Source organism: Actinokineospora spheciospongiae (assembly GCF_003182415.1).
In the GTDB taxonomy this organism is placed as follows: Bacteria; Actinomycetota; Actinomycetes; order Mycobacteriales; family Pseudonocardiaceae; genus Actinokineospora; species Actinokineospora spheciospongiae.
The window spans coordinates 343,501-401,171 of sequence record NZ_QHCP01000007.1 but is presented as its reverse complement, the minus strand read 5'-3'; the positions used below and the strand labels follow the sequence as shown (position 1 = coordinate 401,171).

At 71.4% G+C, this 57,671-nt stretch carries 36 protein-coding genes and 1 pseudogene (2 of these 37 only partly in view); 22 read left to right on the top strand and 15 right to left on the bottom strand.

The features are described from left to right. The 3 genes and pseudogenes from DFQ13_RS20950 to DFQ13_RS20940 all read left to right on the top strand — a co-directional run. On the top strand, positions 1-105 hold the 3' end of the coding sequence (locus DFQ13_RS20950) for a type I polyketide synthase (RefSeq protein WP_110081017.1). Its footprint begins 14,736 nt before the window's first position; the window shows 105 of its 14,841 coding nt (coding positions 14,737-14,841); its start codon lies off the left edge, out of view; the stop codon is at positions 103-105. Positions 106-142: 37 nt separating this feature from the next. Beyond that, positions 143-10,417 (top strand): type I polyketide synthase, encoded by a 10,275-nt coding sequence (locus DFQ13_RS20945; RefSeq protein WP_110081016.1) that lies wholly within the window; start codon positions 143-145, stop codon positions 10,415-10,417. 74 nt (positions 10,418-10,491) lie between these two features. After that, positions 10,492-16,440: pseudogene (locus DFQ13_RS20940) on the top strand (SDR family NAD(P)-dependent oxidoreductase); the annotation flags it as partial. 88 nt (positions 16,441-16,528) lie between these two features. Here the strand turns inward: DFQ13_RS20940 and DFQ13_RS20935 are convergent. Together DFQ13_RS20935 and DFQ13_RS20930 are read right to left on the bottom strand one after the other, a co-directional pair. Further along, positions 16,529-17,170 (bottom strand): response regulator, encoded by a 642-nt coding sequence (locus DFQ13_RS20935; RefSeq protein ID WP_035282201.1) that lies wholly within the window; start codon positions 17,168-17,170, stop codon positions 16,529-16,531. Further along, positions 17,167-18,342, bottom strand: a complete 1,176-nt coding sequence (locus DFQ13_RS20930; protein ID WP_052021122.1) for a sensor histidine kinase — start codon at positions 18,340-18,342, stop codon at positions 17,167-17,169. The genes DFQ13_RS20935 and DFQ13_RS20930 overlap by 4 nt, the downstream gene beginning before the upstream one ends. Positions 18,343-18,569: 227 nt before the next feature. Here DFQ13_RS20930 and DFQ13_RS20925 point away from each other — a divergent pair, with 227 nt between their 5' ends. Next, on the top strand, positions 18,570-19,112 hold the full coding sequence (locus DFQ13_RS20925) for a hypothetical protein (protein ID WP_052021123.1): 543 nt from the start codon (positions 18,570-18,572) through the stop codon (positions 19,110-19,112). A gap of 105 nt (positions 19,113-19,217) precedes the next feature. Next, positions 19,218-19,604, top strand: a complete 387-nt coding sequence (locus DFQ13_RS20920; protein ID WP_052021124.1) for a hypothetical protein — start codon at positions 19,218-19,220, stop codon at positions 19,602-19,604. 412 nt (positions 19,605-20,016) lie between these two features. Here DFQ13_RS20920 and DFQ13_RS20915 read toward each other — a convergent pair whose 3' ends face one another. From DFQ13_RS20915 to DFQ13_RS20900, 4 genes are all read right to left on the bottom strand, one after another. Beyond that, complete coding sequence (locus DFQ13_RS20915) at positions 20,017-20,700, bottom strand: response regulator (protein ID WP_110081013.1); 684 nt, start codon at positions 20,698-20,700, stop codon at positions 20,017-20,019. Continuing rightward, a complete protein-coding gene (locus DFQ13_RS20910; RefSeq protein WP_052020455.1) occupies positions 20,697-21,884 on the bottom strand; it encodes a sensor histidine kinase in 1,188 nt (395 codons plus the stop codon). The genes DFQ13_RS20915 and DFQ13_RS20910 overlap by 4 nt, the downstream gene beginning before the upstream one ends. Before the next feature lie 115 nt (positions 21,885-21,999). Continuing rightward, on the bottom strand, positions 22,000-22,494 hold the full coding sequence (locus tag DFQ13_RS20905; protein WP_035278062.1) for a hypothetical protein: 495 nt from the start codon (positions 22,492-22,494) through the stop codon (positions 22,000-22,002). Between the two features lie 108 nt (positions 22,495-22,602). Beyond that, positions 22,603-23,181, bottom strand: coding sequence for a thioesterase domain-containing protein (locus tag DFQ13_RS20900; protein ID WP_035278064.1), 579 nt, complete (start codon positions 23,179-23,181; stop codon positions 22,603-22,605). A 467-nt stretch (positions 23,182-23,648) separates the two neighbouring features. On the opposite strand from DFQ13_RS20900, the gene DFQ13_RS20895 reads away from it, so the two are divergent. The 4 genes from DFQ13_RS20895 (at position 23,649) to DFQ13_RS20880 (ending at position 28,316) form a co-directional block, all read left to right on the top strand. After that, entirely contained in the window at positions 23,649-24,989 is a 1,341-nt protein-coding gene (locus tag DFQ13_RS20895; RefSeq protein ID WP_110081041.1) for a UDP-glucose dehydrogenase family protein, read from the top strand. Between the two features lie 20 nt (positions 24,990-25,009). After that, a complete protein-coding gene (locus DFQ13_RS20890) occupies positions 25,010-26,206 on the top strand; it encodes a glycosyltransferase (RefSeq protein ID WP_110081012.1) in 1,197 nt (398 codons plus the stop codon). A gap of 141 nt (positions 26,207-26,347) precedes the next feature. After that, a complete protein-coding gene (locus DFQ13_RS20885) occupies positions 26,348-27,184 on the top strand; it encodes a hypothetical protein (protein ID WP_146241312.1) in 837 nt (278 codons plus the stop codon). A gap of 1 nt (position 27,185) precedes the next feature. Further along, complete coding sequence (locus DFQ13_RS20880) at positions 27,186-28,316, top strand: ligand-binding sensor domain-containing protein (RefSeq protein WP_219994553.1); 1,131 nt, start codon at positions 27,186-27,188, stop codon at positions 28,314-28,316. A 3-nt stretch (positions 28,317-28,319) separates the two neighbouring features. On the opposite strand, the gene DFQ13_RS20875 is transcribed toward DFQ13_RS20880, so the two are convergent. Next, positions 28,320-29,978, bottom strand: coding sequence for a pentapeptide repeat-containing protein (locus DFQ13_RS20875; RefSeq protein WP_181400083.1), 1,659 nt, complete (start codon positions 29,976-29,978; stop codon positions 28,320-28,322). 315 nt (positions 29,979-30,293) lie between these two features. Here DFQ13_RS20875 and DFQ13_RS20870 point away from each other — a divergent pair, with 315 nt between their 5' ends. From DFQ13_RS20870 to DFQ13_RS20860, 3 genes are all read left to right on the top strand, one after another. Further along, positions 30,294-32,585: a hypothetical protein gene (locus DFQ13_RS20870; RefSeq protein ID WP_110081009.1), complete on the top strand. Its 2,292-nt coding sequence runs from the start codon at positions 30,294-30,296 to the stop codon at positions 32,583-32,585. Between the two features lie 192 nt (positions 32,586-32,777). Beyond that, positions 32,778-33,386, top strand: a complete 609-nt coding sequence (locus DFQ13_RS20865; protein ID WP_146241311.1) for a hypothetical protein — start codon at positions 32,778-32,780, stop codon at positions 33,384-33,386. Positions 33,387-33,580: 194 nt separating this feature from the next. Next, complete coding sequence (locus DFQ13_RS20860; protein WP_181400082.1) at positions 33,581-35,587, top strand: tetratricopeptide repeat protein; 2,007 nt, start codon at positions 33,581-33,583, stop codon at positions 35,585-35,587. On the opposite strand, the gene DFQ13_RS20855 is transcribed toward DFQ13_RS20860, so the two are convergent. After that, positions 35,575-37,143 carry a hypothetical protein gene (locus DFQ13_RS20855; RefSeq protein ID WP_110081006.1) on the bottom strand — a complete coding sequence of 523 codons (1,569 nt, stop codon included), beginning with the start codon at positions 37,141-37,143 and terminating at the stop codon, positions 35,575-35,577. The two genes, DFQ13_RS20860 and DFQ13_RS20855, sit on opposite strands and share 13 nt — an antisense overlap. 465 nt (positions 37,144-37,608) lie before the next feature. Here DFQ13_RS20855 and DFQ13_RS20845 point away from each other — a divergent pair, with 465 nt between their 5' ends. Next, entirely contained in the window at positions 37,609-37,902 is a 294-nt protein-coding gene (locus DFQ13_RS20845; RefSeq protein WP_035278080.1) for a YkvA family protein, read from the top strand. A 146-nt stretch (positions 37,903-38,048) separates the two neighbouring features. After that, the gene (locus DFQ13_RS20840; RefSeq protein ID WP_084175224.1) at positions 38,049-38,783 is read left to right on the top strand and encodes a Calx-beta domain-containing protein; all 735 of its coding nucleotides are present in this window, start codon (positions 38,049-38,051) and stop codon (positions 38,781-38,783) included. A gap of 808 nt (positions 38,784-39,591) precedes the next feature. On the opposite strand, the gene DFQ13_RS20835 is transcribed toward DFQ13_RS20840, so the two are convergent. Then, complete coding sequence (locus tag DFQ13_RS20835) at positions 39,592-42,609, bottom strand: AfsR/SARP family transcriptional regulator (RefSeq protein ID WP_233438503.1); 3,018 nt, start codon at positions 42,607-42,609, stop codon at positions 39,592-39,594. A 115-nt stretch (positions 42,610-42,724) separates the two neighbouring features. On the opposite strand from DFQ13_RS20835, the gene DFQ13_RS20830 reads away from it, so the two are divergent. Next, positions 42,725-43,966, top strand: coding sequence for a hypothetical protein (locus tag DFQ13_RS20830; protein WP_146241310.1), 1,242 nt, complete (start codon positions 42,725-42,727; stop codon positions 43,964-43,966). Positions 43,967-44,159: 193 nt separating this feature from the next. Here the strand turns inward: DFQ13_RS20830 and DFQ13_RS33215 are convergent, their stop codons facing one another. Then, positions 44,160-45,092: a hypothetical protein gene (locus DFQ13_RS33215; RefSeq protein ID WP_146241309.1), complete on the bottom strand. Its 933-nt coding sequence runs from the start codon at positions 45,090-45,092 to the stop codon at positions 44,160-44,162. A gap of 54 nt (positions 45,093-45,146) precedes the next feature. Beyond that, positions 45,147-46,124 carry a pentapeptide repeat-containing protein gene (locus tag DFQ13_RS20825; RefSeq protein WP_110081003.1) on the bottom strand — a complete coding sequence of 326 codons (978 nt, stop codon included), beginning with the start codon at positions 46,122-46,124 and terminating at the stop codon, positions 45,147-45,149. 202 nt (positions 46,125-46,326) lie between these two features. On the opposite strand from DFQ13_RS20825, the gene DFQ13_RS20820 reads away from it, so the two are divergent. From DFQ13_RS20820 to DFQ13_RS20810, 3 genes are read left to right on the top strand one after another with little or no spacing between them, the layout of a single operon-like run. Further along, complete coding sequence (locus tag DFQ13_RS20820) at positions 46,327-46,542, top strand: hypothetical protein (protein ID WP_110081038.1); 216 nt, start codon at positions 46,327-46,329, stop codon at positions 46,540-46,542. 15 nt (positions 46,543-46,557) lie between these two features. Next, the gene (locus DFQ13_RS20815; protein WP_325050947.1) at positions 46,558-47,121 is read left to right on the top strand and encodes a DUF6879 family protein; all 564 of its coding nucleotides are present in this window, start codon (positions 46,558-46,560) and stop codon (positions 47,119-47,121) included. A 48-nt stretch (positions 47,122-47,169) separates the two neighbouring features. Next, positions 47,170-49,200 carry an ATP-binding protein gene (locus DFQ13_RS20810; protein ID WP_110081001.1) on the top strand — a complete coding sequence of 677 codons (2,031 nt, stop codon included), beginning with the start codon at positions 47,170-47,172 and terminating at the stop codon, positions 49,198-49,200. A gap of 102 nt (positions 49,201-49,302) precedes the next feature. Here DFQ13_RS20810 and DFQ13_RS20805 read toward each other — a convergent pair whose 3' ends face one another. The 4 genes from DFQ13_RS20805 to DFQ13_RS20790 all read right to left on the bottom strand — a co-directional run bounded on the left by DFQ13_RS20805 (position 49,303) and on the right by DFQ13_RS20790 (position 54,061). Further along, positions 49,303-50,919, bottom strand: a complete 1,617-nt coding sequence (locus tag DFQ13_RS20805; RefSeq protein ID WP_110081000.1) for an aminotransferase class I/II-fold pyridoxal phosphate-dependent enzyme — start codon at positions 50,917-50,919, stop codon at positions 49,303-49,305. After that, positions 50,916-52,244, bottom strand: a complete 1,329-nt coding sequence (locus DFQ13_RS20800) for an NAD(P)/FAD-dependent oxidoreductase (protein WP_110080999.1) — start codon at positions 52,242-52,244, stop codon at positions 50,916-50,918. Before DFQ13_RS20800 ends, DFQ13_RS20805 begins: the two co-directional genes overlap by 4 nt. A 328-nt stretch (positions 52,245-52,572) precedes the next feature. Next, on the bottom strand, positions 52,573-53,052 hold the full coding sequence (locus tag DFQ13_RS20795) for a hypothetical protein (RefSeq protein WP_110080998.1): 480 nt from the start codon (positions 53,050-53,052) through the stop codon (positions 52,573-52,575). Between the two features lie 313 nt (positions 53,053-53,365). After that, on the bottom strand, positions 53,366-54,061 hold the full coding sequence (locus tag DFQ13_RS20790; RefSeq protein ID WP_110080997.1) for an NAD(P)-dependent oxidoreductase: 696 nt from the start codon (positions 54,059-54,061) through the stop codon (positions 53,366-53,368). 727 nt (positions 54,062-54,788) lie between these two features. Here DFQ13_RS20790 and DFQ13_RS20785 point away from each other — a divergent pair. The 4 genes from DFQ13_RS20785 to DFQ13_RS20770 form a co-directional block, all read left to right on the top strand. Continuing rightward, positions 54,789-55,493 carry a response regulator transcription factor gene (locus tag DFQ13_RS20785; protein WP_233427482.1) on the top strand — a complete coding sequence of 235 codons (705 nt, stop codon included), beginning with the start codon at positions 54,789-54,791 and terminating at the stop codon, positions 55,491-55,493. Positions 55,494-55,685: 192 nt separating this feature from the next. Then, a complete protein-coding gene (locus tag DFQ13_RS20780; RefSeq protein WP_035280227.1) occupies positions 55,686-56,015 on the top strand; it encodes a TcmI family type II polyketide cyclase in 330 nt (109 codons plus the stop codon). After that, on the top strand, positions 56,012-57,283 hold the full coding sequence (locus tag DFQ13_RS20775; RefSeq protein ID WP_035280228.1) for a beta-ketoacyl-[acyl-carrier-protein] synthase family protein: 1,272 nt from the start codon (positions 56,012-56,014) through the stop codon (positions 57,281-57,283). Before DFQ13_RS20780 ends, DFQ13_RS20775 begins: the two co-directional genes overlap by 4 nt. Further along, positions 57,280-57,671: the 5' portion of a ketosynthase chain-length factor gene (locus tag DFQ13_RS20770; protein WP_052020894.1), read on the top strand. 847 nt of this gene lie beyond the right edge of the window; 392 of the gene's 1,239 nt are visible here — the first part of the coding sequence; its start codon is at positions 57,280-57,282; its stop codon lies off the right edge, out of view. Before DFQ13_RS20775 ends, DFQ13_RS20770 begins: the two co-directional genes overlap by 4 nt.

Sequence of the window (57,671 nt, the reverse complement as noted above, 5' to 3'; positions counted from 1 at the left end):
CTCGCCACGTGGAACGGCCCCTCGGCCGCCGCCGCGGGCGGGGTGGAGTCCGCCACCGCGGAAGAACTTTTCGACCTGCTCGACACGGAGCTGGAGACCTCATGAGCCCGGCCCGCCCCGTCCCAGAGGGAGCTGACCCCCGGTGGTGAACGAAGAGAAGTACCTCGACTACCTCAAGCGTGCGACGACCGATCTGCGGGAGACCCGGCAGCGGTTGCGCGAGGTCGAGGCCAGGGACCGCGAGCCGATCGCGGTGGTGGGCATGGCCTGCCGCTACCCGGGCGGGGTGCACTCGCCGGAGGACCTGTGGCGCGTGGTCGCCGAGGGCGCCGACGGCATCGGCGGGTTCCCCACCGACCGGGGCTGGGACGTCGAGGGCATCTTCGACCCGCAGCGCCTGCGGCCGGGCACCTCCTACGGGCGCGAGGGTGGCTTCCTCTACGACGTCGCCGACTTCGACCCGGCGTTCTTCGGCATCTCCCCGCGCGAGGCGCTGGCGATGGACCCGCACCAGCGGCTGCTGCTGGAGGTCTCCTGGGAGGCCGTCGAGCGCGCGGGCATCGACCCCGAGTCGTTGCGCGGCAGCCGGACCGGGGTCTTCACCGGCCTGATGAATACCAACGACTACGTGTCCCGGCTGACCTCGGTGCCCGAGGGCGTCGAGGGCTACCTGGGTACGGGCAGTTCCGGCAGCATCGCCTCCGGCCGCGTCGCCTACACCCTCGGGTTGGAGGGTCCGGCGGTCACCGTGGACACCGCGTGCTCGTCGTCGCTGGTGGCCCTGCACCTGGCCGCGCAGGCGCTGCGCCAGGGTGAGTGCGGGCTGGCGCTGGCGGGCGGGGTCACCGTGATGGCCACGGCGGAGACCTTCGTCGAGTTCAGCCGCCAGGGCGGCATGGCACCCGACGGGCGCTGCAAGGCGTTCGCCGACGCCGCCGACGGCACCGGGTTCTCCGAGGGCGCGGGCGTGCTGGTGCTGGAGCGGCTGTCCGACGCCCGCCGCAACGGGCACCGGGTGCTGGCGGTCGTGCGCGGCACGGCGGTCAACCAGGACGGCGCCTCCAGCGGCCTCACCGCCCCGAACGGGCCGTCGCAGCAGCGGGTCATCCGCCAGGCCCTCACCGCCGCCCGGCTCTCGCCGAACCAGGTCGACGCCGTGGAGGCGCACGGCACCGGCACCACCCTGGGCGACCCGATCGAGGCGCAGGCCCTGCTGGCCGTCTACGGCCAGGACCGCCCGGCCGGGCGACCGCTGTGGCTGGGCTCGGTGAAGTCCAACCTCGGCCACACCCAGGCCGCAGCGGGCGCCGCCGCCATGATCAAAATGATCATGGCGATGCGGCACGGGGTGCTGCCCAGGACCCTGCACGTCGACCGGCCCTCCACCAAGGTCGACTGGTCTTCCGGCGGGGTCGCCCTGCTCACCGAGCAGCGGCCGTGGGACACCGACGCCGACCAGCCCCGCCGGGCCGGGGTGTCGTCGTTCGGCCTCAGCGGCACCAACGCGCACGTGGTGCTGGAGCAGGTCCCCGAGTACGAGCCCACCGAGGAAGCCGCTCCCGCCCCCGCCGGGCCGGTTCCGGTGCTGCTGTCCGCCCGCACCGCCGACGCCGTGCGCGCTCAGGCCGCCGCACTGGCCGAGACCCGCGCCGCCACCGCGCCCGACCCGGCGGACGTGGCCTGGACCCTGTCCCGCCGCACCGCCTTCCCCCAGCGCGCCGTCCTGCTCCCCGGCGACGACACCGTGCAGGTCACCACCGCCAAGCCCGGGGACCGGGTGGTCTTCGTGTTCCCCGGTCAGGGGTCGCAGTGGATTGCCATGGGCCGGGAGTTGTTGGATTCCTCGCCGGTGTTCGCCGCTTCGGTGGCGGAGTGCGAGGAAGCTTTTGGGGAGTTCACCGATTGGTCGGTGACGCACGTCCTGCGCACTGGTGAGTCGTTGGAGCGCATTGACGTGGTGCAGCCGGTGCTGTTCACCATGATGGTGTCTCTGGCGAGGGTGTGGCAGTCGTTCGGTGTGAAGCCTGCTGCGGTGGTGGGCCACTCGCAGGGTGAGATCGCTGCCGCGTACATCGCCGGGGGTCTTTCGCTGCGGGATGCGGCGCGTGTGGTGGCTCTGCGGTCGAAGCTGTGGCTGACGTTGTCGGGCAAGGGTGGGATGGCGTCGGTTCTCGCTCCCGCCGATCAGGTGCGCGAGCGGATCGAGAAGTGGTCCGATGTGCTCGCCGTCGCTGCGGTGAACAGCCCGGGTTCCTGTGCTGTCGCGGGCGATCCGGCCACGCTGGATGTGATGGTCGCGGAGTTCGAGGCCGAGGGCATTCGGGCTCGGCGGATTCCCGGCGTCGACACCGCTGGGCACTCGCCGCAGGTGGATCAACTGCGGGAGCAGCTTCTGGCGGACATGGCGCCGGTTCGCCCGGTCACCGCGCAGGTCCCGTTCTTCTCCACGGTGACCGGCGAACTGTTCGACACCGCCGGGATGGATGCCGAGTACTGGTACCGGAACATGCGGGAGCCGGTGGAGTTCGAGGCGGCTCTGCGTGCCGCGCTGCCGGGCACGGCTGTGGTGGTGGAGGTGTCTCCGCACCCCGTGCTGTCCGTGGCGATTTCCGAGGTGATCGAGGACGCCGGCGTTGAAGCTGGTGTTGTTGGCAGCCTGCGCCGCGATGAGGGCGGACTGGATCGGGTTGTCCGCAGTCTGGGGGAGGCGTGGGCCCACGGCGCCCCCGTCGACTGGTCGGCCGTTGTGCCCTCGGGTGCGTTGGTGGACCTGCCCACCTACCCGTTCCAGCGGCAGCGGTACTGGCTCGACGCCCCCGCTGTCATCGGCGACCCGTCCGGCTACGGGCAACTCGGCGCCGACCACCCCCTGCTGGGTGCCGCGATCGCCCTGGCCGACTCAGACGGCCTGCTGCTGACGGGTCGGCTGTCGCTGCGCACGCACCCGTGGCTGGCCGACCACGCCGTCTGGGGCAATGTCCTGCTGCCCGGCACGGCCTTCGTCGAACTGGCCGCGCACGCCGGGGCCAGGGTGGGCTGCGAGGCGATCGAGGACTTGACCCTGGAAGCCCCGCTCCTGCTCGCCGACGACGCCGTGTCCGTGCAGATCACCGTGGGCGCCCCTGACAGCACCGGTGCCCGGTCGGTGGCCATCCACTCCCGCGCCGATGAAGACGGCCCGTGGACCCGGCACGCCACCGGCACGGTCACCGTCACCACCGCCGCACCCGACTTCGACTTCACCACCTGGCCCCCGCCCGGCGCCGAAGAACTGTCCACGAAGGACCTCTACACCGAGCTGTCCGGGATCGGCCTCGGCTACGGCCCGGCGTTCCAGGGTCTGCGGGCCGCGTGGCGCGACGGTGCCGACGTGTGCGCCGAGATCGCCCTGCCCGAGGCGCACCGCGAGGAGGCCACCCGGTTCGGCCTGCACCCGGCGCTGCTCGACGCCGCCCTGCACGGCATGGGCCTCGGCGGGTTCGGCGACCACGAGCCCGGGGTGGTGCGCCTGCCGTTCGCCTGGACCGGGGTGCGGCTGTTCGCCTCCGGTGCCCCCGCGCTGCGCGTGCGGCTGTCCCCGGTCGACGGTGGGATCGCCCTGCGGGTGGCCGACGGCGCCGGTGGTCCCGTCGCCGCCGTGGACTCGCTGGTGCTGCTGCCCGCCTCCGCCGACCAGCTCGCCGCCGGGGCCACCGCCGCCGTGGTCCGCGACTCCCTGTTCCAGGTGGACTGGACCCCGGTGCCGGTGCCCGACACCACCGCAGAGGCCGAGGTGCACGAGGTGCCCACCGGCCTCGACCCGACCGCCCTGACCACCGCCGTGCTGGACAGGCTCCAGTCGTGGCTGGTGGGGGAGCAGCCCCCCGAGCTGCCCCTGGTCCTGCTCACCCGCTCCGCCGACGACCCGGCCCACGCCGCCGCGCACGGCTTGGTGCGCGCTGCCCAGTCCGAGCACCCCGGCCGGTTCGTCCTGCTCGACGTGCGGGGCGCCGCTCCCGCCGCCGGGCTGGTCGCCGCTGCCCTGGCCACCGGGGAACCCGAGCTGCTGCTGCGCGACGGGCAGGTGCTGGCCCGCAGGCTGGCGCGCGCCCGCGTCGCCGACGGCGCCACCTCGCCCGCCCTGGACCCGGACGGCACCGCCCTGGTCACCGGTGGCACCGGCGCGCTCGGTGCGCTGGTGGCCCGCCACCTGGTCACCGTGCACGGCGTCCGCCACCTGCTGCTGACCAGCCGTCGCGGCCCCGACGCCGAGGGTGCCGCCGAACTGGCCGCCGAGCTGCGCGCCCTGGGCGCGGAGGTGACCGTGGCCGCCTGCGACACCGCCGACCGGGCGGCGCTGACCGCGCTGCTGGCCGGGGTGCCCGCCGCGCACCCGCTGACGGTGGTCGTGCACAGCGCGGGCGTGCTCGACGACGGCACCGTGGAATCCCTCGACGCCGAGCGGGTCGCCCGGGTGCTGCGCCCCAAGGTCGACGCGGCCCTGCTGCTCGACGAGCTGACCCGCGACCTCGACCTGGCCGCGTTCGTCCTGTTCTCCTCCGCCGCCGGGGTGTTCGGCAGCGCGGGCCAGGGCAACTACGCCGCCGCCAACGCCTTCCTCGACGACCTGGCCGCCCGCCGCCGCGCCGCCGGGCTGCCCGGGGTGTCCCTGGCCTGGGGCTACTGGGCCCAGCGCAGCGCCATGAGCGGGCACCTCGCCGACGCCGACGTGGCCAGGATGGCCCGCGCCGGGGCGGGCGGGCTGTCCTCCGAGGAGGGCCTGGCCCTGTTCGACGCGGCCCTCGTCGCCGACCGGGCGCTGCTGGTCCCGGTCAAGCTCGACCTGGCCGCCGTGCGCGCCGCCGCCGCCGACGCGGTGCCCGCGCTGCTGCGCGGCCTGGTCCGGCCCACCCGCCGGGCCGCGTCCACCACCGCCGACGGCACCGCCACCCTGGCCCGACTCGCCGGGCTGTCGGCGGCCGAACGGCTCGACGCCCTGCTGGACCTGGTGCGCGAGCACGTCGCCGGGGTGCTCGGCCACGCCTCCGCCGACGCCGTGTCCCCCGAGCTGGCCTTCAAGGACCTCGGCTTCGACTCGCTGACCGCCGTCGAGCTGCGCAACCAGCTCGGCGCGGCCCTGGGCCTGCGCCTGCCCACCACCCTGGTCTTCGACTACCCGTCCCCGGCCGCCCTGGCCGCGCACCTGCGCGACCAGCTCGGCGGCGCCCCGGCCCAGGCCCGCGCGGTGGTGCGCACCGGCCCGGCCGACGAGCCGGTGGCCGTGGTGGCGATGAGCTGCCGCTACCCCGGTGGGATCGCCTCCCCCGAGGACCTGTGGCGGCTGCTGGCCCGGGGCGCGGACGCCCTGGTGCCGTTCCCGACCGACCGGGGCTGGGCCACCGACACCCTGTTCGACGACGACCCCGACCACCTGGGCACCACCTACGCCCGCGAGGGCGGTTTCCTGGCGGGCGCGGCGCTGTTCGACCCGGCGTTCTTCGGCATCTCCCCGCGCGAGGCCCTCGCGATGGACCCGCAGCAGCGCCTGCTGCTGGAGGCGTCCTGGGAGGTCTTCGAGCGGGCGGGCATCGACCCGGCGACCGTGCGCGGCAGCCGGGCCGGGGTGTTCGCGGGCGCCATGAACAGCGGTTACGTCGCCCGCCTGACCGCCGTGCCCGACGACCTGGAGGGCTACCTGAGCACCGGCGCGTCGGCCAGCGTCATCTCCGGCCGGGTCGCCTACGCCCTGGGATTGGAGGGGCCTGCGGTCACCGTGGACACCGCCTGCTCGTCGTCGCTGGTCGCCCTGCACCTGGCCGCCAGGGCGCTGCGCGACGGCGACTGCGACCTGGCGCTGGCGGGCGGGGTGACCGTGATGGCCACCCCGGACACGTTCATCGACTTCAGCCGCCAGCGAGGCTTGGCCCCCGACAGCCGGGTCAAGGCGTTCGCCGAGGCCGCCGACGGCACCGCCATGTCCGAGGGCGTGGGCGTGCTGCTGCTGGAGCGGCTGTCGGACGCGCGCCGCAACGGGCACCGGGTGCTGGCCGTGGTCCGGGGTTCGGCGGTGAACCAGGACGGCGCGTCGAACGGGTTGACCGCGCCGAACGGTCCGTCGCAGCAGCGGGTCATCCAGCACGCGCTCGCCAACGCCGGTCTGTCCACACAGGACGTCGACGTGGTGGAGGCGCATGGCACCGGGACCACGCTGGGCGACCCGATCGAGGCCCAAGCCCTGCTCGCCACCTACGGGCAGGACCGCGAGGAGCCGCTGTACCTGGGGTCGGTGAAGTCCAACATCGGCCACACCCAGGCCGCCGCCGGGGTCGCGGGCGTGATCAAGGTGATCATGGCCATGCGGCACGGCGTGCTCCCCCAGACCCTCGGCGTCGACGCCCCCACCACCCACGTCGACTGGGCCGGGGGCGCGGTGGAGCTGCTGACCGAGGCGCGGCCGTGGCCGGAGACCGGGCGGCCCCGGCGGGCCGGGGTGTCGTCGTTCGGCATCAGCGGCACCAACGCCCACGTCGTCCTGGAGGCCCCGGCCGACGAGCCCGCCCCGGCCGCCGACCCGCTCCCGGTGGTGCCGTGGGTGCTCTCCGCCCGCACCGCCGACGCCCTGGCCGCGCAGGCCGAACGCCTGCGCGCCGCCGTCACCGCCGACCCGGGCCTGGACCCGGTCGAGGTCGGCCGCACCCTGGTCCTGGGCCGGGGCCGCTTCGAGCACCGCGCGGTGGTCGTGGGCGCCACCAGGGACGAACTGCTCGACTCCCTGCGTACCCCGGCGGGCAGTGTCGCGGGCACCGGCCGCACGGCGTTGGTGTTCACCGGTCAGGGTTCGCAGCGTCTGGGCATGGGGCGTGAGCTGTACGAGACGTACCCGGTGTTCGCCCAGGCGTGGGACGAGGTCACCGAGCACTTGTCCATCCCGGACCTTCCCGTTGGGGACACCGGTTTCGCCCAGCCCGCGATCTTCGCGTTCGAGGTCGCCATGGTGCGGCTGCTGGAATCGTGGGGTGTGCGACCGGACGCGCTTGTCGGTCACTCCATCGGCGAGCTGGCTGCCGCGTATGTGGCTGGTGTCTGGTCGCTGGAGGACGCCTGCAAGCTGGTGTCGGCCCGGGCCTCGCTGATGCAGGCCCTGCCGCGTGGTGGTGCCATGGTGGCGATCCCGGTCGGAGAGTCGGAGATCGAGCTGACCGAGGGTGTGTCGATCGCGGCGGTGAACGGCGCGGAGTCGGTGGTCATCTCTGGTGATGAGGACGCCGTGCTCGCGTTGGCGGCGCAGTTCCCCCGGTCGAAGCGGTTGAACACCAGTCACGCGTTCCACTCCGCGCACATGGACCCGATGCTGGCGGCGTTCCGTGAGGTTGCCGAGTCGGTGATCTACCGTGAGCCGAAGGTGCCGGTGGTTGGTGCTGAGGTGACCTCGCCGGAGTATTGGGTTCAGCAGGTGCGTGGGGCTGTGCGGTTCCACGACGCCATCCAGCAGGTCGAAGGCATGGTGCTGGTTGAGGTTGGTCCGGATGCGTCGTTGACCGCCTTGACGGGCGGGGTTGCGTTGCAGCGCAAGGACAGGCCGGAAGCGGTGAACCTGGTCGCCGGGTTGGGCAAGGCCCATGCCCTGGGGACCTCGGTCGACTGGGCCGCGTTCTTCGGTGGTCGCACCGCGCACGTGGACCTGCCCACCTACGCGTTCCAGCACGACCACTTCTGGCTGGAGTCTTACGACGGCGGTGGTGACGCCACCGGGCTCGGTCAGGTCGTCGCCGACCACCCCCTCGTGGGTGCCGTGGTCGAGGTGCCGGACGGCGTTGTCCTCACCGGGCGGCTGTCGCTGCGCACCCACCCGTGGCTGGCCGACCACGCCGTGCTGGGTTCGGTGCTGCTGCCCGGCACCGCGTTCCTCGACCTGGCCCTGCGCGCGGGTGCCGAGGTCGACGCCCCCCGGGTGGCGGAGTTGACCCTGGAGGCCCCGCTCGCCCTGCCCGAGGACGGTGCTGTCGCGCTGCGCGTGGTCGTCGACGCCGAGCGGCGGGTGGAGGTCCACTCCCGGGTCGGGGACGGCCCGTGGGTGCGCAACGCCGTGGGCGCGCTCGCCGCCGCCGAGCCCGCCGGGGCGCCCGCCGCCCCCGAGTGGCCGCCCGCCGACGCCGAAGTCCTCGACGTGGACGGCTTCTACGCCGAGGCGCTGGCCGGTGGTTTCGCCTACGGCCCGGTGTTCCAGGGCCTGCGGCGCGCGTGGCGCAGCGGCGGCGAGGTGCTGGCAGAGGTGGAACTGCCCGAGTCGGCCGACGCCGAGCGCTTCGGCGTGCACCCGGCCCTGCTCGACGCCGCCCTGCACACCCTCGGTTTCGCCGACCTGCCCGCCGCCGGTGACGGCGATGTCCGGCTGCCGTTTAGCTGGCGCGGTGTGGCCGTGCACCGCCCCGGTGCCGCCGTCGCCCGCGCCCGGCTGGTCCCGGTCGGCGACGACGCCGTGGGGCTGCTGCTCACCGACGCGCACGGGCAACCGGTCGCCGAGGTCGAGCGGCTGGTGCTGCGCCCGGTCCCGGTCCGGCAGCTCGCCGCCGCCGGGGGAGCGGGCCCGGACGCGCTGTTCCGGGTCGAGTGGCGGCCGGTGGCGCTCGCCGCCGCCGCGCCTTTCCCCGGCCGGGTCGCGGTCGCCCCCGGCGACGACGACCTGGCCCGCGCGCTCGGCCTCGACCCGGCCGAGACCACCGCCCCGACCGACCTGACCGGCTCACCCGACGTGGTGGTGGTCCCGCTGCCCGCCGGAGCGGGTTCGCCCGCCGCCGCCCGAGCCGCCGCACTGGGCGCGCTCGACCTGCTGCGCACCTGGTTGGCCGACGAACTCTCGGCGGGCACCGCGCTGGTCCTGGTGACCAGGGGCGCCGTCGGCGACGAGGTCACCGACCTGGTCAACGCCCCGGTGTGGGGCCTGGTGCGCTCGGCGCAGGCCGAGCACCCCGGCCGCTTCGCCCTCGTCGACACCGACGGCACCGAGGCGTCCCACCGGGCCCTGCTCGCCGCCTTGGCCACCGGGGAACCGCAGGTGCGGCTGCGCGGCGGTCAGGCGTTCGCACCCCGGCTGGCCCGCACCGGGCCGATCGCCCCGGGTGCCCCCGACCTGTCCGAGGGCGCGGTCCTGGTCACCGGCGGCACCGGTGCCCTCGGGGGCCTGGTGGCCCGTCACCTGGCCACCGCGCACGGGGTGCGGGAGCTGGTGCTGACCAGCCGTCGCGGCCCCGACGCCGAGGGCGCGCGGGAGCTGGTCGAGGAACTGGCCGAGTTGGGCGCCAAGGCCGAGGTCGTCGCCTGCGACGCCGCCGACCGGGCCGCCCTGGCCACCGTGCTGGACACGCGGTCCTGGTCCGGTGTCGTGCACACCGCCGGTGTGGTCGACGACGGCGTGCTGTCCTCGCTCACCCCGGAACGGGTGGAGCGCGTCCTGCGCCCGAAGGTCGACGCCGCGTGGCACCTGCACGAGCTGACCGCAGGCATGGACCTGTCGATGTTCGTGCTGTTCTCCTCCGCCGCAGGCGTCTTCGGCAACGCGGGCCAGGCGAGCTACGCCGCGGGCAACGCCTTCCTCGACGCCCTCGCCGCGCACCGCCGGTCCCAGGGCCTCCCCGGCGTCTCCCTGGCCTGGGGCCTGTGGGAGCAGGCGGGGGGCATGGCGGGCGACCTCGCCGAGGGCGACCGCGAGCGGCTGGCCCGCTCCGGGGTCACCGGCCTGCCCACCGACGAGGCCCTGGCCCTGCTCGACACCGCCCTCGGCGGCGAGGACGCCCTGCTCGTCCCGGTCCGCCTGGACCTGGCCGCGCTGCGCGCGGGCCACGAGATCGGTGTCCTGCCGCAGATCCTGCACGGCCTGGTGCGCGGGCAGGCGGGCCGGACCGCCGAGCGGGTGGGCAACGCCGACGCCCTGCTGCGCGACCTGGCGGGCAAGCCGGAGGACGAGCGCCGCGCCCTGCTCACCGCCCTGGTGCGCGGCCTGGTCGCCGACGTGCTCGGCCACAGCGGCCCCGAGCAGGTCGACCCCGACCGCGCGTTCTCCGACGTCGGCTTCGACTCGCTGACCGCCGTCGAGCTGCGCAACGCCCTCACCGCCGCCACCGGCCTCGACCTGCCCGCCACCCTGGTCTTCGACCACCCCAACCCGGCGGTCCTGGCCGAGCACCTGCTCCAGACCCTGCCCGGCGGCGCCGAGGCGGTCCTGGTGCCGGTGCTCACCGAACTGGACCGGCTGGAGGGCGTGCTCGCCGCCGTCGAGGGCGAGGGGGTCGACCGGTCCCGGGTGGCCGCCCGGCTGCAAGCCCTGCTCGCCAGGTGGGGCGACGACGGCGCCGCCCCGGACGACACCACCGACCTGATCGAGTCGGCCAGCGACGACGAGATCTTCGACTTCATCGGCAAGGAGTTCGGCATCTCCTAGCGAGACCGCCCTGCCCGACCGCCCAGCGCCACCCGAGGGGACCGACCACGATGTCCAACGCGGACAAGCCGAGCACCAACGAGGAGAAGCTCCGCTACTTCCTCAAGCAGGTCACCGCCGACCTGCACCAGACCCGCCAGCGCCTGCGGGAGGAGCAGGAGCGGGCGCACGAGCCGATCGCCGTGGTCGGCATGGCCTGCCGCTACCCCGGCGGGGTGGCCTCGCCGGAGGACCTGTGGCGGATGGTCGCCGAGGGCCGCGACGGCGTCGGCCCGTTCCCCACCGACCGGGGCTGGGACCTGGAACGGCTCTACGACCCGGACCCGGCCACCCCCGGCACCTGCTACGCCCGCGAGGCGGGGTTCCTCGACGACGTCGCCGGGTTCGACCCGCGTTTCTTCGGCATCTCCCCCCGCGAGGCGCTGGCGATGGACCCGCAGCAGCGGCTGCTGCTGGAGGTGTCCTGGGAGGCGTTCGAGCGGGCGGGCATCGACCCGGCGGGGCTGCGCACCAGCCGCATCGGCGTGTTCTCCGGGCTGATGAACAACAACGACTACGTCACCCGGCTCCCGGCGGTCCCCGAGGGCGTCGAGGGGTTCCTGAGCACCGGCGGGTCCGGCAGCGTCGTCTCCGGCCGCGTCGCCTACACCCTGGGCCTGGAGGGACCGGCGGTCACCGTGGACACCGCGTGCTCGTCGTCGCTGGTGGCGCTGCACCTGGCGGTCACCGCCCTGCGCCAGGGCGAGTGCGGGATGGCCCTGGCAGGCGGGGTCACCGTGATGTGCACCCCGGGGTCGTTCATCGAGATCAGCCGCCAGCGCGGGCTCGCCGCCGACGGCCGGTGCAAGGCGTTCGCCGAGGCCGCCGACGGCACCGGGTTCTCCGAGGGCGCCGGAATCGTCCTGTTGGAACGGCTGTCCGACGCCCGCCGCAACGGCCACCGCGTGCTGGCCGTCATCCGGGGCTCGGCGGTCAACCAGGACGGCGCCTCCAACGGGCTCACCGCCCCCAACGGGCCGTCGCAGCAGCGGGTCATCACCCAGGCGCTGGCCAACGCGGGCCTGACCACCGCCGACGTCGACGCCGTCGAGGCGCACGGCACCGGCACCCCGCTCGGCGACCCCATCGAGGCCCAGGCCGTCCTGGCCACCTACGGCCGCGACCGGGCCCCGGAGCGCCCGCTGTGGCTGGGCTCGTTCAAGTCCAACGTCGGGCACACCCAGGCCGCCGCCGGGGTCGGCGGCATCATCAAGGTGGTCATGGCCCTGCGCCACGGGGTGCTGCCCAAGACCCTGCACGTCGACGAGCCGTCCACCCACGTCGACTGGTCTGCGGGGGCGGTGCGGCTGCTCACCGAGGCCCAGCCGTGGCCGGAGGCGGACCGGCCGCGCCGGGCGGCGGTGTCGTCGTTCGGCATTTCCGGCACCAACGCGCACGTCATCGTCGAGCAGGCCCCGGAGTACGCGGAACCGGAGGAGGGGGCGGAGGTCCCCGCCCGGCCGCTGGGCGCGGTGGCGCCGTGGCCGGTCTCCGGCACCACCGAGGCCGCCGCGTACGAGCGGGCCACCGCCCTGCGCGGCACCACCGCCGACCCGGCGGACGTGGCGTGGACGCTGGCCAACCGGTCGGTGTTCCCGTTCCGTTCCGTGGTGTGGCCCGGTGACGACACCGTGCAGGTCACCACCGCCAAGCCGGGGGACCGCGTTGTCTTCGTGTTCCCGGGTCAGGGCTCGCAGTGGATCGCCATGGGCCGGGAACTGCTGGATTCCTCGCCGGTGTTCGCCGCTTCGGTGGCGGAGTGCGAGAAAGCGTTTGCGGAGTTCGTCGACTTCTCGGTGACGCACGTCCTGCGCACTGGGGAATCGTTGGAACGCATTGACGTGGTGCAGCCGGTGCTGTTCACCATGATGGTCTCGCTTGCCCGGGTGTGGCAGTCGTTCGGTGTGAAGCCTGCTGCGGTGGTGGGGCACTCCCAGGGTGAGATCGCGGCGGCCTACATCGCCGGGGGGCTGTCGCTCCAAGATGCGGCGCGGGTCGTGGCTCTGCGGTCGAAGTTGTGGCTGACCCTGTCGGGCAAGGGTGGGATGGCGTCGGTCCTGGCCCCGGCGGACCAGGTGCGTGAGCGGATCGGCAAGTGGTCCGATGTGCTCGCTGTCGCTGCGGTGAACAGCCCCGGCTCCTGCGCTGTCGCGGGTGATCCGGCCACTTTGGACAAGATGGTGGCCGAGTTCGAGGCTGAGGGTATCCGCGCCCGGCGCATCCCCGGTGTGGACACCGCTGGGCACTCCCCGCAGGTGGACGGGTTGCGGGAGCAGCTTCTCGCGGACATGGCGCCGGTTCTGCCGACGAGTTCGCAGGTCCCGTTCTTTTCCACGGTGACCGGCGAGCTGTTCGACACCGCTGGGATGGGTGCTGAGTACTGGTACCGGAACATGCGGGAGCCGGTGGAGTTCGAGGCCGCCCTGCGTGCTGCTCTGCCGGGTACTGCCGTGGTGGTGGAGGTGTCTCCGCACCCGGTGCTGTCCGTGGCGATCTCCGAGGTGATCGAAGACGCCGCCAGCGAGGCCGGTGTGGTCGGCAGCCTGCGCCGCGACGAGGGTGGTCTGGACCGGGTTGTGCGCAGTCTGGGGGAGGCGTGGACCCACGGCGCCCCGGTGGACTGGTCGAGCGTTGTGCCCTCGGGTGCGTTGGTGGACCTGCCCACCTACCCGTTCCAGCGGCAGCGGTACTGGCTCGACGTCCCGGAGGTGGCGGGCGACCCCGCCGGTTACGGCCTCGGCGCCGCCGACCACCCGCTGCTCGGCGCGGTCGTCGCCCTGGCCGACTCCGACGGGCTGCTGCTGACGGGTCGGCTGTCGCTGCGCACGCACGACTGGTTGGCCGACCACGCCGTCTGGGACACGGTGCTGCTGCCCGGCACGGCCTTCGTCGAACTGGCCGCGCACGCCGGGGCCCGGGTGGACTGCGGGGCGGTCGAGGACCTGACCCTGGAAGCCCCGCTGCTGTTCACCGACGACGCCGTGTCCGTGCAGATCACCGTGGGTGCCCCCGACGACACCGGTGCCCGGCCGGTCTCCATCCACTCCCGCGCCGACGACGACGAACCCTGGACCCGGCACGCCACCGGCACCCTCACCGCCGCCACCGCCGCACCCGACTTCGACCTCACCGCCTGGCCCCCACCCGGCGCGGAGCCGGTCGACGTCACCGGCCTCTACCCCGAACTCGCCGCCGCGGGCCTGGCTTACGGGCCGGTCTTCCAGGGCCTGCGCGCGGCCTGGCGCGACGGCACCGACGTGTGCGCCGAGGTCGCCCTGCCCGAGGACACCGCCGCGGCCGGGTTCGGCCTGCACCCGGCCCTGCTCGACGCCGCCCTGCACGCCACCGCCGCCGCGGGCGCCGAGGACAGCGGGCGCATGAGCCTGCCGTTCGCCTGGCGCGGGGTCCGCGTGCACGCGACCGGCGCGGGTGCGCTGCGCGTGCGGCTGTCCCCGGTGGACGGGGGAGTGGCGCTGCGCGTCGCCGACGCCGCGGGCCTGCCCGTGGCCACCATCGAGCAGCTCGCCGTCCGCCCGGTCACCCCCGACCAGCTCGTCCCCGCCGCCTCCCCGCTGCGCGACGCCCTCTTCCAGCTCGACTGGGTGCCGCTGACCGCGGGCGCCGCCGACCCGCGCCCCGTCGACACCCATGTGGTGCCCGCCAGCGCCGAGGGTTCCGCCGCCGAGGCCACGGCCCTGACCGGGCTCGTGCTCTCCCGGCTCCAGGAGTGGCTGGCCGACCCGGCCACCGCCGACCGCCGCCTGGCCGTGGTCACCCGCGGCGCCGTGGCTGTGGCGGGCAGCGACGCCACCGACCTGGCCCACGCCGCGGTGTGGGGCCTGGTGCGCTCGGCGCAGTCCGAGCACCCCGACCGCCTGGTCCTGGTCGACCTCGAAGCCGACACCGGCGTTGAAGCGGTCGTGCCGACCGCCCTGGCCACCGGGGAACCCCAGGTCGCCGTGCGCGGCGGCACGGCGCACGGCCCCCGCCTGGCCCGACCCGCCGCCCCAGAGGAAGGCGCGGGCTGGTCCTTCACCCCCGGCGGCACCGTCCTGGTCACCGGAGCCCTGGGCACCATCGGCGCCCTCGTGGCCCGCCACCTGGTCACCGCGCACGGCGTCCGGCACCTGCTGCTGACCAGCCGCCGGGGCGCGGCGGCCCCCGGCGCGGCCGAACTGGTCGCCGAACTGGCCGACCTCGGCGCCACGGCCACCGTCGCCGCCTGCGACACCGCCGACCGCGAGGCGGTCGACGCCCTGATCGCCTCGGTGCCCGCCGAGCACCCGCTGACCGCGGTCGTGCACAGCGCGGGCGTCCTCGACGACGGGGTCCTCACCGACCTGACCCCGGAGTCGCTGGAGCGGGTCATGCGCCCCAAGGCGCACGCCGCGCTCAACCTGCACGAGTCCACGAAGGACCTGGACCTGACGGCGTTCGTGCTGTTCTCCTCGGCCGCGGGTGTCTTCGGCAACCCCGGCCAGGCCAACTACGCCGCCGCCAACGCCTTCCTGGACGCCTTCGCCGCGCACCGCCGCTCCCTCGGCCTGCCCGCCACGTCGGTGGCCTGGGGCTACTGGGCCGACCGCAGCGGCATGACCGGCGACCTGGTCGACGCCGACCTCGACCGCATCGCCCGCGCGGGCATCGGCGCCATCACCACCGGGGAGGGCCTGTCCCTGTTCGACGCGGTGGGCGCACTCGACTCCTCTGTGCGCGACCGCGCCCTGCTGGCCCCGGTCAAGCTCGACCTGCCCGCGCTGCGCGCCCAGGCCGGTCCGCTCGGGGTGCCGCCGCTGCTCAGCGGCCTGATCCGCGCCCTGCCCCAGCGCGCCACCGCCGCCCCCGCCGGGGCGGACGCGCTGCGCCGCAGGCTCGCGGGCGTCCCCGACGCCGAGCGCGGGCCGGTGGTCCTGGCGTTCGTCCGCGAGCAGGTCGCCGCCGTCCTGGGCATGACCGGCCCCGAGGCCGTCGCCCCCACCGCCGCCTTCCCCGAACTGGGCTTCGACTCGCTGACCGCCGTCGAACTGCGCAACCGCCTCGGCGCCGCCGCGGGCGTCCGCCTGCCCACGACGGTGGTGTTCGAGCACCCGACCCCCGCCGCCCTGGCCGAACACCTGGCCGGGCTCGTCACCGACGCGCCGGGCGCCACCCGGGCCCCGGTCGGCGAGGCGTCCACGTTCGGCCCCATGGCGAAGAAGGCCATCGACGCCAAGCGCCTGCAGGAGTTCGTCGGCCTGCTGGTCATGGCCTCGTCGTTCCGCCCCACCTTCACCGACCCGGCGGAGGTGGGCAGGCCCCAGGCCTTGGTCCCCGTGGCCGCCGGACCGGCGGAGGTGCCCACCCTGGTGTGCGTGCCGTCGGTGCTGGCCATGTCCGGCCCGCACGAGTACGCCCGCTTCGCCGCCGCCCTGCGCGGCACCCGGCCCGTCTCGGCACTGCCCCTGCCGGGTTTCCTCCCCGGCGAGCGGATGCCCGCCACCATCGACGCCCTGATCCGCTCCCTGGCCGACACCCTCCTGCGCGACCTCGGCGGCGCCCCGTTCGCCCTGGCCGCCCACTCCTCCGGCGGCCCCATCGCCCACGCCCTGGCCGGACACCTGGAAACCCTGGGCTCACCCCCGTCGGCCCTCGCCCTGATCGACACCTACCCCCGCAACCAGAAGGTCTTCAACGGCATCCAACCCAAACTCGCCGACGGCATGGCGGGCGAGGACAACGGCGTCGGCGGCGACCTGAGGATGACCGCGATGGGCGGCTACTTCGACATGTTCGGCACCTGGAACGCCAAGCCCATCACCACCCCGACCCTCCTGCTCCGCGCCGCCGACCCCCTCCCCGCCTGGCGCCGCGACTCCGCCTGGCGGGCCACCTGGAAGCTCGACCACACCAGCGAGGAAACCCCCGGCGACCACTTCTCCATGATGGACGAACACGCGGCCACCACCGCCCTGCGCGTCCACGAGTGGGTCACCACCCAGGCCTGACCCCACAACGGAAGTCGGCCCGCGGCGGGAAATCCGCCGCGGGCCGACCTCCGTCGCGGAGGGGACTCGTCCTCGGAGCCGAGCAGCGTCACACCCGCCCGCCGCGCGAGTACCGCGCCGCGTGCTCCCGATCCCGACACCCGGTCTTCGTGTAGATCCGATTGATGTGCGTCTTCACCGTGGCCTCCGCCAGAGCCAACTCCTGGGCGATCTGCCGATTGCTCAGCCCGGCAGCCACCAGGTCCAGCACGTCCAACTCCCGCTCGGTCAACCGGGCCGCCACCCCGGCGTCCGCCCGGGGCGCCCGCGAAGCCGCCTCCAGCAGGGCCCGCTGCACGTCCCCGTCCAGCACCGCCTGCCCAGCCGCCGCCGCGAACACCGCACGGGCGATCTGCTCGCGGCTCGCGGACTTGGTCAGGAACCCCAACGCCCCCGCCCGCAGCGCCCGCAACGCGGACTCGTCGTCGGCGTAGGTCGTCAGGACCACGACCTGGGTGGCGGGGAACTCGGCCCGGATGGCGGCCGTGGCGGTGATGCCGTCCACCCCGGGCATGTTCAGGTCCATCAGCACGACGTCGGGGCCGCACCGGGCCACCTCGCGCACGGCCCCCGCCCCGTCGCCCGCCTCGCCGACGACGGCGATGCCGGGGTGGGCGCCCAGCAGCAGCACCAGGCCCTCGCGGATGACGGCCTGGTCGTCGGCGACCAGGACGGTGACCGGGGTGCTCACGCGGGGATCACCACCGACACGCACCAGTTCCCGCCGACCGGGCCGCTGCTCATCCGCCCGCCCGCCAGCTCGGCGCGCTCGTGCAGGCCGATCAGGCCCAGGCCCGCGCCGGTGCCGGTCAGCGGCCGGTCCGCCCCGCTGCCGGGCAGGGCGGTGGTGATGCTGACCTCGACCTCGGTGTCGCCGTAGCGCACCTCCACCGCCACCTCCGACTCGGGCGCGTGCTTGCGCGCGTTGGTCAGCGCCTCCTGCACCACCCGGTAGGTGGTCAGCCCGGCCTGCGCCGACAGCGGGAAGGGCTCGCCGACGACGCTGATGCGCACCGGTTGTTCGCCCTCGTCCCGGTAGGTCCCGGCCAGGGCCTCCACCAGTTCCGGCAGCGGCACCGCGTCCTCGCGCAGGGCGTGCACGGCCCGCCGGGTCTCCACCAGCCCGTCCCTGGTCAACCGCAGCGACCGGGCCAGCCGCAGGGCGGCGGCGCGCAGCACCGGGTCGGTCTCGGCGTCCGGGTGCGTGGCCAGGGTGGCGTCCACCGCCTCCAGTTGGATGGCCAGGGCGGCCAGCGAGTGCGCCAGGATGTCGTGGATCTCCCTGGCGATGCGCGCCCGCTCGGCCAGCGCCGCCGCGGTCGCCGACGCCTCGGCGGCCCGCTTGCCCTCGGCCAGCAGCCGTTCGGCCTGCTCGGCGCGCACCACGTACTGCTGGTGGCTCAGGCCCGCCCACCACATCAGCGCGAACACCAGCACCAGCAGCAGCCGCCCCGGGCTGCTGTGCAGGAACAGCGCCGCCAGGACCAGGCCGGAGGAACCGGCGGCGACGATGCGCCCCGAGTCGCGGACGTGCAGGTCGAACCCGGCCGAGTAGGCGATGGTGCCGCCCATCACCGAGGCCGCGCTGTCGGGCACCAGGGCGATCATCACCCCAAACGCCACCAGCATCGCCGCCAGCGACCAGCGCACCCCGCGCAGCGGCCCGAAGGTCCAGCACGCGCACGCGACCACGGCGACCACGACGGCCGCCCACAGCACCGCGGTGGTGGTCGCGCTCTGACCGGGGTCCCCGCGCAGCACGGTGACCACGACGACGACCAGTCCCGCGAACCGCAGGAGCAACCACACGCGGGGCGGCCTGCTGGTCAGGGGGGCCGCCCACTTGGGCAGGCTGCTGATCAATCGGGTCTCCTCGTTCCGGCCCCGTCGACGGTAACGACCGGCGCGCGGGCCAAGGTCGGCTCCGGGGTGGAGATCCGGGGTGGAGAACGCCCTCCACCCGCCCCCGCATCTCCACCACCGAGTCCACCGCCGAGGGGAGTGCCCGGACGCCCCCGCTGCCTAGGCTCGATCCCGTATTCAGGGGCACTGTCAGTGACACCCCACGACGAGGAAACTGGAGGTGGCCCGTGAGCGACAGCATGCGCGACGCGCTCATGCTCAGCGGTGTGCTCCTGGCGATCGTGTTGTTCACCCAGGTCGGCAGGCACAAGTTCGGCATCATCAAGATCCTGCTGCCGCTGGCACTCGTGGTGTTCGTCGGCTGGGACGTGCTGCGCGGCATGAGCATCACCACCCCCAACGTGCTCGCCGCCGCCATCGGCACCGCCATCGGGCTCGGCATCGGCTTCGGCCTGCTGGCCACGATGCGGGTCGAGCGCGACCACGCCAAGGGCAAGTCCTACACCCGCGCCGGTCTGCCGTACCTGCTGATCTGGCTCGTGGTCCTGCTCGGCCGTCTGGCGTTCATCTGGGCGCTGGAGAACGTGGACTCCTTCGGCCGCAGCGTGGCGAAGTTCCTGATGGAGAACAGCATCGAGCCCAAGGGCCTGGCCGCGTTCTTCGTCCTGATGGCCATGACGATGGTCCTGGTCCGCACCGTCGGCACCTGGGTCCGCTCGGCCCGCCTCAGCTCCGGCAGCGACCGCCAGGAGGCGACCGCGGCCGCGTAGCCCGGTCCCCGGCCCGCGGCGCCCCCGTGCGCCGCGGGCCAACCGCACCACCAGACGAGGCCCGCCACCGGCGGGGACGTGTCACGGACAAAGGAGTGTGTGCTCATGCGTGCGTTGGTGGTGGCGGCCCTGGCGGCCGCGGCGCTGTTCCTGGTCGGCTGCAAGCCGATCGACTCCTCGGCGGCGGGCGGCGCCACCGCGGGCGCGAACGAGAAGGCCCCGTCGGTCTGCCTGGAGGCCGCGGGCAACATGGACTGGATTCCCAGCATCCGCGACCCCGAGAAGATGCGCAGCGATGCCAGGGAGAAGGCCGAGCGCTTCCGCAGCCTGGCCCAGAGCACCGAGGACAACCGCGCGAAGCGCATCCTGGAGAAGCTCGCGGGCGGCTACGCCGCCATCATGGAGGCCCGCGCCGACAAGGCCAGGGACCTGCTCCAGATCGCCGAACAGGTCAGCTCCAACCTGCGCGAACTCCGCAAGCTCTGCTCATAGCCCCACCCCGGCCTTGGAGGCCGTTGCCCACAACCGAAGGCCGTGCCTTTGGTCAAAAGCCCGGTCGTTTTGGGGGCGTGCCCGGGTGGGTGGATCTGCTTGGGCGGGGCCCCTACAGCGATCATGTGCCTGGTGTGACCGAGTGGGGCGAAAAGAGTGCCCCACTGCCCAGGCAGGCTTGCACATGATCGCTTCCCCCACCCAAGCACATCCACCCACCCGGGCATTCTGGCGCCGGGCCGGCGGTTGGTGGGGTGGTCGGCTTTCGCTGCGCCCGATGGGTTCGGCGTGGCGGGGCGACTGGCCTGCGGTTCGGGGGTGGGCGGCGGCTGCGCCCGGTGGGGTTTCGGGTGGCTGGCCGCCGGGCAGGTGGTTGGCGGTGGGCTTTCGCTTTGCCGCCGCCGCAACCGGATCAGCCGCCGGTGATGCCGTGCTCGTACGCGTACCGCACCGCATCGGCCCGATCCCGGGCCCCGATCTTGGCGAACGCGTTGTTGATGTGCGTCTTCACCGTCGTCTCCGCGATGAACAGCTTCGCGGCGATCTCGGTGTTGTTCAGCCCGGCCCCGATCAACCCCACCACCTGCAACTCCCGCTCGGTCAACCCGTCCGGCTTCGCCCCCCGCGCCCCAGCCTGCTGCGGTGCGGGCCCAGGCCGGCGCAGGGCCGCCATGAGCCGTTGCGACACCGCCGGGTCGAACGTCGACTGCCCGACAGCGGCCGAGCGCAGTGCGGCGGCGATCTCCCGGCGGCCCGCGTCCTTGGTGAGGTAGCCGCGCGCGCCCGCGTCCAGCGCGGAGACGATCGACTCGTCGTCGGCGTAGGTGGTCAGCACGAGCACGGCCACGCCGGGGTGGCGCGCGGTGATCTGCCTGGTGGCCTCCACCCCGTCCACGCCGGGCATCCGCAGGTCCATCAGCACCACGTCGGGGCGGTCGCGGGCCACCGCGGCCAGTGCCGCTGCCCCGTCCTTGGCCGAGCCGACCACCTCGACCCCGTCGACCAGGCCGAGCAGGGCGGTCAGCCCCTCCCGGACCACGTGCTGGTCGTCGACCACGAGCACCCGGATGGCCGCGCCGCCGGTTCCCTCGCTCACGCAGGCACCTCCACCGTCAGGGCCCAGCTCGGCCCGTCGCCGTCCGACTCCGCTCCCGCGCTCAGCGTTCCGCCCACCAGCGCGACCCGCTCGCGCATCCCCTCCAGGCCGTACCCGCCGCCCCGGGTCGCCGCCGGGTCCCCCGGTCGCAGCGGGTTGCGCACGGTCAGCCGGACGTCGCCGACACCATACTTCAGCCGCACCGCCACCGGGGTGCCCCCGGCGTGCTTGGCGGCGTTGGTCAGCGCCTCCCTGGCCACCCGCAGCACCGCCACGGACACCGCGCTCGGCAGCGCCCGCTCGGCCCCCTCGGTGACCAGGTCGACGTGCATCCCGCGGTCCAGCCGGTAGCCCTCGACCAGGGCGGCGATGGCCACGGGCAGGGGTGGGACGTCGGCGCGCAGCGCGGCGACGGCCTCGCGGGCCTCGTCCAGGCCCGCGGCGGCCAGGGCGCGGGACCGGCGCACGTGGGTCAGCCCGTGCTCCAGGTCGCCGCGCTCCTCCAGGTGCGCCTCCGCCAGTTCCAATTGGACGCTCAGCGCGCCGAGGGAGTGGGCCAGCAGGTCGTGCAGCTCGCGGGCCAGCCGGGCGCGCTCGTCGAGGGCGGCGGCGCGGGCCCGCTCGTGCTGGGTGCGCCGCACCTGTTCGACCAGCAGCCGGTTCTGCTCGGCCTGCACCCGGTACTGCCTGCGGTTGAGGCCCATCAGGGTGACCAGCAGCAGCACCGCCGCGGTGGCCGCGGTCGACCCGAGCGGCCTGCCCGCCAGCGCGCAGCTCGTGGCGCTGATCGCCACGTCCAGCCCGCACGCGGCCAGGATGGCGGGCACGGACGGGGTCATGTGCGAGGCGAGCACGAGCAGGGTGATGCCCGCCAGGATCGCCGCGCTGCCGTTGGTCTCCGGCCCGGTCAGCGCCGACGGCAGCGCGGAACTGACCGCCAGCACCACCACCGCCGACCGGGGGTACCTGGTGTCGAGCAGGGCGAAGGCGACCCAGCACAGCGCGCTGGCCGCCACCACCGCCCACTCGGTGCCGTCGAACTCCCCCGGGCGCACCGACACCAGCGTGGCGGCGATGAAAACGCTGCCAAGGACGCGGACCAGCCACCACCCCGGCTCGAACCGCCCCCCGGTGCGCTCGCCGCCCGGCGGCCCGTCCTGCTCGGTCGCGATCCCCTGCGCCACGTTCCCCTGCGCCGCTGTCCCCTGCGCCACTTCCAGCCGCCCCCCACCCGTCCGGTGCCCCGACGCGGACAGCTTCGCACCGGGTCGGGGCGGCGGGGAGGTCGGGCCGGTCGGGTCAGTGGAAGCGGCGCCCCGGAACCGGTTGCTTGGAGGTGCGCAGGGCCACCACACCGGACTGGGCCAGCAGGTTCAGGCCGACGGTGAGCAGGATGGACCCGCCACCCGCGGTGAGGGTGGCACCGGAGAAGTGGCCGATGCCACCGATGACGACCCGGACCACCGCGAAGCCGATCCACAGCGCCATCGCCTTGGCGGCCATCCGCTGGAAGGCCCGGCCGTGCTCCCACTTGATCTGGATGGCCCAGCCGGTCAGCGCGCCGGTGACCAGGGCGAGCACGACACCGGTGACCAGGAAGGTGATGTCCACCCCGGTCACCGGCTGGTCGCCGAGGCGGCGCATCTGCAGCAGGCCGACCGCGGCGATGGTCGCGGGCCCCGCCCACGTCTCCTTGTCGCGGTGGTCGAACTCGCTCCACATGGCACGTTTGACCACGACGTACACGACGACGGCGATGGCGATCAGTGCGTTGACGAGGTTGCTGGCCGTCATGGCTGTCTCCCGGATGTCCTCGGCGCGGGCGTCACAGACAGTAGACAGTGGCGGGGAAGCGGGGTAACGGCCCCGGGGTGGAGACGAGGGTGGAGATCCGGGTGGGCCTCAGCGGCCCTTCGCGCCCGTGCGGCCGTCACCGGCACCCGTGGGCGCGTACAGCCCCTCGGCGATGAGGTCGGCGATTTCCCACTGGTTCCCGGCCAGCGGGCAGTGGTTGCCGGGGAACACCTCGACGCGGAATTCCCCGGTGGTGTTCCGGCGCCACTCGAATGCCTCGGTGGGCCGCACCGGGCCGCTGTCGGAGATGATGGCGGAAATGGGGGCGGCCACCCGCGGGGCCGACCCGGTCCCGGGGGCGGGGGAGCACGCGGCGAAGACCGACAGCGCCGCGGTCCGGTCGGTCCGCTCCAGGCGGGCGGCCACGGCCAGCGCCAGCGGGGCGCCCTCGGCGTGGCCCACCAGGGCCAGCGGTTCGCCGGGCAGGTCGGCGAGCTGCCCGACGAGCCGTTCGACGACGGTTTCCGGCTGCCACGCCCCGGTCAGCAGTTGCAGGACGATGACGTCGGTGCTCGCGGGCGTGGGCACACCCCCTTCGGCGGGGGTGGCGACGAGCCGGTCCCGCGCCACCGCGGCGCAGGCGATGAACGGGGCGCCCGCGTCGTTGAAGAAGGCGTCGAGCATCACAGCGGCCAACCCCTCGTCGTCGTGCGAGCAGCACTCATGTCCCTGTGCATTTCGCAGTTGCTGCACACAGACGCTACTGGTTCGCTGTGCGGCGCGCATCGGCTCGGTGGTTGAGTTGTTCCGCATGCGGGATTAGTCCCGAGTTTACGCCGACCGGGCTACACCGAAGGTGAGTGCCCACGACGGAAAGTGATCAACACAGTTCCCGGCGCTGTCCAGCGGTGCGACCGGTGTCGAAATCGGTGTCCACCCGCGCTACGCCTGTGCTGGTGGAGGCCGCCCCGGGAATTGCTCCCGGAGAACGGCCACAGCGGTTCCGGGGGGTCTGTGAGGGGTTGTGACCGCGTCCGTTAGGGGTTGTCCGCCCTTTTCGCGGCTCGTTAACGTGACCGCGTCTGGAAATGGCGCGGTTGCGGCTTTCTCCGCGTTTGTCCATTTCCTTCCCGCGCAGGCGAAAGGTGCTCACCGTGCACTCCTATCGCGTCGCCGTCATCGGCGCCGGTTACGTCGGTCTGACCACCGCGGCCTGCCTGGCCTCCCTGGGCCACCGGGTCACCTGCGGGGAGGTCGACGCCGCGAAGGTCGAGCGGCTGCGCCGCGCCGACGTGCGCATCCTCGAACCCGGCCTGCCCGAGCTGGTCGCCGAGGGCCTGGCCGCGGGCCGCCTGGACTTCGTCGTCGGCGCCGCGGCCGCCACCGCCGACGCGGAGGTGGTCTTCCTCTGCGTCCCCACCCCCATGGGCGAGGGCGGCACCGCCGACCTGACCGCGGTCGAGGCCGTGCTCACCGAGGTCCGCGACCACCTGCCCGCCGGGTGCGTGCTGGTCAACAAGTCCACCGTCCCCGTCGGCACCGCCGAGCGCACCGCGGCCCTGCTCGGCCGCGACGACGTCGCCGTGGTGTCCAACCCGGAGTTCCTGCGCGAGGGCAGCGGCGTTCGGGACTTCCTCAACCCCGACCGCATCGTGGTGGGCTCGCGCTCGCGCGCCGCCGCCGAGCGGGTGTCGGCCCTGTACGCGGGCCTGGGCGCCCCCACCGTCCTCACCGACGCGGCCAGCGCCGAGATGGTCAAGTACGCGGCGAACTGCTTCCTGGCCATGAAGCTGTCCTACGTCAACTCCCTCGCCGAGCTGTGCGAGCGCCTGGGTGCCGACATCGGTGACGTCACCGAGGGCATGGGCCGCGACAACCGGATCGGCCCGTCGTTCCTCGACCCCGGCCCCGGCTGGGGCGGGTCGTGCCTGCCCAAGGACACCAACGCGCTGATGCGGGTGGCCGAGGCGGCGGGGTTCGACTTCGGCATCCTGCGCTCGGTCATCGCCGCCAACGACCGGCAGGCCGACCGCGTGGCCGACAAGGTCGCCGAGGCGGTCGGCGGTTCGGTGGCCGGGGTGCGCATCGGCCTGCTCGGCCTGACGTTCAAGGCGGGCACCAACGACCTGCGCGACTCGCCCGCCCTGGCGGTGGCCGGGGTGCTGCACGCCCGCGGCGCCGACCTGGTCGGCTACGACCCCGGCCTGCTGGCCCTCGACCAGCCGGAGGCCCACGACCTGCTGGCCGCGGCGGGCATCCTCACCCTGGTCGACGACGTGCTCGACGTGGCCAAGGACGCCGCCGCGCTCGTGGTGCTCACCGAGTGGCCCGAGTTCCGCGGCCTGGACTGGCACCGCGTCGCCGACGCCCTCGCCGGGCGGGTCGTCGTCGACGGGCGCAACCACCTCGACCCCGACGCGCTGGCCAAGGCGGGCATCGCCTGGCGCGGCCTCGGCCACCGCCACGCCCAGCAGTCGCTCACCGCACCCGCGTAACCCCCCAGGAAGGGACGACCATGAAGGTTTTCTCCAGCGTCACCGGTTCCCACGGGCACGCCCGCGCCGTGCTCCCGGTGGTGCGGGCCCTGGCCGACGCCGGGCACGAGGTGCTGGTGGCCACGCCCCGCCACCTCGCCGAGGTGTTCGAGGACGAGCCGCTGCGCGTCGAACCGGTCATGCCCGACATGGCCCAGATCATCCTGCAACTGCGCGCCGCGGGCACCTCCGTGCTCACCGACGAGGGCATCGACCCCCGCCTGGCGCTGATCGCCCTGGCCAGCGGCCCGCACGTCACCGCCACGTTCAACACCACCCACGCCCTGGCCGAGGAGTGGGGCGCGGAACTGGTGGTGCGCGACGGCGCGGAACTCTCAGCCGTCCTGGTCGCCGAGGCCCTGGGCGTCCCGCACGTGTCCGCCCCCTCCGGCGCGGGCAACATCACCGACGCGGCGGGCATCGTCGAAGCCCTCGACGAACGCCGCGACGAGGTCGGCCTGCCCGCCCAGGACGACCCGTTCGCCATCTACCGCCACGGCCGCCTCGACTGCCTGCCCGCCGAGTACTCGTTCGGCGCCTTCCCCATGCCCGAGGCGTTCGCCTACCGCCAGCCCACCGACCTCGACCGGGGCCGCAGCCTCCCCGCCGACCTCGCCGCCATCCCCGGCGACAAGCCCCTGGTGCTGGCCTCGGTCGGCACGGCGCTGCCCGTGGTGCTCAACATGGAGCAGTTCGGCATCGACCTCCCCGAGGACATGCTGTCCCCCGCCGACACCGTCCGCGCCATCGTCCACGGCCTGTCCAAAGTGGACTGCTACGCCGTGGTCGCCTCCGGCGGCTTCCCCCCGGAGGACAGCGACTTCGGCGACCACGTCCTCGTCGTCGACCACATCCCCCAGCCCCTCCTGCTGGAATCCACCGCCGCCTTCCTCACCCACGGCGGCTACAACAGCATCCGCGAGTCCATCCGCGCGGGCGTCCCCATGGCCGTCCTGCCCCAGTTCGGCGACCAGCACCACAACGCCACCCGCGTCCAGGACCTCGGCCTCGGCCACCACATCACCGACGTCACCCCCGACGGGGTCGCCGCCGCCGTCACCCACCTCCTGGAAGACGAGAAGACCCGCGCGACCACCACCACCGCCCAGCGCCGAACCACGGCCCTCCCGGGTGTCGACGCCGTCGTGGCCCACCTGGAGTCGCTGGCCCGCGCCTGACAGGCAGGCGGGAACCCGCCGAAACACACCGCACCAACGGATGGCCGCCACCCGAGCGGTGGGAGGTCCGCGGCGGAGCGGCGCCTGACCTCATCCTGCCAACGCTGGATGTGCGTCCACCGTGCGGCGTATGGTCGGTGGATGAGCCCCGAATCGCGGAGGTCATCCCAGCACGGCGGGTCCGCGACACTGGTCCGCCAGACGAAGGACGTGCAGACCGCGGTCGTGTCCGCGCTCCTGCGCTACATCGAACTGACGGTGAAGATGCGCGAGTTCGAGGACCTCTTCAGCTCGCAGGTCGTGAACACCGCGGCGGAGCTGTTCATGGTCAGGGAACAGCGCAAGCGCCTGGAACGGGAATACCGGCGGATTCAGCAGAAGGTCGCCCAGGGCGATTACGACACCGCCGACGAGATCAAGGCGGAGGTCGACGAGGCGCTGCGGTCGTTCGACGGTGTCGCCGCGCCTGCGGGGTCCGAGGCGGCACCCGAGCCGGGTGGGTACGAGGGCGAGCGGATCGACGCGGCCACGAAGGCGCGCATCGTCCGCGAGTTCAAGCGCACGGTCCTGCCGAACGTGCACTCCGACACCTCGGAGGCGGAGTTCTCGGAGTTCGAAGTCGCCTACTCGGCTTACCGGAGCCGCGACTACACGCTGATGGAGGCGTTGGTCATCCAGTACCGGGGCGAAATCGGTCTTGAGGAGGACGGCCAACCGCTGACCCTGCGGCAGTTGCAGACCCGCCTGGCCGACTACCGGGCCGCGCAGAAGCGGCTCGACGAGCGCCTGCGCTCGCTGGAGCAGGACGTCACCTCGGCTGAGGTCAGTGCGCCCGACCAGGCCAGGAAGCGCATGGAAGAACAGCGGGAGCGGTTCCTCCACGCCATCGCCGAGGAAGCCGACAAGGTCCGCGACCTCCAGGACCTGTTGCGCGACCTCGCCGCCACAGCGCGGAACAGGAGCAGGGGGGAGAGCTGAGTTGGGAGAGCTGATCCGCTGGCCGTGGTCGCGCCCGCCCGCGCGCAACGAGGTCCGCGAGCTGATGCGGCGTTTCCTGGAGGAGAGCGACGACCAGGACGACTTCGAGTGGGACGCGCTGACCACCAGGGACGGCCTGCCGCACAACTGGATCTACGACCTGTTCCACGACTCGACCGGACGGGTGTGGGTCGGCACCTGGGGCGGCGGGCTCGGGGTCTTCGACGGGCGGTGGCGGACCTACCGGCGCCGCGACGGGCTGGCCAGCGACAACGTGACCTGCATCCGCGAAGACCGGCTCGGTCGGGTGTGGGTGGCCACCGACGGCGGCATGAACCGCTTCGACGACGGCCGGTTCGTCGACGCGGGCCTGACCGGCAAGAGCGTCCTGAACATCACCATCGACCGGCACCAGAACCTCTGGGCGGGCTGCTGGCGCGCCGCCCGTTCCGGCGGCGGGCTGTACCGGGCCGACGGTGTCGGTGACCGGGCGGGCATCGGGCGCGCCGGTCCGCGGTGGGTCGGCCTCAGCGGTCCCGGCGGAGCACCCGGGCTGGAGATCCTGAAGGTGTTCGAGGACTCCCGCGGCCGCGTCTGGGTGGGCACCTACGACGGTGGCAGGGGCGCGGGCGTCGGGTGCTGGGACGGTCGGCGCTGGCGGCGGTTCACCGAGGGCGACGGGCTCGTCGGGAATTGCGTCTACTCGATGTTCGAAGACCCGGAGGGGCGGATGTGGTTCGGCACCACCAAGGGTGTCGCCGTGTACGACGGCTCGGTGTGGCGCACGCTGACCAAGAAGGACGGGCTGGTCGACAACCAGGTCTTCGCCATGTTCATCGACACGGACAAGAAGATGTGGTTCGGCACCGCGGGCGGTGTGAGCCGCTACGACGGTGAGAAGTGGCGGTCGTTCACCCGCAAGGACGGCCTCGTGGAGAACCTGGTCCGGGCGATCGGCCAGGGCGGGGACGGCTCCCTGTGGTTCGGGACGTACCCGTACATGCCCCTGCGCGGCGGGATCAGCCGCGCACGGCGACCGGTCGCCCGCGACAGCATCGAGACGCAGGTGAACAAGTACCTGCCCCGCGGGCACCGGGACCGGCTCCTGGGGCGCGGGACCGACGACGACTGAGCGCTACCTCTTGACCCGGTTGCGCACCGAGATCAGCGCCAGTCCGAGGAACAGCGGGCCGCACAGGCGGACCAGGATTCGCACCAGCTCACCCGGCCAGGTGAGCACGACCGTCCCGAACAGCTTGGGTTCGAGGGAGACCGCCGCCCCGGTCGTGTAGACGGCGGACGCGCCGAAGCCCAGGCCCGGGGCGGCGAACCCGAATCTGTGCAGCGCGACCGCGGCCAGCGCCACCGTCACGGCCAGGCTCAAGAGCGCGCGCGTCGCCCTCAATCCGTAGCCGGACACCAGCCAGTACAGCGTCAGGATCACCCGCTCGCCGAACAGCGTCGACGGCGCGTGCCTGCGCATCTCCATCTCGCCGTAGTAGAAGTCAGCCGCGCCCGGCTCGTTCTTGCTGTCCTCCTGGGCTTTCCGCAGCGACCGGTAGAGCGTTGCCAGCGCCTCCGGCGAAGGGGGGCGGAGCTCGTCCCCGATCTCCTCCGCGCGCTTGCGCCAAGCCGCCCCGCGCCGCCGGGTGACCCGCCAGGCGACCTCCTCGGCCAGCAGTTGCCTGCGCGAGCGCAACGACAGCACCCGGTGCCCGGGCGACCGCGCGAACCGGCTGCGTCCCTCGATGCGCAGCTTGTCGATGTTGCTCGCCCCGGCGAACGCCGCCCGGGAGAGGTCGGCGTCGGAGACGGTCAGCTTGGTCAGGTCCACCCCGCGCAGGCTGGTGACCGACGGTGCCCACAGGCGCTCGGGCCGGTCGCTCCGATCGCGCCGGACCAGGTCCGCGAGCGCACCGCTGTCGAAGTCCAACTCCCGCGCCGTGGGCAGCGGGTCGAACGCGGTGTCGGCCCCCGACTCGTCACCGATCACCGAGGACGGCCCGGCGAACGAGGCGCGTTCCAGGTTCGCCCGCGCGTAGCGCAGCCGCAGCGTGACGCCCTGCTCGAAGACGGTGCGGACGCAGGACACCGCGGTCGCCAGCAGCTCGACCGTCACCGCCGCACCGAAGACCACCCGGTCCATGACGACGCGCTCGGCCCCCAGCGGACCGACCTGGTCGGCCGAGGCGAACGAGGCCCCGGTGAAGTCGACGCCGACCCGGTCCGACGCCCAGACCCGGCCGAAGTCCGCCACTGCGGCGAACGCGGCCCCGGTGAACGACACTGTGGTCGGCTGCCCGGGATTCGGCCGGAACCGCGCCCCGGCGAAACGCGCCACCCCCTGGAATTCCGCGTCGGCGAAGACAGTCGCCCCGTGGAACACAGCGTCGGAGAAGTCGACGTCGGCGTCGAACCGCGCCCACCGGAACGCCGCCTGCCGCAGCCGCGCCCCGCGGAAGTCGGTGACATCCCCCTCGAAGACCGCCTCGTCGAAGTGCGCCGTCCGCTCGAACCGCGCGCCGTGGAACCGGGTCGCGCCCTTGAACACGGTCCTGCCGAAGTCCGCGTCGTCGGCGAAGACCGCCTCGGTGAAGTTCGCATCGCCGAGCACCGGAGTCCCCTCCGACCGCACCCCGCCCAAGACGCGGCGCAGCAGGTCCGCGTTCAGCCGGGTGCCCCGCAGGTCGACCTCGCCCCCGGGCCGCAGCCGGGCCAGGATCGCCTCCACCCGCCCGACGTCGGTGTGCGCCAGGCACAGCGGGGCCCCAGCCGCCACCTCGATCGGGCGCACCGCGTACTCCCCGCGAATCCCCCTGCACCGCCGACCATCCGAGTCGACCCGCCCACACCGAGGCCAGTCCTCATTCCCCATGACACCGTGATACCAGCTTGCGCTCGCCCCGTGGGGCTGTCGCTGATGCGGGTACGCGAACCGCTGAGGCGGCCAACGGCGGCTGCGACCCGGCGCCGGGTGCGCGGCCTGGACGGAGCAGGGCTCGACGTTGTTCCCAGGGTGTACCGGAAGGCTTGACGGGCTTGGTTCCACGCGCTTACCCTTGTGTTCGGTACACCATGGGAACAACGGAGGCGACGCATGGGTGCAAACGTGAAGTTCTACACCGCCACCAAAGGGCGAAACCAGGGACGCGAGGCGTGGTCGGTCATCTTCCGGCACCCCGCGCGTCTGGACGTCGGTACCGGCAAGACCGGTCGTCGCGTCCGGCGTGGGCTCAGCACGACCGACGAGCGCGAAGCGGAGCGCTTGGTGGAACAGCTCAACGAGATCCTGCGGACTCCGGCGCTCTGGGAGGCGACTGCTCGCACTTCGCTCGCAGGCCGCTTCGACGCTCGTGTGATCGAGATATTCTACGACGGCCTGGAGGCCGTCCAACTTGACTTCGCCGGTGTGCGCGCGGAGCGGATTCCGTTCCCGACGAGCGCCGACGGCTACCGGACGGTGCTGCTGCTGGGTACGACCGGTGCGGGCAAGACCACGCTCGTGCGGCAGATCCTGGGTACCGATCCGAAGACCGAGCGATTCCCCTCGACGTCGACCGCCAAGACGACGGTGGCTGACACCGAGCTCATCCTGACCGAGGAGCGGGTCTACCGCGCGGTTGTGACCTTCGCGCCCCGCGATGAGGTCATCGACTACCTGGCCGAGAACGTCTCACGTGCGGCGTTGTCCGCGCGCCAGGGCAGCAGCGATGCCAAGATCGCGCTTGACCTGCTCGACCACCAAGACCAGCGCTTTCGCTTCAGCTACGTCCTCGGTCGCGGTGCGGGAGTGGCGACCGTCGTCGACGAGGACGTCGTCGACGACGACCTGCCGGATGACGACATCGATGACGACGACCGGGTCGACGGGGTCGAATTGGACCCCGGGGAGTACGGCCATGTCGACATCGAGGCGACAGAGCGCGTGCTGGCGGAGTGCGTCGCGTCCGTCAAGCAGATGGTGACGCGCTACGTCGACGAGGTCGGAGCAGATGTCGTGGCGGACGAAGACGACGAGCGGGTGCTCGACGAGCTGATCGAGGAAGCCCTCGACACCGACCTGCGGCAGTCGGAGGAGTTCCACCGGGTCGTTGACGCGCTCATCGATGAAATCGAGAAGCGCTTCGCGACCCTGGACGTGGGGGAGTTCCGGCGCAACCGGCAGGGCTGGCCCGTCTCGTGGTCGTGGGAGGCTGACGACCGCGCAGCTTTCATGAGGGTCGTGACCCGGTTCTCCAGCAACTACGCGCCGCTCTTCGGGCGTCTCCTGACCCCGTTGGTCAACGGGCTGCGGGTCAGCGGCCCCTTCCAGCCCAAGTGGTCGGACGCGCCGCTCCGACTCATCCTGGTGGACGGGGAAGGGCTCGGTCACACCGCCAAGTCGGTGAGTTCGCTTTCCACCCACGTCCAAGAGCAGTTGCGGCAGGCCGACGCGGTGCTGCTGGTCGACAACGCGACGCAGCCGATGCAGGCCGCACCGGTGGCCGCCCTCAAGGCGATGGTCGTCTCCGGGACCGCCACCAAACTGCACATCGTGTTCACGCATTTCGACCAGGTGAAGGGCGACAACCTCCCCACCTTCCCGCTTCGGGAGGAACACGTCCTGGGGTCGGTGGACAACGTCCTGAAAGCCATCGGGGAGGAGCTCACGCCGTCGGCCGAGCGAGTACTGCGTCGACGCGTCGAAAAGGCGCGGTTCTTCGTCGGCGGCATTCACGAGAAGCTCGACTCGCAGCGAAAAATCGGGGCGCGCACGATCCGCCAACTCGAGGAATTGCTGGATCTGCTGGCGCGCCCCGAGCGCGCGGCCGACGCAGGCCCCAACCGCCCGGTGTTCGACCGCATGAACCTCTCACTCGCCGTCACCGAGGCGGCCAAGGCGTTCCACCACCGCTGGCTGGGCCTGTTGGGTCTGCGATCCAACCCGGATGCCCCCAAGGAGCACTGGACGCGCGTCAAGGCGATGAGCCGACGACTGGCCGAGGGGTGGCAGAAGGAGGGCTACGACAACCTGATGCCGGTTGCCGACCTCAGCTTCCAACTGCAATTCCAGATCTACCTGATGCTGCAGCGCCCGGTGCGGTGGACCGGCGGTGAGCCGCCGAGCGAGGCCGAGCGCGAGGCGGCCCTCGACACGCTGACCAACGCCGTCGCCCAGAAGCTGATCGAGGTCTCGCGGCGCAGGCTCAAGGACGAGGTGCAACTGGCCTGGCAGCGGGCATACGCGCAGCGTGGCGCCGGTTCGACCTACGACCGGGCGCGCATCATCTCGCACGACGTCTACGACCACGGTGCGCCGATCCCGACGGCCGTGGCCTCCCGGGACCAGAACAGGTTCCTCAAGGCGGTCGCCGAGGCGATCACCGAGGTCGCCGAGGAGTTCGGCGCGGAACTCGAATAGGTCCCTGTCGGTCCGCACAGGAGAGCGAGCCACTGCGACCTGGCTGCGTTGTTCCGCATTCGGCGGAGTCGTTGTTGTCGAGGCTTGATGTGGGGTGGCGGGATGTGTGGATGTCGTCTGCGAACCCAAGGACTGGATGTTCGCCGTGGTAAACAGGAGGTGGTTGACAACCGGTGTGGGGGCGGGATGTTGATGGATGAGGTCAGCGGTGGCCCGGTCTTCCTGCCGCGAAGGCGCGCTGTGGTCCTGGTCGTCCTCGGGGCGTTGTTCCGGGTGGCCACGCGTCGAGTCCAGGCCCGTGGGGGTGCGCCCATACCGCATTCGGCGGGGCCGCAGCGCACGGTGTTCGTGTTCGCGGGGGTGGAGGTCGCCACCGCGCTGCTGGTTGCCCGGGTGATCCCGCCCGCGTGGTCGGTTCCGCACCTGGTCCTGGAGGTCGTCGCCGTGGGGGTGTACGTCGGTCTCGGTTTCGCCTGGCGGACCACTCCGCACGAGTTGCGCGAGGACGTCCTGCTGATCCGCACCGCTGTCCTGGGTGACCTCGCCGTTCCGCTGTCCGCGGTGGCCGCGGTCCGCGTCGAGAACCGGACCAGCCCCGGTTTCGGCACCCGCCACGTCGACGACGGCACCATCGCCTGTTCGGTGACCTCCCACACCAATGTCACCATCACCCTCGACCGCCCCCGCGAATTCACCTTTCGGAAAGGGGAGAAGCGGGAGATCACGCAAATCCGGTTCAACGCCGACGAACCCGCCGACGCCGTCCAGGAGATCTCGAAGGTCCTTGCGCACCCCCGGTGAAGCACCGGGTGCGTGACCTGCCCGCTGAGTTGAGGCAGAAGCTCGATCCCACCCCACCGCCGATCGTCGTGTTCGTGCGCGGCCGTACGCGGTCCGTACTAGGGTTGCAGGCCGCACACCTCGGACTGTGGGGGTCACCAGCGGTGGACAACTCGTCGTCGCGCAATGAGATGTCTGGGTCGGCGCGTGGCGTTGTGCAGGCGACCAACATCGACAACGTGTACCTGGGCGCTCCGGAGGCGGAACCGGCGGTTCCGGCGCAGGCGGGGGCGCCGCCCTCGCCGTTCGTCAACCGGGAGATCCCGTTGGCGGAGCTGAGGTCGCGGGCGGAGGCCGTGGACCGGGTGGGGCCGGGGGTGGCCGCCGTGCGGGGGATGCAGGGGGTGGGGAAGACGGCGCTGCTGCTGCAGTTCGCGGCCACGGCGGCGGACCTGTTCACCGACGGTGTGCTGGCGGTGGGGTTCGGGCCGGGGGCCGGGGCGCCGAGCGAGGCCGCGTGGGGGTTGTTGCAGGGGCTCGGTGTTCCCGAGCAGCGGATACCGGCGAAGTTCGAGCACCGGGTGGCGATGTACCGGTCGATGACCGCCGGGCGGCGGCTGCTGGTGCTGATGGACGACGTGACCGACGCCGGGCAGGTGTCGGCGCTGCTGCCGAACTCGTCGGGGAGCATGGTCGTGGTGGCGGGCAACCGCGCGCTGGAGGACCTGCTCGCGGACGGGGCGCTCGACGTCCCGCTGGAGTCGCTGTCGGTGGACGACGGTGTCGAGTTGCTGCGCAGGCTGTGCGGGGCGCAGCGGGTCGACGCGCAGGTGGAGCAGGCGCGTGAGCTGGTCGCCGCGTACGAGGGGCACCCGTCGGCGATCAAGGCCGCGGCGGGCCGGTTGCGGTTGCGGGCGTCGTGGCCGGTGTCGCGGCTGCTGACCGAGTTGCGCCGGGCCGTGCCCGCCAACGGGTCGGTCGAGGCGAAGGTGCTGGAGTCGTTCGACCAGGTGTACGGCGACCTGCCCGGGCCGGTGCGGGAGCTGTACCGCGTCGTCGGCGTGGTCATCGGGGTCCGGATCGGCGTCGAGGCGCTCGCCGAGGTCACCGGGCGGCCCCGGGACGACGTGGCCGCGGACCTGGACGACCTGTTCGCCGTCGGGCTCGTCACCGAGGACCGGGAGGAGACCTACCGCCTGCACCGGCTGGTGCGCCGCCACGCCCTGCAGCGCACCGCCGAGGAGGACGACGACGGCGTGCGCCGCGACTGGCGCGAGCGGGCGGTGCGGTGGTGGCTGGCCGAGGCGGTGGGTGCCGACCTGGCCGCCGACCCCGGGCGCCTGCGCGTCCCCGACCCCGACTCGGTGCGGGGTGAGCGGCCCGGGGGCGTGTCCGCCGCCGAGGCCCTGACCTGGCTCGACCACGAGCACGCGAACCTCCTCGCGGTCCTGGACGCCGCGGCGGCGGAGGGCTGGAACGCCGAGGTGTGCAGGCTCTTCGAGGCGTTGTTCGCCCTCTACAAGACGCGCAAGCCGCTGTCCTCCTGGGTCCGCGCGGGCCGGGTCGCGGTGGACGCGGCCGTGCTGACGGGCAGCCCGGAGACCGAGGCGCGCTGCCGCTGCCTGCTGGCCAAGGCCTTCCAGGAACTCGAACGCTTCGACGAGGCCCACGCCCAGCTCCGCCGCGCCCAGGAACTGGTGGACGACGTCCCCGAACGGTTCGCCGCCTCGGTGTTCGACTTCACCGGCAACCTGTGCCTGCGGCAGGGCGACCCGGAGACCGCGCTGACCTGGTTCCGGCGGGCGCTGGCGATCAACCGCAGGCTCGGCCTGGTGCGGGGGACCGCGTTGCAGAGCGCGCTGGCGGCGCGCGCGCTCGGCAGGCTGGGCCGGGTCGAGGAAGCGCTGGCGCTGTTCGCCGAGGCGCGCGACCTCGTCACCGGTGGCCCGGCCGCGGTGCTGCTGCCGAAGATCCTGGCGGGCACCGGGGCCGTGCTCGCCGCGGCGGGACGCGTCGACGAGGCCCGGCGGGCGCTCCTGGACGCCGTCGGGCAGGCGGTGGAGGAGGGCAACACCGCGGACGCCACCGACGCCCTGATCAGCCTCGCGGACCTGGGCGGCCCCGACGCGGACGCGCACCGCGGGCAGGCCGTGCGACTGCTGGAGCAGATGGGCAGCCCCCGCGCGGCCCGCCTGATCGCCGGGATCGTTCAGCGGGCGTGAAACCGCACCGTCGTCGAGCCCGATCCGACGACGATGGTGAGGCGGTGCAACCGGTCGAGCGCCACACCGCGCGCCAGGCAGCACTGGACGGCGGAACCCACCAGCGAGGCGTCCGCCGGTCCGGCCGCCACCACCGCCCCGCCACCGCGAACGGCGACGAGCAGCCCGCCGTGCCGGAGCGCGGCCACCGCCACCCGCAGGGCGGGCAGCCCGGCGAACGCCGCCGCGGCCCACTCGCCCGCCCGCGCGGTCGAAGCGTGCCGCGCGGTGCTCCACACGACGGCGGCGCGCTCGGCCCAGCCGGGGTCGACCTCGGTGTCGTCCGCGGCGAGGTGCCGGGCGTGCGGCTGGTCCTCGTCGTAGGTCAGCGCGGGGAACCGGGTCAGCTCCACCGTCGCCCGCCCGTCCTCGACCGGCCCGAGCGAGGACCGCACCGAGTAGGCGGTGGGGGTGGGCACGTCGACCTCCGGCACGGGCGCGGGGCGGACCCGGGCGGGCCCGCGCGGCGGCCGCACCCCCAACTCGCCGTAGACCATGGCGCGCACCCGCTCCATCGACCGCCCCCGGAAGGCGAACAGCGCGTCGGCGATGCCCGCCTCCAACGGCGCGGCGGAGTCCAACTGCCCGGCGACCGGCAGGTCCGGGCGCAGCCTGGCCAGCCGCCCGCGCAGCCGGTCGATCGGCGACCCGGGCACCACCTCCGGTCCCCCGTCCTCCGCCAGCACCACCGCAACCCCCGCCCCGGCCGCGTACGAGGTCAACGACCCGTGGTCGGACACGACGACGTCCGCGGCGACCAGCGCCGCCCGCCACCCCTCCTCCGGGGGCACGACCACGAGCCCGGACTCGATCGCGGGCCGCAGCCAGGCGCGGACCTGCAACGGCCCGTGCTTCGCCCACACGTTGGGGTGCAGCACCAGCGCGACCCGGTTCAGGTCGGCCGCCACGGCGCCGACCACCCGGGCGGGCAGCCCCGGTTGCCTGCCGTACAACGAGTGCGGACCCCAGGTCGAGCACAGCACGACCAGCCGCTTGCCGGTCGCCCCCAGGGCCGCCCGGTAGCGGTCGCGCAACCGCCCGCTCAGCCGAATCCGGTCGAAGCACGGGTCGCCCGCGACCACGGCGCGCGGCAGCAGCAGCGGCTCGACCGCGCGGATCACGTCGAGTTGACCGGGGTGGCCGACCACGATCCTGCGGGGCACCGCCCGCCCGTCCCGCACCAGGGTCGAGCGCCGCAACCCCGACACCGCACCCGCTTCGTGGGCGGCGAACCGCTGGTAGCCCACGCCGTGCGGGAACAGCACCAGCGGGGCGGCCAACCGGTGCAGGTCGCCGTTGTCGCTGGCCGCCAGCGCCAGGTCGAACGGGTGCTCAACCGCCTCACCCCAGGGGAGCAGGACGGCCCCGCGCTCCCGCAGCCGGGACCCGAGCCGGTCGGAGAACCACGACCCACCGTCGACGGTGAAGACCAGTTCGACCCGGGGATCACCCTCGAAGACCGGCAGGACGTCCATCAGCCGGTGCAGGGCGGCGGGGGAGCGCACGACCACGAGCACCGTGCGAATCGCCGTGACCGTGGACCACCGGCTCCCGGCTCCCGGCTCCCGGCTCCCGGCTCCCGGCTCCCGGCTCCCGGCTCCCGGCTCCCGGCTCGACATCGAATTCTACCAGCTCAGAGGTGTCTTGATCTTGGGAATTGGACCCGGGGCGCCGTTCCGGATGGGGGGATCGCCCTGGCACCGCGCCAGTCTACGTGCCGGGCCCGCCCCGCCGGATCGCGGATGAGGGCGCCGACGACCAACCCGATCCCCAGCACCGGCACCACGACGTCGGCGGAGCTCGGACCCGCGTGCACGTGGTGCCCGACCACCCCGCCGAGCACCTCGCACGTCGGCAGTCGCAGCCCCCGCCGCACGGCGGCACCCCGGATGGCCTCCGCGCCTGCGGTCAGCCGAGGGGGCAGGACCAGGACAGCGGGTAGCGTGGGCGGTGCCGTCCCCGCCACCCCTCCGGAGCCCGTGATGAGTGACATCCCCTGGGGCCCTCTCCTGATCACCGTCGCCGTGGTCGGCGGGATCATCGTCCTCGGTCTGCTCTTCGCCCTGTGGCGCAAGTACCGGATGATCCGCAGCGCCGAAACCCCGCTCCCCGCGAAGGTCGCGTTCTGGGGGTCGATCGCCTACACCGTCCTCCCGATCGACCTGCTGCCCGACCCGATCCTCTTCGACGACATCGGCGTGCTCCTCGGCGCCCTCACCTACATCACCACCACCGCCCGCAAGGTCCGGCGCGGGAAGGAGAGCCGACCGGGCTGACCACGTTCGACAACCCCGGCACAGGCGCCGAACGGCAGCCACTCCCCTGACCCCCGCCAGATCCCCGGCCCCTCACAACCGACTCACAACGGGGGCCGACTACCAATGGAGCCGCAGGTCGGAGACACCAGAGGGGACGAGGGACCATGCGGAAGGCGATGCTGGGAGTTGTGGCGGTCATCCTGGGGCTGGGGGCGGCGCCCGGGGTGGCGACGGCGGCGGGCGGGTGCGAGGTGGCGATCCTCGACACCGCCATGTACGAGGGGAGCCTGGGCGGGGCCAAGATGGGCTTCGGCGTGACGGCGACGGCGGGCTGCGCCGGGACGGTCAAGTACCGGACGGTGGTGTCCCCGGCCGGGGAGGGGGTGGCGAACACCCCCGAGGACTACACGGCGGTCAGCGGTGTCCTCGCGGTCAACGGTGGGCCGCTGGCGGTGCACGTGCCGGTGGTGCCGGACCAGAAGGTCGAACCCGACGAGGTGGTGCGGGTGGAGCTGTACGAGGCGAGCGGGGTGGTGATCACCCGGGCGCTGGCGGTGGGGAACATCCTCAACGACGAGGGGGTGGTCCTCGGTGTCGACGCCGGGAAGATCTACTGGGGGCCGGAGCACGTCGACATCCCGGTCGACATCAGCGCCGCTCCGCAGGCACCGGTCACCGTGCACTTCCGGACTCGGAACGGGACCGCGATCGACGGGGTGCACTACAGCTCGGTTCGGGGGGTTCTGACGTTGGAGCCCGGGAACACCTCGGCGGTGATCTCCGTGCCCCTGCTGGCCGGGGCTGACCTGGAGCCTGGTGCTTACTTCTACGTCGAGCTGTTCGATCCTTCGGCTGGGGTTGTGGGTACCGCACGGGTTTCGGTGACTGTTCGGCCGTAGGTGGTGCCCGGTGGCGGTGCCCGGTGGTGCCTGAGTGGGTCCGCTTGGCGTGGTTTCAAAGCCCGGTCGTTTGTTGGGCGTGCCCGGGTGGGTGGATCTGCTTGGGCGGGGCCCCTACAGCGATCATGTGCCTGGTGTGACCGAGTGGGGCGAAAAGAGTGCCCCACTGCCCGGGCAGGCTTGCACATGATCGCTTCCCCCACCCAAGCAGATCCACCCACCCGGGCATTCGGTCGCCGGGCCGGCGGTTTGTTGGGTGGTCGGTGGCTGCGCCGCTGACGGCTCGGGGTGGCTGGCCGCTGGCCGGTGGCTGGTGGGGTGGTCGGTGGCTGCGCCGTTGACGGCTCGGGGTGGCTGGCCGCTGGCCGGTGGCTGGTGGGGTGGTCGGTGGCTGCGCCGTTGACGGCTCGGGGTGGCTGGCCGCTGGCCGGTGGCTGGTGGGGTGGTCGGTGGCTGCGCCGTTGACGGCTCGGGGTGGCTGGCCGCTGGCCGGTGGCTGGTGGGGTGGTCGGTGGCTGCGCCGTTGACGGCTCGGGGTGGCTGGCCGCCGGCTGGCGGCTGGCGGGGTGGTCATCGGCTGCGCCGCTGAGGGTTTGGCGTGGTGGGTTGCCGGGCCGGCGGTTGCGGGGGTGGTCGGCAGTTGCGCCCGGTGGGTTCGGGTGGCTGGTCACCGGACCAGCGTTTGGCTGGGTGGTCGGGCGCTGCGCCCGGGTGGGGTTCGGCGGGGCAGGCGGTGGCCTGGGTGGGTGGTCGGCTCCGGGGCGGGCGGCAGTGGGGATGTGGGCCCGTCCGTGGGGACGGGCCCACGTCAGGGGCCCAGCAGGGACTCGGCCTCCGCGGTGGCGTTCGCCTGGGTGTACAGGCGGGCGGCGGTTTCGCGGTGGTGGCGGGCGGTGGTGGGGTCTTCGCGGCGCTGGGCCACCTCCGCGAGGTCGCGGTGCAGGTGGGCTTCCTCGAAGTGGTCGGGGACGCGTTCGCGGATTGCCTGGGCTGCTTCGAGGTGGGTCTGGGCGGCGGTCAGGTCGCCCGCGAGCAGGTGGGCGCGGCCCAGGTGGCCGAGGGCGCAGGACTCGCCGTGGCGGTCGCCGACCTCGCGGCTGATGGTCAGGGCCTCCTCGAAGTGGTGCCGGGCCTGGTCGTGGTTGTCGAGGTCCAGGTGGGCGATGCCGATGTCGAGGAGGGTTTCCCACTCCAGCCAGCGGTCGCCGATGTCGCGGCAGATGGTCAGGGCTCGGTGGAAGTGTTCCAGGGCCTTTTCCTGTTCGCCGGTTTGCAGGTGGGCCTCGCCCAGGGCGTCGAGGGTGCCCGCTTCCAGCCTGCCGTGGCCCAGTTCGCGGAAGCCCGCCAGGGCCTCGTGCAGTGGGGTGAAGGCCGACTCGGCGCGGCCCATCTGGGTGTAGGTGTGGCCCAGGTTGCGTTGGGACAACGCCTTTCCCAGTGCGTGACCGGCGGTGGCGCAGCGCTCGACGGCCAGCAGGTGGGCGGTGACGGCCTCGTCGAAGCGGCGCAGTTCGGCGTAGGTGTTGCCCATGTTGTTGTGGATGTGGCCCTGGCCCACCACGTCGTCGATGGTGTGGGCGACGCGCAGGGCCTGTTCGCTGGTGGTGAGGGCGTCGTGGAGTCTGCGGGTCATGGAGTGGGCCACGCCCAGGGCGCGCAGCATCTCCGCCTCCGCCGCGGGCTCGCCCAGCTCCGCCGCCGCGGCGGCGCCCTGCTTGCACAGCTCGACGCGCTCGTGCCAGTGGCCGGTGGCGTCGTAGAAGCTGGTGAGCAGGTAGGTCAGTTGCCAGGCCGCGGTCAGGTGGCCGCCCGCCCTGGCCTGCTGCACCACCGGCACCAGGTTGCCCCGCTCAGCCTCCAGGAAGGCAAGGGCGCTGTGCTTGTCGGTGAAGGGCAGCTCGGTCGGGACGTGGCGGACGACCGGGGTCACCTGGTCGCGTTCGGGGTCGACCAGGCGGTTCGCCGCGTCGGCCACCGCCAGGTACCAGTCCACCAGGCGGTCGGTGACGTCGCAGCCGGGTTCGCGGACGTCGATGGACTGGCGGGCGAAGTCGCGGATGAGGTCGTGGAAGCGGAAGCGGCCGGTGCCCGCCCTGGTGACCAGGTGCGACGCGGCCAGCTCCGCCACGGCCCGCCTGCCGTCGGCGGGGCTCAGGCCGCCCAGCGCGGCGCCCAGGTGGGTGCTGAACGTGGGGCCCGGGTGCAGGCCGAGCCTGCCGAACACCCGCGCCGTGCCCGCGGGCAGGGGCTCGTAGGCGCTGGCCAGCACGGTGCGCACGGTGCGGGAGTCCCCGTCGACCACCAGGCCGTCGAGCCGGTGCGGGCCGGTCAGCTCGGCGGCGAACTCGGCGATGGGCCGCGCCGGGTCGCCGAGAAGCCGGGCCGCGGCGATGCGCAGGGCCAGCGGCATGCCGCCGCAGAGGCGGGCCAGCCGGGCCGCTGAGCCGGACTCCCGCTCCACCCGGTGTCCGCCGACCACGTTGCCCAGCAGGGACACCGCCTCGTCGTCGCGCAGGGCGTCGACCACGACGACGCGGGTGGCGTGCCGGGCGGCCAGCGCGGCCATGCCCAGGCGGCTGGTGACCACCAGCAGGTTCCCGTCGCCGCCCGGCACCAGCCGCAGCACGTCCTCGACGCTGCCCGCGTTGTCCAGCACGACCAGGCACCGCCTGCCGTGCAGCAGCGAGCGGTACAGCGCGGCCCGCTCGTCGGGTTCGGCGGGGATGCGGTCGTCGGGCACGTCGAGCACCCGCAGCAGGTGGGCCAGCGCGCCGTGGGCGGGCACGGCCCGCCGCGGGTCCTGGCCGCGCAGGTCCACGAACAACTGCCCGTCGGGGAAGCGGTCGACCACCCGGTGGCCCCACTGCACCGCCAGCGACGTCTTGCCCATGCCCGCCGGACCGGTGATCACCACGATCGGCGGTTCGTCGGCGGTGGCCAGCACCTCGTCCAGGGCGGTCAGTTCCCCGTCCCGGCCGGTGAAGTGCCCGACCCGCGCCGGGAGCTGCCGGGGCGGGACGGGCGCGGCGGCGGCGGCCGGGGGCGGCGGGTCGAGCACGGGCTCGCGCCGCAGGATCGCGGTGTGCAGGGCGGCCACCTCCGGGCCGGGGTCGACCCCGAACTCCTCGGCCAGCGTGTGCCGCAGCCGCCCGTACACCTCGAGCGCGTCGGTGTGGCGGTTGCAGCGGTACAGGGCCAGCATCTGCAAGCCGACCAGGCGCTCGCGGGTGGGGTCCTGGGCCACCAACCGGGGCAGTTCCAGGGCGGCGGCCTCGTGCCCGCCGCAGCGGATCTCCGCCTCCCACAGGTCCTCGACCGCCGAGCGGCGCAGCTCCCGCAGCCGCTCGACCTCGTGCTCACCCCACCCGACCAGGGCCGCGCCCGCGAACGGCTCGCCCCGCCACAGCTCCAGCGTCGCGCGCAGCCCCTGGGCGGCGCGCTCGGGGGCTCCCCCCGCCAGGTCGCGGCGCGCGGTGGCGACCAGCTCGGCGAAGCGGTGGGCGTCGACGCACCCGGCGGGCAGGTCCAGCAGGTAGCCGGACTCGCGGGTGCCGAGCACCGGCGGGACGCCGCAGGCGGCCAGCGCCTGCCTGATCCGCGCGACGTGGCTGTGCAGCGTGCGCAGGGCGGTGCGCGGCGGGTCCTCGCCCCAGAGCACCTCCACCAGGCGGTGGAAGGGCAGCACCTCGCCCGCGTGCAGCGCCAGCACCCCCAGCACGGCCCGCTGGCGGGTGCCCGACAGCTCGGCCTCCCCGTTCGGGCCGTGCGCGGACACCGGCCCCAGCACCCGGACCTCGCACAGCCCGCCCTGCTCGGTGCCGGTCACCGCGTTCCCCGCGAACGGGCCACAACAGCAGCACAACAGGCCGACAACGTCGCCTCCGTAGACCTATGAGTGCACGGCGGGCGGCGCTCGCCGGACGACCAGGAAAGGTTTCCCGATGAAAACACACCTCCGTTCTCGTTCGTACCCCGCGTGGCGCTACGCCCTGCCCGCGGTGGCGGTGGCCGCGGCGATGACCGCGACCCTGGTGTCGCCGGGCGCCGTCCAGGCGGTCGCCGACACGGCCGTGACCTCAGAGGACGCCGACCACCCGACCGCCGAGGGGCCGGGTGACCTGCGGGACCCCCAGGCCCTGGTCATCGCCCAGGAGGCCGACCAGGCGTTCCGCCTGTCGCTGACCACCGCCGCGGCCAACCCGGACCAGGTGTTCCCGGCGGGCTCGATCGAGGCCATCCTCCAGGCGGGGGTGCGCTCGCTGCCCGCCGAGCGCCAGGAGCGGACCCGCCGCGGCGCCCAGTCCCTGCTGGCCGCCGACGTCGACACCCGGGTCGCCGAGTTCGGCCGCTACGGCCGCCTCGACCCCGCGGCGTACGCCCGGCTGGGCTTCGAGGGCGCCTTCCGCGACCTGCCGGTCGACTGGGCTGCCCTGCGCCGCAGCCTCCAGGCCGAGGCGGACCGGGTGGAGGCCGATTCGGCCACCACCACCCGGCACGCGCTGGACGTCGCCGCGGCCGAGGGCGTCGACCCGACGGCGGCGAATTCGACGCTCAAGGGCCTGAGCCTGCAGATCAGCTCCATCAAGGCGGTCAACTCCAACGAGTACTTCGGCGACGAGATCCGGCTCGGCGGCAGCACCGTGGACCACAAGGGCGTGACCAAGAAGATCGCCCCGTTCACCGTGATGAACGACTTCGACTCGGGTGAGATCAAGGTCTACCAGCCCTCGCTGACGTTCTCCTACGCCAACCTCATCGGCCACGAGGTGTCCGCGCCCGCCACCGTCTGCGACGTGCTGCTCATGGCCGACGCCGACTACGGCGGCTTCGCCGACGCCGTCAACGCCGCCTGGGAGAAGGTCCAGGCCCAGGTCCTCGGCGCGATCGAGGACTTCATCGGCACCGCGCTGAGCGTGTACCTGACCAAGGTGCTCGCGGGCCTCCTCGGCAAGGTCATCTCCTGGCTCGTCGGCAAGCTCCTCGGCTGGCTCATCAAGCTCTTCATGGACGACGTGTTCACCCCGGCCAAGGCGTGCATGACGATCCCGCACCGCTACGCCCACATGTACGACAACAACAAGCTGGCGGGCTGGGACAACCTCCGCACCTCGACCAAGTCCATCTGGTTCACCGCGTCGAGCACCTCCTACCGGATGAACGTCCACTGGAAGGTGCACGTCTGATCCGACCTGCCGGACCAAGGCCGTGAGCGGGGAACCCCCCGCCCACGGCCTTTCCGCGCGTAACAGCGGACGTTTCGAAGCACTCGTCGACCGGAAATTCTGAGGAAACGCGGGAATCGGCGGTGGAGGCCAACATGGCATTGTCGAGGTGTGGAACTTCCGACTCCGTCGTATTCGTCGAGGTCAAGGTTTGTCAGTCTCGCGATGCGCTGATTTCATGCATTCGGGAGTTCCAGAAAAAACTGTACCTCTGAGCGATGTCGGCGTATCCATCGATCTCCGGATCAGCATAGATCGCCTCGGTGTAGTCCGGACCGGTCTTGGTGGCGCCCCACTTGCATTTGAATCGGGCCAGTGAGTCACTTCCCGCATACCCGAGATGCAGGGTCGTGACATCGCGAGCTTTGCACAGCGAGATGATTTCGTGCATGAGGATGTCCTCAATCCTCGATCCGGGATATTTTTCGGAAAACGTTGCCACCAATACCGCATCACGGGGCGTAGGAAAAGACAAGACCCCGAAACCCCTGAAGTGCGAGTCATCCGAAACTTCGACGAGAAGTACGTGCGGGTTTCGGATATATGCGGGCAAAGATGTCATTGCCGCAACTGACGGAAGAGCAATGGGTCTTGTCTTCACCCACTCTTCGATCAGTCGGAAGTGGTTCGACGTCAGGAATTCCCGCTGCACCAAGTGTGCCCTCAATTTTTTGTTCAAGGCTGCTCTGGTCGATTTCCTCGCTTCGGGAAGAAGAAACATGTCATGATTTTTGACTTGTATCGTGTACTCGCCCGGGTATGTGTCGCTCGGCCCTGCCAAGAGGTGCAGGGTGTTACCCTCGACCGTCAGGGAAGGCAAGGATTCGAAAACCCCCCAGACGTGGAGGAGGGCAGCGCGGTCATCCTGCTGCATCTGCGCAACCCCGCGACAAATCTGTTCACCTGATATCGGCGTGCCGGGTTGTCCGGCCTTGAATGCCGCAAAATTCACGACTCGGCCGTCAAAATACGCCAGACAGTCGTCGATCAAAAACGGCTCGCCGAGGTAGCCACTCCCGAAGGTCCAATCGTGCTCGTACACGGAAAAATTGCTTCGAACTGCTTCGCGATCCAGATCTGTCAGCATGTCGTCATTCCCTGGGGCTGGTTCCTGGGGTAAAATCCATGAATTGAACGGCTTTCATCTCGGCGGTTTAGCAGGCGGGTTGGAGAATTTAGCGCCCTCAATGTCAGCCTTTTCCAATTCGCGGTCGTCGAACTTCGAACTCGTAAATCTTGCTCTGCGCATGGTGGCAGCTGTCGTGACCATACCGATCAAATTGGCCCTCTCGAAGTCTGCGCATTCGAAGTCGGCGCCAGTCGCGTTGACTCCCCGCAAATCAGCGTACCGGAGGTTCACATGATTCAATTTTGCGCCGGTTAGGTTTGCGTCGACCAGGTTCGCACCGCTCAAATCCGCTCGCTCCAGCCTGGTGTAAGACAGGTCGGCATTGCACAAGTTCGACTCTGGCAGCTTCAGCATTCTGAGATCCAGGTCGGAGAGATCAAGCGGGTCCTCGTCGGGGTGCTGGTTTCTCCTTCCCAAAACCGTCAGCGCGGCCTGAACATCTGCCCGTTCGCGAGGTTCCGGATCATTCGGGGCCGACGGCGCTGCGTCCAGCGCGCCATCCTCGTGGTGCATTGCGGATCGCCGCCGAACGAACGCCGTCAAAACGTTCATCACGGCAATTCGGTCCGGTGGATGCTGACGCGCTACCTGCTCCAGAGCAAAGATTCCCCCGATACGCTCGTCGAGGGCCTTGGCGCCGAGCAATGCGATTGACTTCATGTACCGTTCGGAATATTGCGCCCGACGGGAGAGCAGGTATGTCCGTAATGTCGCCAATAAGCCCAGTAACGTGATCAAACCTGCCGCACTGCCGAGCAAGGTTTGCCTGACGGAATTGATGGCCGAGGCACGCTGCGCCGGGTCGGCGATGCTCCTGACGGTATCACCTCCAACCGATTGGGATACCGGTTCCAATAACAGTCCGATCGCTGCAATCCCCAGTAGCGCAGCGAAGAGAAAACCGAACACGGGTCCTTGGAATCGTGAAAGAACTCGATGACACATCCGGAGTGCGGCTCGAAGGGCCGATTTTTTCTTCTTGCGACTCATATGGTTTCGTCCTTGTCCGCCCAGAACCCGCGTTATTGAAAAACTCCTCACGGGTACCACAAGATTGACGATGTGACTAGCCCTTTCGGGGGTTGGCTCACGCGAGCGCTTGCGCTGAAGAGTTCACAACGCTACTGTAACCCTGATCACCCGTACAGAGTACTGGAAATCGTAGCACACGGCCTATTGATGCGAGGTGTTCATGAAGCTCACCAAGCTTTATAAAGACCCGAGTTCCGGTGGTCAAGGTTGCCCTACGGTATATGTTGCCGAAAGTGGCGAATTTGTTGTCCAGGGTTACCTCGTCGATGGTGACACGATGGGGGAACTGGAAAACGTCCTGCCGGGCGAGTCTGCTGTTCGAATTTCTTCCGAAGTCATACTCGGTGCGATCGAGCGCTACAACACTCAAAAATAGGTGGCTTGAACTCTGATGAAACGCTTTTTGTCGCTTGAAGACCCCGACTTCGGCAAACTGTTCACTGAATTCTCGTACACAGCATTCAGGTTGGAAGCTCAACAAGTTTACGATGTCTCATACGAGCAGGACAGTTACCGCCGATTTTTGAACGGGGAGCCTCGAGGTGACTCACCAAGCATAGCCTCTTGGGTCAAACAGGTGACAGAAGACGTGGCCGACGGTAAGAGGTTCCAACGAGTGCATGTCGTCGTGGAACCTCTTACCGACTACCTGCGTTTTGAGTGCGCATGGTCATATCGAGACACCGTGGCCGCTGGCGAAGATGTACGAGTGATACCGCTGACGCCAGGTGCATGGCCAGAGGAAATCCCGACGACTGACTACTGGCTTTTCGACTCCTCTCGACTTTTGCGCATGGAGTACGATGATGCCGGTTATTTCCAGTATGCCGAACTGGTCGACGACCCCGATGAGATCGTGCAGGCCAATCTGTGGCGAGATCGGACTCTGAAGGCAAGCGTACCGTTTGCGGAGTTCGAAAAAAAGTTTGACAAATTCATGAACGCGTTGAAGTGAGTAGTCGTTCGCTGAACCCTTCCGACACTACAATTTCGAGTGAAAATCATGCCTGATCTTCCGGTGCCGCGTCAACTGCCGCGAGATGTGACAATGTTTGTCAATCGGAATTCCGAGATGGGCGTGCTCGATCAGTTGTGGGGTGATGTTGGGCAGCTGGATTCGAATGGTTTCGGCTTCGTCACCATTGCCGGTTCACCGGGAGTGGGCAAAACTGCGTTGGCAGTGCACTGGGCGCACAGGGTCCGACATCAGTTCCCAGACGGAGAGTTGTACGTGGACTTCGGTGGAAAACAGTTGTCGAAGACGACGCTGGATGAAGCGCTGGATGGCTGCTTGAGGGCATTGAGCGTTCTGCCTGACCAAATCCCGCCGACGGTAGACGCGCGGTCGGCTCTGTTGAGGTCGGTCCTCACGGGCAAACGTGTGCTCATAATTCTCGACAATGTATCCTCTGCCGCTGACACGCGACTTTTTCTTCCGGGTTCATCTGGATGCTTGGTCGTCGCGACCAGCAGGCGGTCGTTAGCGGGTTTGGTGGCGCGTGACGGAGCGAAGCGGATCACTCTTGACACGCTGTCGGTTGAAGAGTCGGTCGAGTTGCTCAACAAAGTGGTCGGTGAGAACATCTTTTCAGTTGACAGCGAGGTCACCCGGCAGCTTGTCGGCCTCAGTTGTCAGATCCCTTTGACGCTGAGAATAATCGCGGAGCGGATTGCCAGGCAACCTGATCGTCAACTTGTGGAATTTGTGCAGGAAATCACAAACGAGCGAGCGCGGTTGGACAGGTTCTCGTCTGTCGATGATGAAGACATAGATGTGCGCGCCGTTTTTTCGTCTTCGTACCGAGAATTGACCGCCGAGTCGGCCCGCACCTTTCGTTTGCTGGCACTGCATCCTGGCCTGATCTTATCCGCATCGGCCGCCGGTGCTCTACTGAACATCGATCTGAGGTCCGCCAGGAATCGTTTGGAGAACTTGGCTTCAGTGCATCTGATCCAATCTCAAGGGTATGACAGGTACGGCTTTCACGACCTCCTGCGAGAGTATGCGGCTGAACGCGTACGTGATGACGAGCCTGTCGAAGAGCGTCTCGCTGCCCATAGGCGAATGTTCCAGTGGTACTTCCGATCCTTGCAGGCCGCGTGCAGAACAATACTTCCGAATTTCCATGAACTACCTCTCGAAGTGGCCGATTCCTCCTTCGAGTTCTGCGAGTTCGGCGACTCCGCATCCGCGTGGGCTTGGTTCGAAGAGGAACGAGTCAACCTCGTATCCGCGATCCGTGAATCGACCCGTCTCAATGAGTTGGAGATCGCCTGGCACATATCGGCGATGATCTACCCATTGCTTGAACTCCATCAGCACTGGAAGCAATGGCTGGAAGTCAGCAAGGCTGGTGTGATCGCCGCTCAACACGCTGGAAACGCGTATGGCGAAGGATGCAATCACCTCGGCCTGGGTGATGCGCAATGGCTGTTGCAGGAACGCCAAGCGGCGTTGAATTCGTATCGTGAGGCGTTGCGGTTAGGTCGAAAATGCAGAGATGGGTGGCTGGAGGGGTTCAGTCTCAGGCAAATAGGCGTCGTACTGCTCGAACTGGGTCGCGATTCCGAGGCAATCGCGAGTCTGAACGAAGCACGTCGTGTGTTCCAGCGCATCGACGAGCGGCGTGGTGACGGCATGGTTCTGCTCAGTCTGGCCGCCGCTGACCGATCTGCAGGCAAGTTCGCTGCGTCCCTGTCTCGGTCGGAAGATGCTCTGCGTGTTCTGTCGCAGACGGACGACCAGTGGAGCATCGCCTGGGCCAGGTGTGCCGTTGGGCAAGCACTGCTGGACCTCGACGACGCGCCGCGTGCCGCCGAACAGTATTTTCGTGCTTACACCTCCTTCAAAGAGATCGACAACAAAAGAAACGAAGGTCGTGCACTGCTCGGGATGGGCATCGCAGCCAAGCGGATGGGCAGGGAACAGGAGTCGTTGGAGTTCCTGTCGAAAGTAGACGAAATTGTCAAAGATTTGAAAGACCCAAGTCTGGTGGCGGAAATCCAAGAAATGATGGAACAGTTGGACCGTTGATGTCGGGGTCTGTTCGGCAGTCACCATCACACCCTCGCCCCGCCACAGGCGCTGGAGGACGGGGCGCTCGTCGTCGGCGCCGGCGCCCCGTGCCCTCCTGCGCTAGAACGAGTTGCCGAACGCGCTGGACAGGTACTCCTTCGCGTCGCGCAGGGCCCCGTCGATGATGCGCGCCGCCTCCCGCGCCTGCTCGGGTTCGTGCGCGGCCTGCACCTGCAACCGGAAGCGCGAGGCGCCGGTCGGGGTGACCGGGAACTCGACCATGAACGCCAGCACCCCGCGGTCGAACAGCAGGCGGTTGACCGTCCTGGCCAGCTTCTCGTTGCCGATCAGGACCGGCACGATCGGGCTCGGGGACCCCATGCAGGTCAGCCCGCGGGTGGTCAGTTCGTCGCGCAGGGCGTGGATGGCGGAGAACAGCCGCCCGCGCAGGGCGTCGCCCTCGTCGGTGCGGATGATCTCGGCCGCCTTGAGCACCACCGCGGTCTGCACGGGGGACAGGGCGTTGGAGAAGAAGTGGGGGCCCGCGAACATCTTGATGTACTGCTTCACCGCGGGGGACCTGGCCGCGACGAAGCCGCCGTTGGAGGCGAAGGTCTTGGAGAACGCGCCCATGACCAGGTCGACCTCGCCCACCATGTCCTGGATGCCCAGGACGCCGGTGCCGCCGGGGCCCATCGAACCCAGGTCGTGCGCCACGTCGACGAGCAGGGTCGCGTCGTGGGCGCGGCAGACCTCCTGCAGGGCGGCGACGTCGGGCCAGTCGGCGTCCACCGAGAACAGGCCGTCGGTGATTACCATGATGCCGTTGCGGGAGTCGGTGGCGCGGATGCGGGCCAGGTGGGTGCGCACGGCTTCGACGTCGAGGTGGGTGTAGCGGGTGATGTTCCTGGTGGCCGCCCGCGCCCCCGATTGCAGGCACGAGTGGGCGAGGCGGTCGATGAGGATGTGGTCCTCCTGGCGGACCAGGCCGGTGACGGTGCCGAAGCCCGCCGACCACCCGTTGGAGAACAGCGTCACGTGCTCCAGGCCGACCAGCGCGCCGAGGGCCGCCTCCAGCTCGTCGGAGATGCGGGTGTTGCCCAGCACCATCGGCGATCCGGCGCTGTGCGGGCCGAAGTCGCGCATCGCCCGGACCGCCGCCTCCCGGATCTCCGGGTGGGCGTTGAACGACAGGTAGTCCTGCGAGTTGAAGTTGATGCCCCGGGCGGGTTTGCTCAGGTCGTTGGTGATGGTGGCGACCCCGCCGGGCGCCGCCTCCAGGACTCGGGAGTACTGCCAGGTCTCGGTGCGCCTGCGCGCTTCCACCCAGCCGTGGAACTCCTCGGTGCGGCCGAGCAGGTTGGCTCCGACGGGTCGGAAGAAGTCGTAGGCGTTCTTGTCGAGCGCGTAGTCCTCGTCGGGGTCGATCGCGGGCGCGGCGGCCGTCGCCGGTTCCCACATCGGTTCCAGGTCGGCGCGGATCGCCGGGTAGTCCTCGTCGAAGAACCGGGCCGCCTCTTCCGCCGGGAGGGTGTCCAACCCGTCCAGATCCTCCCACGGGATGTGCGAGGCCCAGTTGCGCATCATGTCCGACACCTCGCGTGCCGCCGCGGCGACGGCCTTGGCCGCGGCGAGCGGGTCGGTGGCGGCGGTGTCGGCCGCGGCGGTGTCGGCCGCGGCGATGATGGCGGCGACGACCTCGCCGTCCTCGCGCTCGTGTGCGACGGTGCCGGTCACCGGGCCACCTCCGTGCGCTGGAACGGGTTGCGGTGGTGGTCGCGGTAGGTGGCCTCGAAGTCGGCGAACACGCCGTGGTCGCGCGAGGACTCCTTGGCCGTGTCGTTGAGCAGGAACACGTTGGACGGGTCGAAGAACTCCGAGACCGGCGCCACGTCGACGTGGGTGGCGATGAAGCGGTCGGTCTCGGCCTGGTTGCCGCGCAGGGTCGAGAAGAGCTGCAACTCGTCGTGCCGCAGCGGTTTCATCTCCGCGAGCGTGCACACGTAGTCGTAGTAGGCGGCGGCGGTCTGGCTGCGCCGCTTGGCGGCGTACCCGGCCATGGCGGTGTCCCGGTCGGACTCCCCGCCGAGCCACCGGCCGATCGCCGCCGCGGCCAATTCCGCGTCGCGCAGGGCGTGGGTGATCCCCAGCGCGGTGCACTGGTCCTTGAACGACTCGGCGTCACCGACGAGCACCCAGCCGGGCCCGTGCAACTGCCGCAGGTAAGCGGCCTGGTCGAGCGTCCCGTAGAAGCGCTCCTCCCGCGTGGCCGCCGCGACGGTGCCCGCCGCCTCCTCGCTGATCAGCCCGAGAGCGCGGTGGAAGTTGCCCTCGACGTCGGCCCGGAACCCCGCGGCCCACTCGCTCGGCCCCCACGCCAGCACCATGGTCCGCCCGTGGTTCGTCGAGGCCATCGCCATCCCCAACCTGCCCCGGCGGTGGATCTGCGCGGGGGCGTCGGGGATGCCGCTGAAGTAGCTCCAGTAGGCGAAGGTGCACCGGGGCCGCTCGTCGAACTTGTCGATGCCCAGGGCGCGCGCGACGAACGAGTTCCGCCCGTCGGCCCCGACCACCACCCGCGCGTGCTCGACCGTGCCGTCCCGCCCCTCGATGCCGACAACGGTGCCGTCGTCGTCGCGCAGCAGCTCCTTGACGGTGTACCCCTCGCGGAACTCCACCCCCGCCTCGACCGCGTTGTCGATCAGGATCTTGTCCAGCACGTGCCTGCGGACCGAGAAGTACTCCGTGGTGATCCCGTGGTCATCACCGTGCAGCAACCGGAACTGGTTGCGCAGGAGCTCCTCGGGAACGCTGCCGCGCAGGGCGATCCCGTCGTTGACGATGGTCACCTCGGTGTGCGCGGGTGTCACGGCTCGGACCTGGTCCAGCACACCGAGCCGGTTCAGGTGGGAAGCACCGTGCGGCCAGATGAAGTGCGTGGACAACACGTCACTGGGAAACCGCGACCGGTCCACCACCAACACCCGTCGCCCCTGCCGGGCCAGGTGCGTCCCGACAGCGGCGCCCGCGCACCGACCACCAATCACAACAGCGTCATACATGCGGCCATCCCAACAGCAACCCCCAACCGTGTACAGGGCCGAACGGCCGAGCGCACCCCCTGTGTCCACAACCGGCGGTCCACGGGTTGGGGTCCACCCTGGACGCCACTGCCCAGGAAGGACCGGGCCGCGGTCGGGTCCGCCGAGTGGGAAGAAGCTGTTGTGCGCGCTTCTCCTTCCCGGGGACATCTTTCATTCGATTGTCAGCGGTTCGCACACCGCGCGCCCGGGTGGAGTTCGGGGTTCCGCTCCGATGAAAACCCCCCACGGCACGAGACGGCTGGCCCACTTGGTGGCCGCTCCGGAGTTCACCTCCGGTTCCCGAGGATCAAGTTTGAGAACCCAGGCACTGTTCCCGGATCGCAGGTGGGGCGTCGGCGAGGATGGCAGAGGCCGTGCGGTGGTCGTCGCCGTCCGGAGCCCGGGTGAGCGCCCAGCGCAGGAGGGGGATGGCGTGGGCCGAGCGCAACAGCACCTCGGCCGCCCGCGCCCCCTCCGGTGAGGTGTCCCTCCAGGTGCGCAGCGCCTCGTCCGGGTCATCGACGGATTCCACCAGGGCGATGTCTCCTGGACGAGCCGTCACGCGCAGGCGTGTGGGGGCCGGCCGGACCGACGTGTACCCGAGGACGACCCCCCTGATGCGTGATCCCACCTCCGGCCACGGTTGTTCCCGCTGAGCCCAGTCCCGGATGTGGTCGCTGTCGACGTACCCCGGCAGGTTCAACGGACCGACCACGACGAGGCCGTAGTGGAGGTGCCGGGTCACGGTGGCCTCGACCACGTCGTACCGGGCAGGAGTTTCGCTCATGGTCTTCCGAATCGGTGCTCGCCGGTGGTCTCGGGATCGGTGGACGACTTCCGGTGGTCGCTCGGAGGCGTCGCGCTCACGACCACCCGGGTTGTGCCGGGCGGGCAGTGCCACCCATGAGGTGTCGCGGTCGATCTCCTGGTGTGCCACGCCGGTGGTTTCCGCGGTGGCGGCTGGGGCGCCGGTGCCGGGGTTGCGGGTGTAGCGGGGTTGGGGTTGTCCGGCTGCCCATGCCGCACCCTGGCAGGTGAACGGAACGGGACATCCGGGTTGCCGATTCCCCTTGGCTCTGCCTGAAAATGACTGATCGGGGTCACTTGCCGATGCCGAAGGCTTCCCTGGCGATGATCTGGCGGGTGGTGGGGACGCCGGTGGTGGTGACGACCCAGGCCGTCCGGCGGGGGTGGTGGCTGTGCTCCGCCTCGCGCAGGAGGGCGTCGGCCAGGTCTGGGCGGGCGGTGAAGCGGCCCGCCGGGAGGGTGGGGGAGACGAGGTAGTCGCTGGTGGTGGTCGTGTCGAACAGGCCGTTGGGGCGCAGGACCGTCCACTCCAGGTCGGTGGCGCGGACGGCGTCCTCCATGCGGAGCATGTCGGTGTAGAGGGTCCGGCCCGCCAGGCGCAGCAGCGGGTCGACGACCCGGCGCTCGAACGGGCCGTCGCCGGGGGCGGGGGTCGGGTCGACGGCGCGGGAGCTGACGCAGACGAGGCGGCGGACGCCGAGGTCGGCCATGGCCCGGGTGATGGTGGTGATGCCCGCGGAGTAGACGGTGATCGGCTTGCGGCTGTAGGGGACGCCGATGGTCGAGACCACCGCGTCGCTGCCCGCGATGGCCGCGCGCACCGCGTCCGGGTCGCGCACGTCGCCCCCGGCGGTGGTCAGCCCGGGGGCGGTGAGCGGGAAGTCGGCCGGTCGCCTGGTCACCGCGGTGACCCGGTGGCCTGCGTCGAGCGCGCGCCGGGTGAGCAGCAGTCCCGTCGGACCGCTGGCGCCGAACACGGCGAGTTCCACGGTGCGTTCCTCCCGGGTCGGGGTCCGTACGGTCCGCGATCCTAGCCCGATGATCATGGTCCGGCGCGCGGGTTTCCGCGGTCGGCGGCACCCGGTGCGATGACCTGCGTGAAACCGTTGCCGGGATGGTCTCGGACGCGGCAATCGTTTCTTGGGTCTTCGTCCGAAAGCCCTGCTGAGAAGTCCTGAGTCCGGCTCGCACGACCGGTTGTCGATTTGTGATCGGCTTCACTGGAGTGGGGGGTTTGAACTGCTCCATCGCTTGTCGGCGTTCGACAATGGGACGCTGAGCTGCGAGGACGTCTCGAATCGCTGTTATTGGCCGCCTTCTTCCGTCGGGGTTCGACTTTAGTTGAACACTCTTCGTGATCTGCCTGTGTCCTGCGTAACGTGCTGTGACCCGGGTCACAATAAGTGTTCGGGGGGTAAAAGGTTGGGCAACAATCGCAACGGTGAAAGTGGGGGCAATCGGTTTCACCGTGGTGGTGATCGGCGGTGTGTGACCGCACCGGGACGTGGGCGGCGACCCCTCCCGGCTGACCGACGCGACGACCATGTCCCCGCTGCACCCGACACCTGTCGGGTGCTCCCGCGCGGGCGCCGGTTTGCCCTGCACAGTGCAGTGCAATTCGGCGGCCGGGGTCCGCGCGCGTACTGAGGTGAACGACCAAGGGGGTGCCGGTGGTCCGGCGGGTCTTCCGGCTCCATCACCGACAAGGAGCCAGCAGTGCGCGTTCTTGTGATCGAGAGCGATCGGGTCGACGCGGAGTCCCTGGTGAACGGGATGTCGCGGCACGGGTACGAGGTGTCGGTCGTGGGCACCGGTGCCGCGGGGCTCAAGGCGTTCCACCAGGCCGAGTTCGTCCTGCTCGACTTAGAACTGCCCGACATCGACGGGCTCGAGGTGTGTCGCAGCATCCGCGCGGCCGGTGACCTGCCGGTCATCGCGGTGACCCGGCGCGACACCGAACTGGACCGGGTGCTCGGCCTGCAGGCGGGCGCCGACGACTACCTGGTCAAGCCGTACGGCTTCCGTGAGCTGCTGGCCAGGATGGACGCCGTCCTGCGCAGGGTGCGGCCCACCCCGGCGGTGCCGAAACAGGTCTCGCGGGGGCGGTTGCGCATCGACGGGCACGCCAGGGAGGTGCGCCTGGGCGACGAGCGGGTCGCGGTGACCCGCAAGGAGTTCGACCTGCTGTACCTGCTGGCGTCCCAACCGGACAGGGTGGTCTCCCGCAAGCAGTTGATGTCGCGGGTCTGGGCGGAGACCTGGATGGAGTCCGCGCGCACCATCGACACCCACGTCAGCAGCCTGCGCAACAAGCTCGGGTCGCGGGACTGGATCATCACCGTGCGCGGCGTCGGGTTCCGCATGGGCTGCGCCGACCACGCGACCGTCGACCGTGCGACCGCCGGGTTTGACGAGTCGTGACGGGACTTGACGGGACTTGACACAGCCCTGTAGCGCAGCGCCTTGACCGGTCGGAGCCCGGCGGCCGACGATGGTGACAGTTCCACCGGATGTCCTGACAGCGGGGGAAAAACAGCCTCTCCCGCTTCTCCGGTGGAAGTCGCCGACACCGTCGTCGGCATCGGAACGCTTGCGACGTAAGGGGATGCAGGGATGCACAGCACCTTGATCGTGGCCAGGATGGACCCGGGGTCCAGTGCGAAGGTCGCCGACCTGTTCGGCGACTTCGACGCCACCGACATGCCGCACCGCATGGGCACCCGCAGGCGCCAGCTCTTCTCCTACCGGGGCCTGTACTTCCACCTGCAGGACTTCGACGCGGACAACGGCGGCGAGCTGATCGAGGAGGCCAAGTTCGACCCGAGGTTCATCGGCATCAGCGAGGACCTCAAGCCGTTCATCGACGCCTACGACCCGGCCACCTGGCGTTCGCCCAAGGACGCCATGGCCGAGCGCTTCTACTCCTGGGAGGGGGACAGGTGAGCGGCAGGCGGGTGGCGATCACCGGCATCGGCGTGACCGCGCCGGGCGGGGTCGGCACGAAGGCGTTCTGGGACCTGCTCTCCCACGGCCGCACCGCGACCAGGGCGATCAGCACCTTCGACGCGTCCGGGTTCCGCTCCCGGGTCGCGGCGGAGATCGACTTCGACCCGGAGCAGAGCGGCCTGTCGCCGCAGCAGGTCCGGCGGATGGACCGGGCCGCGCAGCTCGCCGTGGTCTCGGCGCGGGAGGCGGTGTCGGACTCCGGGCTGGAGTTCGTCGACCTCGACCCGCACCGGACCGGGGTCACCATCGGCAGCGCGGTCGGCGCCACCATGGGCCTGGACCAGGAGTACCGCGTCGTGTCCGACGGGGGCAGGCTGGAGCTGGTCGACCACCGGTACGCGACCAAGCACCTCTACGACCACTTCGTGCCCAGCTCGTTCTCCGCCGAGGTGGCCTGGGCGGTCGGCGCGGAGGGCCCGGTCTCGGTCGTGTCCACCGGCTGCACCTCGGGCATCGACTCGGTCGGGCACGCGGTCGAGCTGATCCGCGAGGGCACCGCCGACGTGGTGGTGGCCGGGGCGACCGACGCGCCGATCTCGCCGATCACCCTGGCCTGCTTCGACGCGATCAAGGCCACCACCCCGCGCGACGACGACCCGGCCACCGCGTCGCGGCCGTTCGACCGCTCCCGCAACGGGTTCGTGCTCGGCGAGGGCGCGGCGGTGTTCGTGCTGGAGGAGCTGGGCGCGGCGCTGCGCCGGGGCGCGCACGTCTACGCCGAGGTCGCCGGGTACGCCTCGCGCTGCAACGCCTTCCACATGACCGGCCTGCGCCCCGACGGCGCGGAGATGGCCGAGGCGATCCGGGTGGCCCTGGACGAGGCCAGGGTGGACCCGACCGACGTCGACTACGTCAACGCGCACGGGTCCGGCACCAAGCAGAACGACCGGCACGAGACCGCCGCGTTCAAGCGCGCCCTCGGCGAGCACGCCCGGCGCACGCCGGTCAGCTCCATCAAGTCGATGGTGGGCCACTCCCTGGGGGCCATCGGCTCCATCGAGATCGCCGCCTCCGCGCTGGCGATGGAGTACGGCGTGGTCCCGCCCACGGCCAACCTGCGCACCCCGGACCCGGAGTGCGACCTGGACTACGTCCCGATCACCGCCCGGGAGCACCGCACCGACACCGTGCTGAGCGTCGGCAGCGGCTTCGGCGGCTTCCAGAGCGCCATCGTGCTCGCCCGACCCGACCGGAGGACCCCATGACCACCGGCGTGACCACCTCGGCGAAGCCGAAGGTCGTCGTCACCGGAATCGGTGCCGCCGCGCCCAACGGCGTCGGCACCCACGACTACTGGTCGGCCACCAGGGTCGGCCGCAACGCGATCGGCCGGGTCACCCGGTTCGACCCGACGCCCTACCCGGCGCGGTTGGCCGGGGAGATCACCGGGTTCACCGCGGCCGACCACCTGCCGAGCAGGCTGCTGCCGCAGACCGACCGGATGACCAGGATCGCCCTGGCCGCCGCGGACTGGGCGCTCACCGATGCCAAGGCCGACCCGGCGTCCTTCGACGCCTACGAGATGGGCGTGATCACCGCCAGTTCCTCCGGCGGGTTCGAGTTCGGCCAGAACGAGCTGCGCAAGCTGTGGAG

What these genes read in the sequence shown, in the direction of transcription:
- DFQ13_RS20905 (WP_035278062.1), bottom strand. Translation starts at nt 22,494, where the DNA reads ATGACGGCCAGCAACCTCGTCAACGCACTGATCGCCATCGCCGTCGTC.
- DFQ13_RS20830 (WP_146241310.1), top strand. Translation starts at nt 42,725, where the DNA reads ATGAAAACACACCTCCGTTCTCGTTCGTACCCCGCGTGGCGCTACGCC.
- DFQ13_RS20885 (WP_146241312.1), top strand. Translation starts at nt 26,348, where the DNA reads ATGAGCCCCGAATCGCGGAGGTCATCCCAGCACGGCGGGTCCGCGACA.
- DFQ13_RS20815 (WP_325050947.1), top strand. Translation starts at nt 46,558, where the DNA reads ATGAAACGCTTTTTGTCGCTTGAAGACCCCGACTTCGGCAAACTGTTC.
- DFQ13_RS20840 (WP_084175224.1), top strand. Translation starts at nt 38,049, where the DNA reads ATGCGGAAGGCGATGCTGGGAGTTGTGGCGGTCATCCTGGGGCTGGGG.
- DFQ13_RS20810 (WP_110081001.1), top strand. Translation starts at nt 47,170, where the DNA reads ATGCCTGATCTTCCGGTGCCGCGTCAACTGCCGCGAGATGTGACAATG.
- DFQ13_RS33215 (WP_146241309.1), bottom strand. Translation starts at nt 45,092, where the DNA reads ATGCTGACAGATCTGGATCGCGAAGCAGTTCGAAGCAATTTTTCCGTG.
- DFQ13_RS20920 (WP_052021124.1), top strand. Translation starts at nt 19,218, where the DNA reads ATGCGTGCGTTGGTGGTGGCGGCCCTGGCGGCCGCGGCGCTGTTCCTG.
- DFQ13_RS20845 (WP_035278080.1), top strand. Translation starts at nt 37,609, where the DNA reads ATGAGTGACATCCCCTGGGGCCCTCTCCTGATCACCGTCGCCGTGGTC.
- DFQ13_RS20825 (WP_110081003.1), bottom strand. Translation starts at nt 46,124, where the DNA reads ATGAGTCGCAAGAAGAAAAAATCGGCCCTTCGAGCCGCACTCCGGATG.
- DFQ13_RS20820 (WP_110081038.1), top strand. Translation starts at nt 46,327, where the DNA reads ATGAAGCTCACCAAGCTTTATAAAGACCCGAGTTCCGGTGGTCAAGGT.
- DFQ13_RS20795 (WP_110080998.1), bottom strand. Translation starts at nt 53,052, where the DNA reads ATGAGCGAAACTCCTGCCCGGTACGACGTGGTCGAGGCCACCGTGACC.
- DFQ13_RS20865 (WP_146241311.1), top strand. Translation starts at nt 32,778, where the DNA reads ATGGATGAGGTCAGCGGTGGCCCGGTCTTCCTGCCGCGAAGGCGCGCT.
- DFQ13_RS20800 (WP_110080999.1), bottom strand. Translation starts at nt 52,244, where the DNA reads ATGTATGACGCTGTTGTGATTGGTGGTCGGTGCGCGGGCGCCGCTGTC.
- DFQ13_RS20780 (WP_035280227.1), top strand. Translation starts at nt 55,686, where the DNA reads ATGCACAGCACCTTGATCGTGGCCAGGATGGACCCGGGGTCCAGTGCG.
- DFQ13_RS20890 (WP_110081012.1), top strand. Translation starts at nt 25,010, where the DNA reads ATGAAGGTTTTCTCCAGCGTCACCGGTTCCCACGGGCACGCCCGCGCC.